Genomic DNA, 57671 nt, shown 5'->3' with positions numbered 1-57671 from the left:
AACCGGATCGGCACGGACCTGAAGAGCCCGCCGATCGCCGAGACCGGCAGCCGCGAAATCCGCGCCGCGGCCAAAGCCGTCAACGCCATGCAGGTCCGGCTGCGCGACTATGTCGAGGACCGCGAACATCTGGCCGCCGCGCTCGCCCACGATCTGCGCACGCCGCTGACCCGCATGCGGCTGCGCCTCGAACTGTTGCGCAGATCGACGGCCCGCGAGGCGCTGGCCCACGACCTCGCCGACATCGAGAGCATCGCCAGCTCCGTCATCGACTTCGCCACCTTCGAAGTCACCGAGGAGAAGAGCGAGCGGATCGATTTCTGGTCGCTGGTGGAATCGATCGCCGACAGTTTCGAGGACGTCACGTTCGACCATGACGGCGCCAGGCCGCGTGGCATGATCTGCATCGCGCGACCGGTGGCGCTGAAGCGCTGCGTCAACAATCTGGTCCAGAATGCCGTGACCTACGGCAAGAAAGCCCATGTCAGCCTGCGGCAGTCGGACGGCACGGTCACGCTGGTCATCCGCGACGAGGGGCCGGGCATACCGCAGGCGCAGCTCGACCAGGTGTTCGGTTCCTTCGTGCGGCTGGAGCAATCGCGCAACCGCCAGACCGGCGGTCTCGGCCTCGGCCTGACCATTGCCCGCAACATTGCGCGTGCCGCCGGCGGCGATGTCTACCTGTCCAACCGTCCCCGCGGCGGCCTGCTGACGGAGCTCAGCCTGCCGCTGGCGGCATGAGGCAGCAGACTAGCGTCTCGATGGGCACCGGGGGTGGATCAGCCAACCCAACCTTGCAATAGTGCAGCCGCTCGAACAGGAGGAGATCGCCGCATGTTTTACGCCATCCTGGCCTATCACGTCGAACAGACCATCCAGTCCCTGACGCCGCAGCAGGATGCGGCGCTGATGCACGACCTGCTCGAAGTCAACGCCAGGCTGACCCGCGAAGGCAAGCTCGGGCCGGCGGCAAGACTGGGCGCGACCGCCGACGCCGTGACGCTGCGCGGTCCGGGCGAAGGCATCGTCATCGACGGGCCGTTTGCCGAGACCAAGGAACAATTGCTGGGTCTTTATGTCCTCGACTGCGCCACGCAGGAGGCGGCGATTGCGGCTGCGCGCGACTTGCGCCGCGTGAATCCCTCGGCAGTCTACGAAATCCGGCCGATCACATTTTACCTTCCCGGCGTGACGTTTCCCGCTACGGAGGGCGATTTAAAGGAGGCCGCCAGCGGCTGAGAACTACCCCATGGCCGGTCAGGCAGAAGCGATCTCGTTGACCAGGCGGACCGTTTCGGCGACGAGAAGGTCGAGATCCTCGCGCCGGGTCCGGTGGTTGTTGATCGCCACCCTGAGGCAATGCCGGCCTTGCACCGTGGTATCGGAAATGGCGGCGGTTCCGTCTTCCTGCAGCCTCAGCATGATCTCGGTGTTGAGCGCTTTCGCGCGCTCGCCATCGAGACCATCCGCGCGATAGCGGAAGCAGACGATGTTGATGCTGGTCGGCGCCGTCAGTTCGAGCGCTGGTTCGGCCGCGATCAGCCCTGAGAGATACTGCCCCTGCGCAATGTTCTGGTCGATCAGGCGGCCGAATTTTTCGACGCCGTGTTCTCGCAACGCCATCCACACTTTGAGTGCCTTGAAGCCACGTGTCGTCTGCAGGCCATAGTCGTGCAGCCATTGGCCGGAGGCCAACCCGCGCGGTGTCGATTCCAGATATTCCGGCGTCACCGCGAAGGTCTTGCGATGCGCCGAGGCATCCCTGACCAACGCGCAGCCTGCCTCGAACGGCGCATGCAGCCATTTGTGCGGATCGAGCGCGATGGAATCGGCCCATTCGATGCCGGCGACGCGATGTGCATTCTCAGGCGCGATCGCGATCAGCGCGCCGATGCAGCCGTCGACATGGAACCAGAGGTCCTCCTCATGCGCCAGCTTGGCCAGCGCCTGCAGATCGTCGATGGCGCCGGTGTTGACAGTGCCGGCGTTGCCGATGATGCAGGCCGGCTTGAACCCGGCCGCGCGATCTTCCGATATCGCAGTCCTCAAACCTTCAATGTCGATGCGCAGGCCGGCGTCGCTGGCAATGCGGCGCAGCGCCTTGTTGCCGAGACCGAGCGCTTCCATCCCCTTGCGGTGACAGGAATGGACCTGGTCCGAGCCATAGAAACGCAAAGGCTTTTCGATTGCTCCAACGCCGTGCTCGCGCACGTCGATGCCGGCCTTGGTGTTGCGCGCCACGGTGAGCCCGATGATGTTGGCCATCGAGCCGCCGCTGACCAGCGTACCGCTGGCCGAAGCCGGCATGCCCATCATCTGCTTGCACCAGTCGACCACCTGGCCGTCCATCAGGGCGGCGGCATGGTTGCCGCCGCCGAGATTGGAGCCCTGGATTGCCGCCAGGAAATCGCCGATCGCGCCGGTAAAATTGCTCGACCCCATATACCAGGACCAGAAGCGCGGATGGATGTTGCCCATCGGATAGGGCATCACCTTGTCCACGACATCGCCATAGATGTCGGCAAGCGGGGTCGGCGATTGCGGCAGCGAGGCGGTGAAGAAATCCCTCACATCTCCAGGCATCTCCTGCCACACCGGCCGTTGCCTGACATCGCGCAGGTAAGCGACGGCATCGTCAACGATCCGATGCGACAGGCTTTGCACATCGGCCCAGTCCGAGGGGTCAAGCGTTTCCTCGGCACTGGTAGCCGAGTGTCCAGGCATCGCGTCCATGCAATTTGCTCCCGCGTCATCATGCCGGGAACTGGCAACCGGGCGTCGAGCGCGAGAGAGCAAGCTCTTCCGCATTCATCTCGGCCTCGATGCCGTCGAACAAAGGCGTGGTCATGTAGCGTTCACCGGTATCGGGAAGCATGCACAGGATCACCGATCCGGCCGGTGCCGTGCCGGCGATCTGGCGCGCCACGGCAAAAGCCGAACCGCCGGAAATGCCGGTGAAGATGCCTTCCTGCTGCGCCAGCGCCTTGGCCCATTTCATGCCCTCCGGCCCGGCGATCGGCATCACCTCGTCATAGAAGTTGCCATCGATGGCCTCCTGCAGGACGTGCGGGATGAAATCCGGCGTCCAGCCCTGGATCGGGTGCGGTTCGAAGGACGGATGGCTGGCGGCCGGCGCTCCGCCGGCGCCACGCATCTGCGGCTTGCCGCTGCCGACAAGCTGCGCGTTGGCCGGTTCGGTGAGCACGATCCGGGTCTCAGGCCGCTCGCGGCGCAGCACCCGCGCCACGCCGGCGACGGTGCCGCCGGTGCCGTAGCCGGTGACGAAATAGTCGAGCCGCGAGCCGGCGAAATCGTTGACGATCTCGCGTCCCGTGGTTGCTTCATGGATGTCGGCGTTGGCCTTGGTCTCGAACTGGCGGGCCAGGAACCAGCCATTGGCTTCGGCCAGTTCCACCGCCTTCTTGTACATGCCGAAGCCTTTCTCGGCGCGAGGCGTCAGCACCACCTTGGCGCCCAGCATCCGCATCAGCTTGCGGCGCTCGACCGAGAAACTGTCGGCCATCGTCACCACCAGCTTGTAGCCCTTCTGCGCACAGACCATGGCAAGACCGATGCCCGTGTTGCCGCTGGTCGCCTCGACGATGGTCTGTCCCGGCTTGAGCGCGCCGGTGCGTTCACCTTCCTCGATGATGTTGAGCGCCAGCCGGTCCTTCACCGACGCAGCCGGATTGAAGAACTCGGCCTTGACGTAGATGGTCGCATGCGCCGGGCCGAGATTGTTGACGCGGATGACCGGCGTGTCGCCGACCGTATCGAGAATGCTGTCGAAAAGGCGGCCGCGGCCTGCCGTGGTTCTGATTTTCTGCTGATGCAACATGGGTAAACTCCTGGTTCTTGCTCACGGGCCGGTTACACACCGGCGGTTTGGGCGACGAGGTTTCGACACCTTGCCGCACTACAGGTCTTTGAAGTGCCACAATGTGGAAAGCACCACATTCGGCACACAATCTGCGAGCCGGGTGTGCACTTTGTCGCGTTCGGTGATAAAACAAGGTCCGGTGGGCAAGCGTGGGAAAAGGCGTGGAAACAGGCGTGGAATCGAGCCAGGCAAGCAGCCGGAAAGGCCTGTCTCTGCGGCTTTTCGGCCCGCTGGCGATTGTGCGCGACGCCGCTCCGGTGGCCTTGCCGGCATCGCGCAAGCTGCGCGCGCTGCTGGCCTATCTGGCGCTGGCGCCCCATCCGGTCGGACGTGGCAAGCTCTGCGAGTTGCTGTGGGACGTTCCAAATGATCCCAGGGGTGAGCTTCGCTGGTGCCTGAGCAAGCTGCGGGCCGCGCTCGACGAACCGGGCCGCGGCCGGATCGTAACCGTGCATGATACGATCGTGCTTGATCTCGACGGTATCTCGGTCGACGTGCTGGATGTTGGCGCGGCAACTGCCGCAGGCATCGAAACGCTCGAGCCGACGCGACTGCAGTTGCTCTCCGACCTGTTCGTCGGCGACTTCCTCGAAGGGCTGGAGATCGACCGCAGCCCTCTCTTCAACAGCTGGCTGACAGCGCAGCGCCGCCGTTTCGGTTCCTGCCAAGCTGCTATACTGGAACATCTGGTCAAGACGCTGCCGGCCGATTCCGAAGACGTCTCCGCCCATCTCGAAAAATGGCTGGAATTGACCCCGTTCGACAGCAGCGCCCATGTCGCACTCCTGGTGAGGCTGGCGCGGCGCGGCCAGTTCGGCGCCTGCGAAGACCATCTTGCCGCTGCGGCATCGCTCTTCCAATCGGAAGAGCTGGATTTCGGCCCTGTGCGCCAGGCGTGGCTTGCCATTCGCGCGGAACGTCACTGCGCGACTTTGCCGGCACAGCCTGCGGTAGCGCCGGTGGCGGGCCACAGCCCGATCGCGCGTGCCCCCACCGAAGCCGCGGCGCCCCACAAAGCTTCGCTTGCCGTGATGCCATTTGCCGAAGATGCCGGCGGCGTTTGTGGTGGGCTGGCCGACGGCTTGACCCACGACATCATTACCCGCCTCGCCAAGCTCAGGGACTTCTTTGTAATCGCCCGGGGCTCGGTCTTTGCGCTGGCAGAAAAGAACATCGCGCCGGAAGATGCCGGCCGCAGGCTGGATGTCGACTATGTCGCCACCGGCACGGTGCGCAGCCTGACCGGCCGCCTGATCGTCACCGTCGAGCTTGTCGAGGTGCGCACGGCCAGGATCGTCTGGGCCGAGACCTTCGAGCGCAAGCCCGAGGACATCTTCATTGTCCTCGACGATATCGGCAACAGCATCGTGGCCTTCATCTCATCCGAGATAGAGATGGTCGAGCGCAACCGCGCCATGCTGAAGGCGCCCAATTCGCTCAATGCCTGGGAGGCCTACCATCGAGGACTCTGGCATATGTATCGCTTCACCCGCAGCGAAAACGAGCAGGCCAGGCATTTCTTCGGCATCGCACTGCAGCAGGATCCGACCTTTACCCGCGCCTATGCCGGCCTGTCCTTCACCCATTGGCAGAGCGCCTTCCAGCGCTGGGGCGACCGCGACCAGGACAGCGCGCTTGCCTTTGAGGCGGCCGGCCAGAGCGTTTTGGTCGACGATCATAATCCCGCCGCGCACTGGGCGATGGGCCGGGCGCTGTGGCTGCGCGGCGAGGGTGATGCGTCCGTGCTAGAACTGCAAAGAGCCGTCGACCTCAGCCCGAACTTCGCGCTTGGCCACTATGCGCTGTCCTTCGTGCATTCGCAGTCGGGCGACCCGCACGCGGCGATCGGATCGTCGGATCATTCGCGCCATCTGTCGCCGTTCGACCCGATGCTGTTCGGCATGCTGGGCGCACGCGCCATGGCGCATGTCCGCCTCGGCCAGTTCGACGAGGCGGCCGAATGGGCGCTGAAGGCGGCCGCCCGCCCCAACGCACATGTCATCATCCTGTCGATCGCCGCCCACTGCCTGGCGTTGGCTGGGCGGCTGGACGAGGCGAAAAACTTCGCCGCCGCCATCCGCAAGACGCTTCCGGATTACCGAGCCGACGACTTCATCGACACCTTCCGCTTCGACCGGGATGCCACAGCCCTGTTCAAGCTCGGCGCCACGCGCATCGGGCTGGCTTAGAGCATGATCCCAAAAAGTGGGTACCGGTTTTTGGAAAAGATCATGCTCCAACAAAGGGTTAGATCATGATGAGATTTCAACCAAATCTCATCATGATCTAGCGCCGCAACACTGCGCTCAGCACATCGCGTATGCCGATGGCGCCGACAAAGCGGGACTGGTCGTCGAACAGCGCCACCGGTGCCGTCTGCGAGCGGTGCATGGCCAGCATCACCGTCTTCAGCGACGTGCCGGGGTTGGCCCAGAACACTTGCGCCGTCTCCTCCGGCTGCGCCTCGACATCGGCGCATGAAACCCATACCGCCGGTTTGCCGTCGCGTTCCGCCGCCGCCACCAGCCCGTGCTCGTCGATCTTAAAGCGCGTCGTCTTGCGCCGGTCGAGCCACACCCAGCCATTATCGCCGTGCTCGAGGTCGCGGCTGTCGCGCATGACGTTCCAGGCGGTCAGCACCGACAACGGATTCACATTGGCGATGAAGTCGCGGACATAGTCATTGGCGGGCTTGAGCACGATGTCTTCCGGCGCCCCGGTCTGCACGATGCGACCGCCCTCCATGATGGTGATGTGGGTGCCGATCTTCAGCGCCTCTTCCAGATCATGGCTGACGAAGATGATGGTCTTCTTCAGCTCCGCCTGCAGCTGCAGCAATTCGTCCTGCAGCTTGGTGCGGATCAGCGGATCGAGCGCAGAGAACGGCTCGTCCATCAGCAGGATCGGCGCCTCGGTGGCGAAGGCACGGGCCAGGCCGACGCGCTGCTGCATGCCGCCGGACAGCTCATGCGCGTATTTCTTCGACCACTGGTCGAGATTGACCAGTTTCAGCTGGCGTTGCACGCGCTCCTTGCGCTCTTGCTCCGGCACGCCGGCGAGTTCGAGGCCGAGGCCGACATTCTCCTCCACCGTACGCCAAGGCAGCAGGCCGAACTGCTGGAACACCATCGCCACCTGCTTCTGCCGCAGCCGCCGCAGCGTCGCCTGATCGCAGGTCACGACATCGACGATATTGTCGCCGTCCTTGACCAGCACCTGGCCGCGCGACACCACGTTGAGCCGGTTGACCGCCCGCAGCAGCGTCGACTTGCCCGAGCCGGACAGGCCCATCAGCACCGAGATTTCGCCCTCATGCACGGTCAGGCTGGCGCCGGCGCAACCCAGCACATTGCCGGTCTTTTCGAGGATTTCGGCGCGCGTGGCGCCGCCGTCGATCAGCGCCAGCGAACCGGCCTGGTCGGACCCGAAGACGATATCGACATTCTTGAAGTCAACGGCGACGGTCATTTCTTGCCTCCAACGCCGATACGCGTCATCCGGTCGAGCACGATGGCGAGTACGACAATCGCCAGGCCCGCCTCGAGCCCGAGATCGATACGGCGCGAGCCGAGCGCGCGGTTGATTTCAGTGCCGAGGCCGCCGGCGCCGATGAGTGCTGCAAACACCACCATCGACAGCGACAGCATGATCGACTGCGTCAGCCCGGCCATGATGGTCGGCAGCGCCGAGGGCAATTCGACCTTCCACAGCAGCTGCTGCTTGGTGGCGCCAAACGCCTCGCCGGCCTCGATGATCGACTTCGGCACCGAGACGACGCCGAGGTGGGTGAGCCGGACCGCGGTCGGGATGACGAAGATGATGGTGACGATTAGGCCGGGCGCGTTGCCGAGACCGAACAGGGTCAGGACCGGGATCAGGTAGACGAAGGTCGGCAGCGTCTGCATCAGGTCGAGCACCGGCAGCATGATGCGGTAGACCTTCGGCTTGTGCGCGGCCCAGATGCCGAGCGGCACGCCGATGGCCATCGCCATGGCGGCGGCGGCCACGACCAGCACCAGCGTCTGCACCGTCTGCTTCCAGAGATTCTGGTTGATGATGAAGATCAGGCCGAGAAAGACGCCTATGGCCAGCGGCCGAGAGCGCTGCAGCAGCCAGGCGATGATGGCGATGATCAGCGCCAGCAGCACCGGCGGCACCATCAAAAGGATGCCAACCAGCCCGTCGAGCAGGAAATTGAGGCCATTCGAGAAGGCCCTGAACACGGTGTCGAAATTGTCGGTGAGGAAACCGAAGAACGCCTTTCCCCAGGCGCCGATCGGTATCTTGTGATCGACCATGAATTTCGAAATCGGATCCATATCGCCCCTCTCATGCGAGAGACCGCCTGCTTCCGGCCTCCGCTGTCGTTAGGTCATCTTCTCACAGGATATGAAAAAGGGCAGCCTTTTCTAGATTGGCTGCCCTTCCCGGTTCGGCTTTGCCGAATCCAGTCGGCTCAGCTTCCGAGCGCGGTCTTGACCGCCGCTGCCGCATCGCCGCCATCGAAGGTGGTGACGCCGGCAATCCACGGCGCAACCGCGTCAGGGTGCTTCTTCAGCCAGTCGGCTGCGACCGTGTTGGCGTCGCCGCCCTTCAGGATCGCGTCCATCATCTCGCCTTCCATGTCCAGGTTGAACTTCAGGTTGGCGATGAACTTGCCGGCATTCGGGCATTCGGTGGTGTAGCCCTTGCGCACATTGGTGTAGACGGTGGCGGCGCCGAAGCCGCTGTCGCCCATGCCGTCGAGATAGGTGAGCTTCATGGCGCCCATCACCGGGTGCGGCGTCCAGCCGAGAAACGCGATCCACTCATTGTTCTTGATCGACTGCTCGGCCTGCGTCAGCATGCCGGCTTCCGAGGACTCGACCAGCTCGAAGCCTTCGAGATTGTCCTTCGGATTCTTGATCATGTCGAGGATGATGCGGTTGCCGTCATTGCCCGCCTCGATGCCATAGATCTTGCCGTTGAACTTGTCCTTGAACTTGCCGATGTCGGTCAGCGACTTGACGCCGGCCTCCGCGACATAGGTCGGTACGACGATGCCGTAGCCGGCGCCGGTCAGGTTGGTGCCGATCGTCTCGACCGAACCATCGGCGGTGTAGTCCTTGATGTCGTTGGTCATCGACGGCATCCAGTTGCCGAGGAAGACGTCGAGATCCTTGTTTTTCAGCGACGCCATGGTCACCGGCACCGACAGCTGGATCGTCTGCGGCTCGTAGCCGAGCGCGGTGAGCAGCACCGAAGCGACGCCGGTGGTTGCCTGGATGTCGGTCCAGCCGACATCGGAAAGGCGCACCGCCTTGCAGCTCTCCGGATCGCCGGCAAGTGCAGCGCTCGTGGACAGAAAAGTCGCCAGGCCGAGACCGGCGACGAAGGTGTTCATACGCGACATTGGCAGTCTCCCATTGTGATTCTTTGGCGAAGCGTAATACGGTTTCTCTGCCCGCCTTGTTTCGTCAGCCAAACACCATTCTGGTGTGGTTTCAAGCGCTAAGACAATCACGATCAACGGCGCGGACTGGCCAAACAGCGACACGCCTGCTGCTTTTTCGATGGCAGACGGCTTTTCCCATGAAATGCAGCGGTGCCCTCTCCCCGCACAGCGCCAACTCGGCTTAAAAGGACGGCATGGCCAAGCTCTACTTCCACTATGCGACGATGAATGCCGGCAAAACGACAATGCTGCTGCAGGCGTCCTACAATTATCGCGAACGCGGTATGACGACGATGCTGTTCGTCGCCGGCCACTACAGAAAGGGCGATACCGGGCTGATCTCGTCGCGCATCGGCCTGGAGACGGAGGCCGAGATGTTCCGCGACGGCGACGATCTCTACGCTCGCGTCGCCGAGCATCACGAACATACGACGGTGCATTGCATCTTTGTCGACGAGGCGCAATTTCTCGAGGAAGAGCAGGTCTGGCAGCTCGCCCGTATCGCCGACCGGCTGAACATCCCGGTGATGTGCTACGGCCTGCGCACCGATTTCCAGGGCAATCTGTTTTCCGGTTCGCGAGCGCTTCTGGCCATCGCCGACGATCTGCGCGAAGTGCGCACCATCTGCCGCTGCGGCCGCAAGGCGACGATGGTCGTGCGTCTCGGCGCTGACGGCAAGGTGGCCAGACAAGGCGAACAGGTGGCGATCGGCAAGGACGTCTATGTCTCGCTCTGCCGCCGCCACTGGGAAGAGGAAATGGGCCGTGCCGCGCCTGACGATTTCATTGGCTTCACCAGAGGCTGAACGCCGGGGCAACATGAAAATTCTGCAGTTCACAGTCGATTGCCCGTTTCCGCCGATCTCCGGCGGCGAGATCCGGAACGCCGTCAATGCACGCGCTTTGGCAACGATGGGCGAAGTCCTTACGGTAAGCCTGACTGGCGCCCCGGCGGCCTCCACACCGCCGAACATCCGTCACCGGATCATCGAGGCAGCGCGCGGCAGGGCGCCCTGGGGCAGGCGCGGCCCGCACCCGACCGTGCATATGATGCCGGACGACGAGCTGGCCGAGGCCGACGCCATCTGGAGGGAATTCGCGCCCGATCTCGTGGTAATCGAGGAGATCGTGCTTTCGCAGCTGCTGACGCTGGCGCCGAAGCATCGCGCGCGCACCGTCCTTGACCAGCACAACATTGATTCCCGGACGGTGTCCGACCGGATCGCCGGCCTGACGCTCTGGCAGCAAATTCGAGACTGGCGCCAAAACAAGCGAAGGAAGGCAGAGGCGCGCGAAGCCGACAGGTGTGCGGCTGCCCTGGCCGACCAGGTCTGGGTTTGTTCGCGGGCCGACGAAGCGCTTCTGTCCGCTCTCGGCCCCGTCAACGACGTCAGGTTCGTCGCCAACCCCATTCCAGACGAGAGCGTGCTCTCCCTGCCGATTGCTGCCGAGCGCTTCAGTGAGCTCAGCCTGTGCTTCATCGGGCATCTCGGCTATTTTCCCAACATCGACGCCGTCAAGCAGATCGGCCGCGCGATGGCGCCGTGCCTCGCCGCCTCCGGCCGGCCCTGGTCGATCACCGTCGCCGGCAGAAACCCGCGCGATGTCGTGCGCGGTCTATGCACCAGGCATGGTCTGCGGTTGATCGAGAACCCGCCGCATCTGCCGGAATTGCTTGGACGCGCCGGCTATGCGCCGATCCCGCTGCGCTTCGGCGGCGGAACCCGCATCAAGGTGCTGGAGGCGATGGCGGCGGGCCTTGTCGTCGCCGCCACCGAAAAGGCCGTCGAAGGGCTTGGCCTGCAGGCGGGCAGGCATTTCCTGTCCAGCGACGATGCCGGCAAGTTGGCATCGAAAATCATCGATCTCGCGACACGCCCGCAAGCGGCCGCCGAGATGGCGGAGATCGGCCGCGCTTTCGTGCGCGATAATCATTCGTCGGCGGCGATTGAAAAGCAGGTCAAGCAGGCGGTCGCGGCGATCCCGCGCACGGATTGAGCCCGGCTGCTATCCAGCGGCATACGGCGTTTGTTAAGGCCTGCAGCCTATTTTGCCCTCAGCCAGAGCCAGCCGGGAACCGCCATGCTTCGAGCCATTTCATCAGGCCTTGTCATTTACTTGGCCGGTATCCTCGCCGCGCTGGCCGACGGCGATGCAGCACTTGGCAAGAAAGTGTTCTACCGCTGCATGGCCTGTCACGAGGCGGCAAGCGACCGCGACAAGGTCGGCCCGCATCTCCTCGGTATCGTCGGCCGCACCGCCGGCACCGCCCAGAACTTCAACTATTCGCAGGCCATGAAGGACGCCGGCGCGGCCGGCCTGGTCTGGGACGAAGCCAACCTCAAAGCCTATCTTGGCGCTCCCAAGCTGAAAGTACCCGGCAACAGGATGGGCTTCTCCGGCCTGAGCAGCGACGAGGACATCGCCAACGTCATCGCCTATCTGAAGGCGGATCCGAAGCCTTGAACGGCGCAATGCGTAGCGTGATCTCGCGCTTGCAACTCATTGGGCCCTCTATCGAATTCGGGACACCTACACTGTCCGAGATCGACTGCTTCGCAGACGCCAAAGTTCAATGACGGTTGAACGACACTTGGCCGGCTGGTTAATCACGCCATGACCCGCCTTCATTGCCTTTCAAGACGACCGCGTATTTTTTTGTTTTCGGGGCGGGTCTTGTCTTGCGTCTTTCAATCCCCTGATACCCCACATATATTCGCCGCTGTTCGCAGCCAGCGACCGGAAGCCGAAGCGGGAGGCCCCTATGGCGACATTGCAGAATTTCGATGCCGAAATTGCCAAGACCAGGCAGGTCGTGCAGGACATGCGCTCCAAGATCGAGCAGTCGGGCACGGTGCTTGATACGCTGGCCACCGCCGACAAGAAGATCGGCGACGCCAATTTCGACATCGAGAATGCCCGCATCGAGGACGTGCTGAAGCAGCAGAAGGTGATGGAAGGCAACATCGCCGACCTGATCATCGGGCTGGAAGACGCCACCAACGTCTTCGGCACTGAATTCGAGAGCATGAAGAACTACACCGGCTGGGAAAGCTTCGTCGGTGTCTTCTCGGCGCAACGCAAGCAGCGCATGCGCACCGACCGCGTCCGCAACATGTCGCTGGCCGGCAATCTGCAGGAGCTTCTGGTCAAGTCCGACACCATCGTCGGCATCCTGAAAGCGCAGAAAGAGGTCCTCGACCAGCGCTACAAGACCTCGGAAAACAGCCTGTCGCAGGTGATCGAGCGCCGCAAGGTCACCATGACCAACCTCGAGGCGGTGCAGAAGCGCATCGAGGAGGTCAATCCGCTGCTGCTCGACATCGAAAACAAGATCGCCGCTTCTACCAGTCAGAAGGAGCGCACGCAGCTTGAGGGCGAGCGCTCGAAACTGGCGACCGAATACAATGAAAAGCAGGCCAAGGAGCAGGAGCTTCTGGCCGAAAGCCAGACGCTGGAACGCTACACCTCGATGTTCCAGACCTTCGTCGATTCGCTCAACAATCAGATCGCAGCGCAGTCGACGCTGATCAACAAGCTGACCATCGATACCGAGCAGCGCATCGTGCTCTACAAGGCACTGGAAGATTCCTTGAAGACCGCCGCCCAGCAGGATGTCGCCCACAAGATCAACACGCTGGGCAGCCAGGTTGACAACACCGCCGAAGAGACCATGGCCGGCATTGGCGCCGCCTCGCAAAAGCACATCGGCGATCTCCTCGAAATGCACGAGAAGAACATGGTCGCCAGCTCCGACATCCAGCGCCGCAAGAAGCTCGCCGACGACGCCTTCGCCCGCCGTTTCGACGACGTGATGAAGAAGCACAATTCGGCCAACTACGTGCAGTCGTAAGGAGCGGCTGCACGCGGGCACACCGGCATGACTCCCGAAAACGAAGCGGCGGCGCGCTATTTTTCCGCCATCACGGCGGCACTCAGCGGCCTCGAAGTGTTCATGCGCGACGACCGCTCGCCGCTTTACCGGCACGGCATCGTCGCCAAGATTGTCGCCGAATACATTGCCCGGCTGGACAAATCGTTTTCCTGCTGGCGCAACCGGCTCGGCTTCATGGACACGTTCCGCATTTCGCGCGCCGACAGCGGCTATCCCGTCTTCCAGAACCTGCTCGAACTGGAAAACGACCGCCGCCAGGCCGAGGCGCGGCTGGCCAACATTCCGCTGGCCGGCGAATTGCGCGAGGAAATGGCCGACTTCATCCTGCGCCACAAGGAATTCCCCGAAGCGCTGCAGAAGTCGATGGCCGAGCGGCTCTATCTCGAGGACGTCAAGAGCGAACAGACTTTTGGCCCGTTCTCGCTGGCGCAGACGGCCAAGGTCTCGGTCAATCCAAAGACCGGGCGTCCCTATTACCTCGTGCACTGGGCGAGCTTCGACGGCAGCGCCAACCTGCCGCTGGTCTACATGGTGACGGTGGAGGATTCCTCCGAAAGCATGATCCGGCAGCTCGTTGACAGCAGCGGCAAGCTCAATGAACGGGTCGACATCCCGCTGCCGGTGGACGGCCTGCTCAACCCCGAACTCGCCCATCGCTTCGACGATTTCACCGAGAAGAATTCCGCCTACACGCTTTCGCCCGCAACGATTGCGGTCAATCTCGACAAGGATTTCGAGCCGCTGCACCCTAAGCAGCTGCGCCGCGTCGTGCTCGGCCCCTTTTATTCCGCAGGCATTACGGACAACAATTCGACCGTGACCGAGGTGCTGGCCAAGGTGCGCAAACCGGAAAATGCCTGGCTGCTCACCTGGACCATCCAGGAGGTCTACTCCAAGGGCGAGAAACCCGGCCGCAAGGGGCTGTTTTCGAGCGAGAAGACGACGCAGGAATTCTTTATCAACACCGACGATCTCGAAGCCGCGCGCCAGGGTGTGTCGAGCTACGAGAACCACGCCCTGATCCCGCACGAAGCCTATCAAGCACTCTACGCCGCCGGCGAAGCTCAAAAGATCTTTTCCGGCTACAAGGTCCATATTCTGTCCAACGGACAGGTGATCAGCGATGTGTGAGGTGGCATTTTTGGTGGGCCTGACAATCTCCGGGGCGCGGTCAGGGGCAGAAGGCGATTGTGATCGAAACGGATAACCTTGCTTCCCGCAGTAATGAATCGCCCTACCGGGTTCTCGCTTGGTGGGATGTCGATATGCATATCGGTGCTTACAAGAAGCACAAACTGACCGCCCGACCATTGCGTAACCTTGAGCGCATTCTCGGACACCGGGTTCACGTTGAAAGTCGGTGGCGTCATCGAGGATTACCGGATGGGGTGCGGAAGCTTGAAGCTTTCAATTATATCGATGTTGCAGACCCGGCGCTTGCCGCGTTTTTTGTTCTTCAACAAATTTCCGGCTTATCCGAATGGTTTTCCGGGTTCGGCTACAGACCGGTTACTTCGCGGTCTGAAGATGAAAATACAGACGGTGACACGATCTGTACTTTCTATTGGTACGAATTGGATCAATATGAAGCATACCGTCACATTCGATCCGGAGGCGTCATGCTCGTTCTGGTCGAAAAATTACCTGTCCGAACACGTAATTCATCCCGTCCGATCGTTGGAATAAGACAGAGTCGGCAACCAAGATATAGCTACAATGTAAAAATCGTGATTCAGTTCTTTTGCGACAATAGACAAAAGCTTGTCGAATATCACTGGCCAAGATTGATGAAAAGATATGCATTTGAGCCAGAAGACCGTGTTGAATTCGGACCGCCATCTAACAACGGAAAACCGAATCAGATTTGCGTTAGCGCGATGTTAGCGGACCTAACTGAGTACCAGGCTGTCGCTTATTGTCTTGCACGGACTGAGCGTTGCCGTTTCAAGCTTGGAGGGCCGGGAGAGGCCATCTTTCAAGCCGAACGCTTTCCCGATCACGAACCCTTTGACGGGATGTTTTCAATTTTGCTCACGCGAGGGCAGGCACAAGAGTGAGTCGCGAGGAGGATTGATACGATGGACACCGGCCTGACCACCATTCCAGAAGCGGCTATCGAAAAGCACCGCGCAACCGCGCAAAGCTTCATCACTCGCGTCGTCGTGCTGGAGGATCCTTCACGCGAATCCGGCACCGCGCTTGCCGGCACCAACCGCCGCTTCGTCTCCACCGTCTCGGTCGGCTCGGTGCGCCGCACACGCGAGGTCGAGCTTACCAAGACCGTCGCCGCGATCCATCCCGACGACCAGTTGATGAGCATCCCGCAGCACACGCTTTTGTTTCGCGCCCGCCGCGGCCTGGCGATTGCGCTCGCCATTTCCGATGTCTTCGCCGAAGGCTCCGACCTTGAAAGCCTGCAGGCCAAGAACACCCGCGCACCGCTCGAAGGCGATGAAGCCGCGACCTTCAAGAAGCTTCTGTCAGCCTCTGCTTACGTTTCGGCCTTCAGCCTTGCCTCCTATCTGTTCCAGCTGATCGACAGCGATGGCGAGGCGCCCAACGATATCCCCGAACCCGACTTCCTGTTCGACACGCCGCAGGACGCGGTGAAGTCGATCGTGGCTGGGTTGGACAAGGCGATCACCGGGTCGAAGGACGATGGCGACCTGACGACCCGGGCGCGTGCTTTCGCCCGTGTTGCCATTGACGGGCTCTTGGCCCGTAAAGGCCGCTTCGACGGCATCGGCCCGTTCGAGAACGCCCATATCCGCATCGACGCCGACGATTTCACCCTCGACGGCTTCGACGTCGCGCCCGGCAAGCGCTCCAAGCCGCTGGTGATGACCTTCAAGAAGCCGGAAGAGGTCGTCGGCAACCACATTGCCAAATACCAGTCGGTCAAGCTCGCCAAGATGCTGATGGCCTACGATTTCGAGCGCGAGTTGAACCCGTTCGTCGAACTCGGGGGCTTCCTCTTCACCTTCATCGGCGACGGCGCGCCGGGCACCGGCAAGACGACGCTGATCCAGATGATCGCCGGCCTCGTCAACAATTATTGCCAGGTTGCCGGCTATCCCTTCGCCTATGAGAATTTCGGCGTCGACCAGATCTCGTCCTACCAGGGCAAATCCGGCCAGAATTGCCGCCAGTTCATCAACAATGTCTTGAACCCACGCGTCATCGGTTTCGGCACCGTCGACGACATCGACCAGGTGGCGGCCCGCCGCTCCGACGACCGCGCCTCGGCCGGCCAACAGGAAATCACCGGCGTCTTGATGGACGCCTTTGCCGGCGCCGGCACGGTGGTGCGCGGCAATTGCTCGTTCGGCATGTTTTCCAACTATCCCGAAAATGTCGACGATGCGCTGCGCCAGCGCGCCGGGGCCCGCTGGCTGGTCGACGGCCCACAGAGCCGCGACGACTATATCGACATCTTCGTCCTGCTTGCCGGCAAGAACCACAAGATCCCACTCGGCGACCACAAGCTCTACGCCGCGCAGGAGATCCAGCGCGCGGTGACCGAAGCCTATGAGGAGCACGAGAAGCCTCAGGAAGACGGGCTGATGAAGGTCTATGAGCGCTACATGAAGGAGAATGGCGCGCCGAAATCGATGGCCGACATCGGCACTTATCTGCACCTGATCAAGGATGCCGAGCCGCGCTTCACCGGCCGAGCCATCAAGAACGTCACCGACGCCATCAAGATGCGCGCCATGGACATCGAGCTGCCCGACGACTGGTTCGAGAAGCCGGAAGTCTTCATGCACAAGGGCTACGACGAAAAGAAGGCCATGATCGAGGAACTGCGGGGGCCGTTCTCGATGGACATGGTCATGCAGGAGATCAACCGCTACGCCGACTCGGAGTTCCGCTATTCCGACAAATCCGACGACGCCGCGGTGGAGAAGCTGCTGCGCGACGCACGCCTGCGCGAACGGGCGGGGCGCGAGATGGAGGAGATGAAGAAGAAGGGGCTCTGGAATGCGTGAACTTCCTTCGCTGCCCGCGGGTGCTGAAAGGCTTGGCGCTAACGCTGACGCCCCCCTCTCCCCGTCCTTCACGCGGCGAGGGCAAGGGTGAGGGGCGGCGCATGCGTGGACCAGAGATCGCTCCGACCATACTGGCAGCTATCGAACAGCGCCTCGATCGGGACATCCGGACCAATGATCTTCGATTTATTGACGCCAAAGGCCATGGGGAGACATGTCCTTGAATGCTAGCGCTGCCCCTCACCCTTACCCTCTCCCCGTGAAGAACGGGGAGAGGGAGGCGTCAGCGTTGGCGCTTCGCCACAACAGGCAACGCCGCTCGGAACGTTCTGCATGAGCCACGCCAAAAAACCCGACCTTCTCCGCGACAATGAGCTGATCTACGGCCGCTTGCTCACCGTCGACGAGTCGCACCTCATCCAGCGCTACAACAAGGCGCTTGTTGCCTTCGGCCTCAAGCCCACCAAGCTGAAGAGCTTCCAGATCGACCGCACCGGCTTCTCGCCCGAAGTGGCCGAGGAATGCGGCGATTACGATTATCTCGACCCCAATGAGGTCAACCGCCGCTTCATCATCCTGACGCCTTCGCAGATCGATCTGCCGGTGGTGCACACCGCCTTTTCCAACACCTCGCAGCTGATGTTCGAGTTCATGTCCAAGAACCAGCGCGCCATCGATGCGCTGACCATCAAGGATGTCATCTACGGCGAGATCGAGGATTCCGTTCCCCTGGTCAACGACATCGAGGATCTGCTGTCGATCAGCCAGGTCGAGTTCCGGGTGCTTTCGGCCGAGGACGTGCTGGGCAAGGCCGCCGAACTCGGCAAGCTGGTCGACCGGCTGAAGCAGGAGCCCGATGCCTGGCGCGACAACACCATGCTGAGCCGTATGGTGGAGCTGGCGAAGGTCTGCGGCGATATCCGTGAGAATGCGCTGGTGCCCGACCAGGTGATCTTCCGCCACAACGCCTACTGGACCAGCCATTTCGGCGGCGTCTACGTCTTCGTCGATCCTGATATGACCACCGTCATCGGCGACCCGGCCGCCCCCGGCTTTCGCCGTTCGCGGCCCTGGCAGGTCAGCTATCTCTCGATCAACGATGCCGACAAGGTGTTCAAGTTCCTGGCCAGCACCGGCCGCATCGAATTGCCGCGCGCGTCATGGGTCGAAAGCTCGGGCTATCTCGAGCATCGCGCCGAGATGGTGGTGCGCTCTCTCATCCGCGACACAGAGCCGAACCGCAATTTGACCGAGGTCGACAAGGTCTGGCTGCAGACCTGGATCCATGGCCATGCCGATCTGATCACCAAGGACGGCAATTTCCCCTTTCTCAACGCCGCCAAGCGTGAGATCGCCCAGCTCGGCCATCTCAAGATCGAGGATGTGTTTCCGCAACAGCGCTTCCTGGTCGTGCGTGGCAAGCCCGACCATCCCGACGCCTGGCTGACCAACCAGCTGATCTCGGATTTCGTGCCGCAGGACTTTGTCTCGCGTTACGTCTTCAACAAGCCGGGCTTCTACAAGGACTATGACGGCTACAGCGACGCCTGGCGGTCGCATGTTGTGGACGTTCTGAAAACCACATATTTGAAAGACAAAGTGGCGTTTCGCACGCGCCTTTACGGCCTGACTGACTGAGGGGTGAACGAGAGCCATGCTTGATCCGATCGTGAATTTCTTCACCCGCATCTTCCAATGGATCGGCCGCGGCATCGGCCTCGTCATCGGCGCGATCCTGTGGCCGTTCCTCTGGGCTGGGCGCTGGTATACGCAGCGCGGCTGGATCCTGAAGGCTGTGGTCGGCCTCGCGCTTCTGGTGTTGATCGGCCTCTACGCCAATTTCTTCTACGCCACCCAGTGGTGGAACAAGTTCGATCCCAACTACGTCGACAAATACACCTTCGAGAACCGCAACATTTCCGCCGGCGAACAGGTCGCCGCCGGCGCCGGCACCGACACCGCCAAGACCTGCGGCAATTCGGGCATCGCCCAGGTGGCGGCCGACCTGACGGACTTCAACGTCAACCAGAATGCCTGGATCTCGTCGATGATCCTCTACAAACTCGGCCTGTTCGGCATCGACTGGGACAACACGCCGTTCATGGACAACAAGGCCTCGTTCCAGCGCGGCATCAACCAGGCGGTGCGGCGCACCGCCACCGAGCTTGCCGACAATCTCGGGCGTGTTCGCACCACATCGCAGATCGACGGCGACCTGCAGGATGCGCGCGGCAATCTGCAGTTCGACGAGGAGACCTGGTATTTCGGCCTCAACCCGTTCGGCCCCAAGACGCCGACGCCGAGCTATTATCGCGATGCCGTCACCAAGCTGCGCTCCTTCAACGCCCGCCTCGGCAGCTGCCAGGCGACGTTCGATGCCCGCGCCGACAATCTGAAGCAGTATATCGACCGCATCTCCTCCGACATCGGTTCCACCTCCGCGATCCTCAAGGAGCGCGCCGAAAACCATAACAATGGCTGGTTCGACTTCCGCGCCGACGACCGCTTCTGGTTCGCCTATGGCCAGCTCTATGCCTATTACGGCCTGATGAAGGGCGCCCAGGCCGACTTCGAGGACGTCATCAAGGAAAAGCATCTCGGCAATCTGTGGGACACGATGGATGCGCAATTCGTCTCGGCCCTGCGCATCCAGCCCTTCATCATCGCCAATGGCCGCGAGGATGGCTGGATCATGCCGACGCACCTGACGACGATGGGTTTCTACGTGCTTCGCGTGCGCTCCAACATGGTCGAGATCAGCAACGTCCTGACTCAGTAGCGTCCACAGCTTTCCCGGCGAGCGATGGCGAATTTGCGCCGTCGCCTCTGTCGCATTCCGTGCATTGGGCGGCTGTTTTGAGACGGCGGAACGTCGCGTCCTCTGGCTTCTATACGGCGCGGCAACGGAGCCAGGAAGAACCGGCGACAGGTCGGCCGGCCGCGGAGACACTTTCTTCATAGGAAACATAGTTGCATGCAAGTTGACGCCGCGGGAGCGACAGGGTTAGAACATGCCCGCGCCCGGGTTCAACATGCCTGCGAGTGAGATCAAACCCGTCCCCTCCACCGTCCAATCCGAAGGAAAGCCGTCATGGCCGAAGTGAAGTCCGACATCGAGATCGCGCGCGGCGCCAAGAAAAAGCAGATCCAGGAGATCGGCCAGAAGATCGGCATCCCGACCGAGCACCTTTTGCCCTACGGCCACGACAAGGCGAAGATTTCGGCCGAATTCATCAAATCGGTGAAGGGCAACAAGGACGGCAAGCTGATCCTCGTCACCGCCATCAACCCGACGCCGGCCGGCGAAGGCAAGACGACCACCACCGTCGGCCTTGGTGACGGTCTGAACCGCATCGGCAAGAAGGCGATCGTCTGCATCCGCGAGGCTTCGCTCGGCCCGAATTTCGGCGTCAAGGGCGGTGCTGCCGGCGGCGGCTACGCGCAGGTCGTGCCGATGGAGGACATGAACCTCCACTTCACCGGCGACTTCCACGCCATCACCACGGCGCACAACCTTCTGTCGGCGCTGATCGACAACCACATCTACTGGGGCAATGAGCTCGGCATCGACACCCGCCGCGTCGCCTGGCGCCGCGTCATGGACATGAACGACCGGGCGCTGCGCGAAATCATCTGCTCGCTCGGCGGCGTCGCCAACGGCTATCCGCGCGAGGCCGGCTTCGACATCACCGTCGCCTCGGAAGTCATGGCTATCCTGTGCCTTTCCACCGACCTCAAGGATCTGGAAAAGCGCCTTGGCGACATCATCGTCGCCTACCGCCGCGACAAGACGCCGGTCTATGCCCGCGACCTCAAGGCCGACGGCGCCATGGCGGTGCTGCTGAAGGACGCCATGCAGCCAAACCTGGTGCAGACGCTGGAAAACAACCCGGCCTTCGTCCATGGCGGTCCGTTCGCCAACATCGCGCATGGCTGCAACTCGGTGGTCGCCACCACCACGGCGCTGAAGCTCGCCGACTACGTCGTCACCGAAGCCGGCTTCGGCGCCGACCTCGGAGCCGAAAAATTCTTCGACATCAAGTGCCGCAAGGCGGGTTTGAAGCCGGCGGCTGCCGTCATCGTCGCCACCGTGCGCGCCATGAAGATGAATGGCGGCGTCAAGAAGGAAGACCTCGGCAAGGAAAACATCGAGGCAGTCAAGAAGGGCTGCCTCAATCTGGGCCGCCACATCGAGAATGTGAAACAGTTCGGCGTGCCTGCGATCGTGGCGATCAATCATTTCACCACCGATACCAAGGTGGAAATCCAGGCGATGAAGGATTTCGTCGCCTCGCTCGGCGCCGAGGCGATCCTGTGCAAGCATTGGGCCAATGGCTCTGCCGGCATTGAGGAGTTGGCGCGCAAGGTCGTCGAGATCGCCGAATCCGGCGCCTCGCAGTTCGCGCCGCTCTATCCCGACGCAATGCCGCTGTTCGAGAAGATCAACACCATCGTCCAGCGCATCTATCGCGGCGACGAGGCGATCGCCGACAAGTCGGTGCGCGACCAGCTGCATGCCTGGGAGCAGGCCGGCTACGGGCACCTGCCGGTCTGCATGGCCAAGACCCAATATTCCTTCTCGACCGACCCGAACCTGCGCGGCGCGCCGACCGGGCACACCGTGCCGGTGCGCGAGGTCAGGCTTTCGGCGGGCGCCGGCTTCGTCGTCGTCATCTGCGGCGAGGTCATGACCATGCCCGGCCTGCCCAAGGCGCCGTCCTCGGAAAAAATCTTCCTCAACGAGGCCGGCCAGATCGAAGGCCTGTTCTGAGATTTGTCTCGACAACCAAGGGCGCCGCAGCCATGCGGCGCCCTTTTGCTTGCCGGGCTTCTCACGCCACTGTCGAGGACCCGAACTTCTTGATCCCGGCGACCGACATGCTGACGAACTGGTCGAGAATGGTGAAGAAGATATCCAGACTGAACCCAAACAGGAAGGAGAAGGTGAAGAGGCTGAAGCCTATTCCCGAAGCCTCCTCTCCAAGCTTGGTGCCCGGTGCTACAAACCAGGCAAGCACCATGCCGGCCAGCGCCCCCAGTGCGATCCTGTGGATCAGCCGCGACAGCGGTGGATTGGGCAGCAGCGGATTGAGGATCATCCGCATGTGAAACATGATGGCTCCGAGCGCGCCGTAGAAGGCTGGGAGTATCCACAAGGCATATGGGCTGAGAACCTCGTCCAGCGTCTTTATCTGCGCGGTCAGCGTGTAGATCGAGTTCGGCGCGATCGTGATCACTCCGTCGCACTGCAGGCTGCGCGTTGCCTCGTCGAAATCGGCATTCACGTCCGTCACTTTTTCCGAAGACGTACCTTCAAGATTGTTCGGGTTTTTCTTTTCGGTGTTTATCTGCGCGCAATAGGCATCCGGCTGATTGGGGAGCTCCTTGAGCTTGTCTGGAGGCGTGGATTTACTCACCCCCAGCGGCTGGTCACAGAACTGGTCTATGGCACCTTGCTGGGAATACTGAGCCTGGCCCGCCGCTACGAATAAAATTTGCAGTACATCCATTGCATTCCCCAGATCGGGAATTGCGCGTCCTCAGTCATGAACCCTTGCGCTCTTCTCACCAGGGAGGAAAAGCGCTGGTCGAGAGCGTGAAGGCTATCTTCCGAATTGTAATAGGCGTCCTTCAGAAGCGTCAGATCCGTGGTCGAAGCCTGCTCGGACGATGCCGAGCTCAGTTGTTTCTTCGTCGCCCCAACCTGGCGTATCGCCTGTCCGAACCGTGCGCTGAAATCATTGTTGTCGATTTCTATGAGTTCGGAGTTTATCGCGACTCCCTTGTTGTAAATGTACGTCAATCTTCCGGTTACAACCATGAAAAGCACGGAAAGAGCCACGAGAAAGTACGTCGCCAGCGCGGTCTTGCGCGACATGTCACCGGGCGACCAGCCCGATCGCAGTGCCGCCAGGGTGGCAAATGGCACGGTGCCGGAACAATCGTTGAAAACCGTCTGAAGATTGACGACCTCAGGCTGGCTGGCCGTCGCATCGTCGAGCTTTTCGGCATTGCCGATGGCCGCAAACAGGGAACTGTCCTTGAACACACCGTAGCGGCCGTAGTTGGCGACCAGCTTGGCGTCCGCGATGAGTCCAGAAACGAGAGGGTCGGCCGGTGTCGTCGTCATCGTGAAATCCCCCCGCCTGACGACTACCCTAGATAGCCCGGCACATAGCCGTATTGCGACGGGCACCCGCACGGATATCCGGGCGGGCCGGGCGGCTGCGCCCAGCACCAGAAGGATTGAGTGAAGCAGATCGTCCCCGGCGCGTGCGAAGGGACCTGGGCGAAAGCGGGCCATGGCAAGAGTGCCGCGGCACCAGCCAAGGCGAGAACGACTGTAGTTCGTGCAATTCGCGCTTTCACTTGTTTCTCCCGGGGAAGTCTACCCCGTCCCACCCCTTGATCCAGATATACCGTTCCTCGGAGAGAGGCCTTCGTCTGTGAAAGACTTCACTCTGTTCTCCAGTTCCCCATCCTGAGATAGAGCCCGATCTGAGTTTCTTGCGTTTAGCCGGCTCATCATCCCGAAAGTGAATGGGCCCAGCCGAAAAGACTTCCAAACGAGGCCACGCCCCGGTGTTCGTGATCAGGAACGCCAAGGGGCGCCGCAGACTGCGGCGCCCCTGTTCCTTCTCGGCAATTTGCCTATGCAGCGTTGCGCGCCAGCGCGCGCTGGTTGGACGCATAGGGCGTGTCGCGTTCGGGCAAAGCACCGGTCTTCAGGCAATCGATCCATTCGGCGGTCTTGAGCACGGCCGCAAAGCGCGACTGCAGGATGATGGACACCACGCGGTGGATCTCCTCGGCCGAGGCGTAGCCGGCGCTGTTGGCGTAAGGCAGCGAACCGGTGGCGTCGGACAGGAACTCGACCGCAAAGCCGACATGCGCGGCGTGGATGATGCTCGACAGGTCGCAATTATGCGTCATGTAGCCGATCACCGTTATCGTATCGATGGTATTGGCGCGCAGCCACGCCTCGAGGTCGGTGCCGGCAAAGGCGCTAGGCAGTGACTTCTCGACATAGTGGTCGCGGCTTCGCCGGGCGATCTCGGGATGCAGTTCGCCGCCATGGCTGCCCTTGGCGAAGACTGGCGAGGTCTCGGGCGCCATCTGCTTGACGACCACCACCTTCACGCCGGCCGCAGCGGCGGCATCCATAGCGCGCGCGACATTGACGACGCTGTCGCGGAACGGCGGACACTGGATGGCGAGGTTGCCGCCATCATAATCGTTCTGGACATCGATAACGATGAGTGCGCGGCGTGGCGTGATATTGGCGGACATGGTGTTCTCCTTCGAGCTCGAATGGGACAGGAAATAGGCGAATCGCCCGACTGCCAAAAGTGGCCCGATTGACATCAGTCGAAAGAATTGGGACAATCCGCTTTTCGCTTGCTGGAAACACGCATGGCCGACCCGATCATTGCCGTTCTCGCCTTTGACGGCATCAGCCCGTTCCACCTCTCCGTGCCGTGCGTGGTGTTCGGCACCGACCGCACCATGCTTGGCCTGCCGCGTTTCGACTTTCGCGTCTGCGCGCTCGACGATGGAGCGATCCACACCGATGCCGGGCTGACCATCGCGGTGCCGTATGGCCTTTCCGCATTCGACGATGCCGACATCGTCATCGTTCCGAGCTGGAAGGATCTCGAGGCCCCACTTCCGCCGCCGCTCCTGGCAGCGCTCACCCACGCGCACCGGCGCGGTGCGCTGATCGTCGGCCTCTGTCTCGGCACCTTCGCCATTGCCGCCGCCGGGCTGCTTGCGGGCCGGCGTGCGACGACACATTGGGCCTCCACCGACCGGTTGCAGGCATTGTACCCGGACATCGAAGTCGACGCCGACGTGCTCTATGTCGACGACGGCGACATCGTCACCTCGGCCGGCGTCGCCGCCGGGCTCGACTGCTGCCTGCACATTGTGCGCGCGCGCTATGGCGCAGAGGTAGCGCTGCGGCTGGCAAGGCACATTGTACTGTCGCCGCACCGGCAGGGTGGGCAGGCGCAGTTCATCGAGCGCCCGCTGGCGAAAACCCCGGCCACCGACCGCTTCACCCTGGCGCTGGACACGGTGCGGGCAACGCTCGGACAAACGCACAACCTCGACCGCGTCGCGGAGGCCGCGGGCCTGACTCGGCGCACTTTCACCCGCCGTTTCCAGAAATCGATCGGCACCAGCTTTGGCGAATGGTTGGCCGGCCAACGCACCGAACTGGCGCAACGGCTGCTGGAGGCGACGGAAAAATCGATGGACATGGTGGCCTTCGAAGCCGGCTTCGGCAGCGCCACCTCGCTGCGCCAGCATTTCGCCGCACGGCTCAAGACGTCACCGGCCCAATACCGGCGTGAATTCTCGCGGCGAGCCGGTCCGGACGAGCGCATGGCACGTACGGCTTCATACTGACCGCCCACGACGAGTTCAGCCCCGCTTGACCGCCCGCGCCGGATTGCCGACCACTGTGGTGTTGTCAGGCACGTCGCGCGTCACCACCGCGCCGGCGCCGACTATGGCGCCATCGCCGATGCTAATGCCGCCGAGGATGATGGCGCTGCCGCCGATCCAGGCGTCATTGCCAATGGTGACCGGCCGGGCAATCTCCAGTCCCGCCTGACGGCCCGCGGCCTCCTTGTGGTGCTCGGCGCAGTAGATCTGCACATTGGGGCCGAGAAGCGTCCGCCTGCCGATACGCACCGGCGCGGTGTCGAGGATGGTGCAGCCGGCATTGAGGAAGGCGCCGTCGCCGAGATGGATGTTGAAACCGTAGGCGCAGTGGAACGGCGCCTCAATGCGGCCGCCCTCGCCCGTGCTGCCGAGCAGCACCGACAGCGCCGGACCGATATTGCCGCGTTGCTGGGGCGGTAGCGTATTATGCTCGAACACCGCATCGCGCGCGATCACCCGCAGCGCCTCTAGTTCGTCGTCGATGCAGGTGTACCATTCGCCTGCAATCATCCTTGTGCGTTCGCTATCGGCCATCACAGCGACTCCGTCCCTTCGTCGTGTTCGACTGTTTACCAAAGTACAATGCTCACTGATGGAAGAAGCACCAGTGCCGACTCTGGTCAAACGTTGGACCTATGCTAGCTTGCCCTCGTGGGCCAGTCCCGGGCCTGCTTTCGAGGGGATCGACATGCTCTATTTGCTTGCACTTCTGATCGGCGTCATTGCCGGTCTTCGCGCCATGACCGCGCCGGCCGCGATCGCCTGGGGCGCGTATCTCGGCTGGCTGCCGGTGGCCGGCACCTGGGCAAGTTTCATGGGCCATTGGGCCGCCGTCGGTATCTTCACCATCCTCGCCATCGTCGAACTGGTCACCGACCAGCTGCCCTCGACGCCGAGCCGCAAGGTGCCGCAGCAATTCGGCGCCCGCATCCTGCTTGGCGCCTTCAGCGGCGCGGTGATCGGCGCCACCGCCGGTTCCACCATTGGCGGCCTGATTGCCGGCGCCATCGGCGCCGTCATCGGCACCTATGGCGGCGCCGAAGCGCGCGGCCGGTTGGCCGCCGCCTTCGGCAAGGATTTGCCTGCCGCCCTCATCGAGGACGCGGTGGCGATCATCGGCGGCCTGCTGATCGTGGCGGCGGTGGTATGACTGCCCAAGCCTCAGACGCCAAGACATACGACGCCATCATCATCGGCGCCGGACAGGCCGGCCCTCCTCTCGCCGGCCGGCTGACGTCAGCCGGCATGAGCGTGGCGCTGATCGAGCGCAAGCTGGTCGGCGGCACCTGCGTCAACACCGGCTGCATGCCGACGAAGACCATGGTCGCCAGCGCCTATGCCGCGCATCTGGCGCGGCGTGCCGCGGACTATGGCGTGACGTTCTCAGGCCCTGTCGGCGTGGACTACAAGAGGATCAAGGCGCGCAAGGACAAGGTCACCAATGACTCCCGCACCAATCTGGAGACCTGGATCGCCGGCATGAAGGGCTGCACGCTCTATCGCGGCCATGCCCGCTTCGAATCCGCCAACACGGTGCGCGTCGGCGACGAGCTTCTGACTGCCGAAAAGATCTTCCTCAACACCGGCGGCCGCGCCTCGGTGCCCGACCTGCCCGGCGTCAACGACGTCGACTACCTCACCAACTCCTCAATGATGGACCTCGAAATTCTGCCGCGCCACCTCGTCATCGTCGGCGGCAGCTACATCTCTCTTGAATTCGCGCAGATGTTTCGCCGCTTCGGCTCTGAAGTCACCGTCATCGAGAAGAGTTCGCGCCTGACCGGCCGCGAGGACGAGGACGTGTCGGCGGCCATCCTATCGATCCTCGAAAACGAAGCCATAGAAGTCCATGTCGGCGCCGACGACATCCGCTTTGCCAGACAGGGCAAGGACATCGCCGTGACCTTCTCATCCGGCAAGCCGCCGGCGGTCGGCTCGCATGTGCTTCTGGCACTCGGCCGCACCCCCAACACCGACGACCTCGGCCTCGACAAGGCCGGCATCACGGTCGATCTGCGCGGCTTCGTCACCGTCGACGACCAGTTGCGCACCAGCGTGCCCGGCATCTGGGCGATGGGCGACTGCAACGGCAAGGGCGCCTTCACCCACACCTCCTACAACGACTATGAGATCGTCGCCGCCAATCTGCTCGACGACGATCCGCGCAAGGTCAGCGACCGCATCGAGGCCTATGCGCTCTACATCGATCCGCCGCTCGGCCGCTGCGGCATGACCGAGGCGGCGGTGAAGAAATCCGGGCGCAAGGCGCTGGTCGGCCAGCGACCAATGACCCGCGTCGGCCGCGCCATCGAAAAGGGCGAGACGCAAGGTTTCATGAAGATCCTGGTCGATGCCGACACCAGGGAAATCCTCGGCTGCTCCGTGCTCGGCCCCGGCGGCGACGAGGCAGTGCACTGCGTGCTCGACCTGATGTACGCCAAGGCGTCGGTCGATACGCTGGCGCGCGCCGTGCATATCCACCCCAACGTCTCGGAGCTGTTGCCAACCATCGCCCAGGAGCTGAAGCCGCTCGCCTGACATAGCCCCGCGTCAAGCTCAGCGCTTTCTGCATTGGTGCGTTGCAGCAATGTGCATTGCGCGCGGCAAGGCTTCTCGTTCAGTCTGAATTGAACCGATTCAGTCTGGATTTTCCATGCCTTTGCCGATCCTTGCGCTTGCCATTGCGTCCTTCTGCATTGGCACCACCGAATTCGTCATCATGGGCCTGTTGCCGGAGGTTGCGGCCGATCTCGGCGTGTCGATCCCCTCGGCCGGCCTGCTGGTCACCGGCTATGCGCTGGGCGTCGTCTTCGGCGCACCCATCGTCGCCATGGCCACCGCGCATCTGCCGCGCAAGCCAGTGTTGGTCGCGCTGACGGCGATGTTCGTCGTCGGCAATCTGCTCTGCGCCATTGCGCCCAATTACTGGCTCCTGATGGCCGCGCGCGTCTTCACCGCGTTCGGTCATGGCGCCTTTTTCGGCATCGGTTCCGTCGTTGCCGCCAGCCTGGTGCCGCGCAACAAGCGCGCCAGCGCCATGGCGATGATGTTCGCGGGATTGACGCTCTCCAACATTCTCGGCGTTCCTGCCGGCACCGCGCTTGGCGAAGCCTTCGGCTGGCGCTCCACCTTCTTTGCCGTCGTCGGCATCGGCCTGATCTCTGTTGCCGCCATCGCCTGGCTGGTGCCATCCAATGTCGTCGAACCGAGCGGCGGCGGCCTGCGCAGCGAACTGCGCGTGCTGGGCAAGCTGCAGGTCTGGCTCGCCATGCTGATCGCCTCGCTGGCCTCGGCCAGCCTGTTTGCCGTCTTCACCTACATCAAGCCCTACCTTACCGATGTCTCCGGCCTGTCGACCTCCGCGGTCACCTGGGTCCTGCTGCTGTTCGGCGCCGGCATGACCATAGGCAACATCATCGGCGGCCGGCTGGCCGACTGGAAATTGATGCCGACGGTCATCGGCACGCTGCTTTTGATGGCAGTTCTGTTTGTCGGCTTCATGCAGTACGGCGCGATCGCCAGCGTCGCCATCGGCATCGTCTTCTTGTGGGGACTGCTGATCTTCGTCGTCGTGCCGCCGCTGCAGATCCGCGTCGTCGAAGCGGCTTCGGAAGGGCCGAACCTCGCCGCCACGCTCAACCAGGGCGCATTCAATGTCGGCAATGCCAGCGGCGCCTGGATCGGCGGCGTGGCTCTGTCGGCCGGCGTTTCCTATGCTCATTTGCCGCTGGTCGGCGCGGTGCTGGCCCTGCTGGCGGTCAGCGTAGCCGTTGTCTCGCAGGCGCTCGAAGGATCGGCGCCGATAACGCCGGTTCCGGCCGCCGCCGAATAATTCCATTGCGCCCATGGCGGCGCGAACTGGACCAATCGACAGCCCTTCGGCAAAAGTGCATGTGTTCTGCCTCTTATCCTGGAGGCATCCCATGCAGAAATCGATCGAACGCATCGCCGGCGATACCGAAGGCGTTTCCTACGAATTCCCGGTGTTCCGCTTCGCCGGCGCCGACAAGGCAGCACCTTCGGCCTATCTGCAGGCAGCACTCCACGCCGGTGAATTGCCTGGTGTCGTCGCCATCGACGCGCTGATGCCGGCGCTGAACAAGGCCGAAGCGGAAGGCCGCATCAAGGGCAGCATCACGGTCGTGCCCTGGGCCAATCCGATCGGCCGCGCGCAATATCATTTCGGCGAGCACCAGGGCCGCTTTCATCTCGGCACCCGCAACAATTTCAACCGCGGCTTTCCGTTGCTCGCAGCACCGGACGCCAAGCTTTTGCCCGACACCACGCTTGGCACCCCCGACCAGCGATTGAAGACCCGTCTGGTGCAGCTGTCGCTCGGCCACGACATCGTGCTCGACCTGCATTGCGACGACGAGGGCCTTGCCTATCTCTACGTCCACGCCAGCCTGTGGCCGGCGATGGCCGATTGCGCCGCCGCCATGGGTATCGACGCCGTGGTGTTGTGGAGCGAGGACACCGACGGCACCTTCGAGGGCGCCACGATCATGCCCTACCAGAACGTCCCCGCCAACGTGGCGAAGCTCGACCGCCGCGTTGCCACCACGGTAGAATACCGTGGCATGCTGGATGTCGACGGCGCGCTGGCAAGTTCCGATGCCGAAGGCCTTTACCGGCTGCTGGCGGCGCGCGGCGTCATCGCCGATACGGCCCTTCCCGCACCCGGCGCGTTCAAGGGCCTCGTCGCGCCGCTGGAGAACATCGACATGATGCCGGCGCCCCGGGCCGGCGCCATCCTCTACGACGTCAAGCCCGGCGACCGCGTCGCCAAGGGCGCGCGCCTCGCCACCATCGTCCACACACCGGGCGAGGCCGGCGGCCGCACCGAAGTGCTGGCGCCGCAGGACGGCGTCATCCTGACCCGCCGCTCGCGCCGCATCATCCGCGCCGGCGAGGATCTCTTGAAGCTGGTCGGCGACAAGAAGAGCGCCGACGCGAGGTCAGGCACGCTGGAGGACTGAGCTAACCCGAAATCGCCAGCCGCGCCTTGGCCTCCAGCCATTCGGCCATCTGCCGGTACGGCACCGGGCCGTGGCTCACACGGGCGACACCAAGCTCGGCCAGGCGCTGGCGCGGCGGCACATGCGCCAGCGCGATGATGTTGACCGGCAGCACGGTGGCCTTGCACAGCGCCTCGATCAGACCCTCGTCGCCGAGCCCCGGCGCAAAGAAGCCGCTCGCTCCTGCCTTTTCATAAGCGTGCGCCCGCTCGATGGCCTGGTCGAGCAGCACGCTGTCATGCACATCCGGCTTGGCCTTGAGGAAAATGTCGGTACGGGCGTTGATAAAGGCGGGAATGCCGGAAGCCTTCACCGCCGCCGCTGCCGCCTCGATGCGCTTCACCTGTATGGCGATGTCGTGCAGACCGGCGCCGCCGACGATCTGGTCCTCGAAATTGAAACCGATGGCGCCGGCCTGCAGGGCACGTGTCACCGTCTGGGCGACAGTCACCGGCTCGACGCCGTGGCCGCCTTCGAGGTCCATGGTCACCGGCAGGTCGACTGCCGCCACGATGCGCTTGATGTTGTCCAGCGCCAGCTCCAGCGGGATTTTCTCGCCATCGGCATAGCCGAAGGCGGCTGCCACCGGCCAGCTTCCGGTGGCGATCGCCTTGGCGCCCGCCCTCTCGACGATCTTGGCCGAGCCCGGATCCCAGGCATTGTAGAGAACGATCGGGTTGCCCTTGACATGAAGGGCATGGAACGTGCGTGCGCGCTCGATCTGCTCGGTCATTGCTGTCTTCCCGTCTTTCCGATGTTGGACGAACAGTCTAGGCAGGACCCCAAGCCTTGGCGATGTGCCATGGGCTGCAGAAGCGGCGGCCACAAACAGGCCTTTCAAACCTGTTGCGCATCCGGCTTTTCGCCGCTATGGATTTCGCCCATGAACATGCGCTCGATCAAGACCATTTGGTGGTGGGCTCGCTGACAGCGGCCTGTTCGAACGCGTGCGCGTGAAAATAGAGGGTGGCCGCAACGGAATGTCCGGGCGGCCATTTGTTTTTTCAAAGCCATTCCCGGGTCCGTTGCCCCAACAAGCCATATGGAGACGGCAATGACGATGAAGGCTCTGGAAAACGGCGCGGAAAGCTTCGTGACCGCAGGTGGTGTCACCATCACCCGCGAACGCCACGACAAGCCTTACGCCGGTGCGATCGATGCTTATGTCGACGGCTTGAACTCGCGCCGTGGTGCGGTGTTTTCCTCGAATTACGAATATCCGGGCCGCTACACACGCTGGGATACGGCCATCATCGATCCGCCGCTGGTGATTTCCGCGCGTGGCCGCGCCATGCGCATCGAGGCGCTGAACGGCCGTGGCGAAGTGCTGCTGCCGGTGATCGGCAAGACGCTGGCCGGCATTGCCGAGGTGACGATTGCTGAAACCTCGAAAAAGCTGATCCGCCTCGATGTCGCCAAGCCCGGCCGCGTCTTCACCGAGGAAGAGCGCAGCCGCGTCCCCTCTGTGTTTACTGTGCTGCGCGCCATCACCGCTTTGTTCAAGACCGATGAAGACGCCAATCTCGGCCTTTACGGCGCCTTCGGTTACGACCTCGCCTTCCAGTTCGATCCAGTCGACTACAAGCTCGAGCGCAAACAGAGCCAGCGCGATCTCGTGCTGTTCATGCCTGACGAGATCCTGGTCGTCGACCATTATTCGACCAAGGCCTGGACCGACCGCTACGACTATTCCGGCGACGGTTTTTCAACCGAGGGGCTGCCGCGGGACGAAATCGCCGAACCGTTCAAGACCGCCGACCGCATCCCGCCGCGCGGCGACCATGAGCCGGGCGAATACGCCAATCTGGTGCGCAAGGCGATGGACAGTTTCAAGCGCGGCGACCTGTTCGAGGTCGTGCCCGGGCAGATGTTCTACGAACGCTGCGAGACGCAGCCTTCCGAAATCTCGCGCAAGCTGAAGTCGATCAACCCGTCGCCCTATTCCTTCTTCATCAATCTCGGCGAAAACGAGTATCTGATCGGCGCCTCGCCCGAAATGTTCGTGCGCGTCAATGGCCGCCGCGTCGAGACCTGCCCGATATCCGGCACCATCAAGCGCGGCGACGACGCCATTTCCGATAGCGAGCAGATCCTGAAGCTGCTCAACTCCAAGAAGGATGAATCCGAGCTGACAATGTGCTCGGACGTCGACCGCAACGACAAGTCCAGGGTCTGCGATCCGGGCTCGGTGCGCGTCATCGGCCGCCGCCAGATCGAAATGTATTCACGCCTGATCCACACCGTCGATCACATCGAAGGGCGCCTGCGCGAAGGCATGGATGCCTTCGACGCCTTCCTGTCGCATGCCTGGGCGGTCACCGTCACCGGTGCGCCGAAACTGTGGGCGATGCGCTTCATCGAGCAGAACGAAAAGAGCCCGCGTGCCTGGTATGGCGGCGCCATCGGCATGGTCAATTTCAACGGCGACATGAACACCGGCCTGACGCTCCGCACCATCCGCATCAAGGACGGCATTGCCGAGGTGCGAGCCGGCGCCACATTGCTCTTCGACAGCATCCCCGAGGAAGAAGAAGCCGAAACCGAACTGAAGGCATCCGCCATGCTCTCCGCCATTCGCGACGCCAAATTGGGCAATGCCGCAGGCGCCGAACGCACCACCGCGCGCGTCGGCGACGGCGTCAACATCCTGCTCGTCGACCACGAAGACTCCTTTGTCCACACACTGGCCAACTATTTCCGCCAGACCGGTGCCAATGTCTCGACCGTGCGTTCGCCGGTGCCGGAAGAAGTCTTCGAACGGCTGAAGCCCGATCTCGTCGTGCTGTCGCCCGGACCGGGCACGCCGAAGGATTTCGACTGCGCCGCGACCATCAAGAACGCCCGCGCCCGCGACCTGCCGATCTTCGGCGTCTGCCTTGGCCTGCAGGCGCTGGCCGAGGCCTATGGCGGCGAACTCAGGCAGTTGCACGTGCCGATGCACGGCAAGCCGTCGCGGATCCGCGTCTCCAAACCCGGAATCATCTTCTCCGGCCTTCCCAAGGAAGTGACCGTCGGCCGCTACCACTCGATCTTTGCCGATCCGGTGCGGCTGCCCGACGATTTCATCGTCACCGCCGAGACCGAGGACGGCGTCATCATGGCCTTCGAGCACCGCAAGGAGCCCATCGCCGCGGTGCAGTTTCATCCGGAATCGATCATGACGCTCGGCCACAATGCCGGCATGCGCATCATCGAGAACATCGTTGCGCATTTGCCGCGCAAGGCCAAGGAAAAGGCCGCTTAGAAAACGATGGCGGCAACCGACAACATGGCGGCGATAGCAGCGAAGGCAGCGGCCAGGCAGAGGGTCGCCAGCCTTGCCTTCTGGTCGATTGTCATCGCCTGCGTGGTGCTCGCGCTCAAGCTTGCCGCATGGTACGTCACCGGCTCCGTTGCGCTCTATTCGGATGCGCTGGAGTCGATCGTCAACGTCATAGCCTCGGCCGCCGCCTATTGGGCGGTCCTGGTCAGCTACAAGCCGGCCGACCAGGACCATCCGTTCGGCCACCACAAGGCCGAGTATTTTTCGGCGGTGCTGGAAGGCGTGCTGATCGTGCTCGCCGCGCTTTTGATCCTCAACGAGGTCTGGCGCTCCTGGCAGACGCCGACCCCGCTCGAACAACCTTGGGAGGGCCTGGCGATCAACGGTGTCGCCACCGTCATCAACGCCTTCTGGGCCTGGACGCTGATCCGCGCCGGGCGCAGCGCAAAATCACCGGCGCTGGTCGCCGACGGCCGGCACATCATGACCGACGTCGTGACCTCGGTCGGCGTCTTCGGCGGCCTCGTCGGCGCTATCCTGACCGGTTGGCAGATCCTTGATCCGGCGCTTGCCGTCATCGTCGCGCTCAACATCCTGTGGCAGGGCTGGCACGTCATCGGCTCGTCGATGAACGGGCTGATGGACCGCGCAGTGGACACGACCGAACACATGCACATTCGCGACATCATCTCGGCCAATTGCAAGGGCGCGCTGGAGGTTCATGACCTCAAGACCCGCATCGCCGGCCGCGCCACCTTCATCGAGTTCCACCTGGTCGTCGACGCCGACATGACGGTCGGCGCCAGCCACGTCATTTGCGACCGCATCGAGGACGCGCTGAAGGCCGAAATCCCTCGGTGCGCGTCACCATCCATGTCGAGCCCGACGACGAGGCGAAGCTGCCGAAAGGCACCACTGCTGTGCCGTTTGCTTGAGGAAAAACTCAGGGCATCATCCTCGGGCGAGGATCTGCCGACCTCGCCGGATCGATTGCGCCATTACCGCCATGTGGGTAGCTCGCCAATGGCTACATCCAGGCGTTGATTGCATCCAAATCGGGCAGCGCCTGCTGCTCAAGCGCGCGCCAGCTCGGCCTCGGCAAAAGCGTAGTCAGGCGAACCGTCTAAGTTCGTCAAATCCAAACTCGGCAAGCGAAGTCCGATCCAAGGTAGCACCCGCTTGCGATCGGCTCATCATGTGTCGGTCGAGATGTCATCCCATTCCTGCCCCATATACCCAATCAGCCAATTGAGCGCGTAATGACGTTCGACAACCACGTCTCGTTCCAATCCTGCCGGCGCGGCTTTCCCATTCACTCGCGCATCCATCACAGCCCAATTGTACCGATAGATCAGATCGGCAGCATCGAGAAGCTCGCTTTGCGGGCGCAAATTGGCCCGCTTGAGCAGCCCTTCCGTGTCGAGGTCACGCAACACCGAAACCATACGCGACGCATCGCAAGGCTTGTCTGGACGCTCAAGGTTTTTGAAGACTTGCAACGCCCACAACATTACGAAAGCCCCTTCATAGCGCCAGCTAAAATTTGCGCGATCTTGCTCGGTTGCAACGGGGTTACCGACAAACGCTTGCTCTTTGGGCGTAAAAAACCCTTCGGCTCCAAACTGGCTTATCAAGTTGCTTAAAAGATTTCGATCATTGGTCTCCGCTGTGACGGCCACGATCACCAGTGCGATGGCGCGTTTAACCACCTCGTCCTTCGTTCGTCGCCGACTTTCGGCTTCGGTTTCGATCGTCGGCAAATGGTCGATGAACGGCACGCCCTCCTTCTTCAACTGTGCTGTTGAGGCCGCCTTGCGAGCCTCAGCCTCGCCTTCAGCGTTGGCGGAACCGATGAAGGCCAAGGAAGTCAGAAAACCAAGAAAGCTGCGACGCATCATATTCATTGTCAAATGGCTGCTAAGAGTGACTAAGGCGCACAAGCCGATTGCGGCATTGGCTCCAGCCTGTAGATCTTATCATCCGACTCCGTCTTGCCGCCAGCTTCCTTCGAGCACAGATCAACGATGGCCAGGCTGCTGTTGGGGTTGGCGAGCATCATGGTGCCATTGGCGCCGCGCTTGAGGTAGATTTCCTTCTGGCTGATGTCGCAGGCAAAGTTGCTAATCTTGGAACTCGCCGCACAACGCCACTGGTCCGCCTCGCCCTGGCAGGAATAGGTCTGCGTGACCTTGGCCCCGTTCTCCCTGGTTGTCACGGAAACGCCGATGTCGGCGCCGTCGGGCCAGTTGGCGACATCGCCGCCTGAGGCAAAGGAGGCCAGTTCCACCGGCCCGCGAAAGACACGGATCGACTGAGTCACCTGGTCGGGATGCGAGGAGAGATGCGCAGCATCGTAGTCGCGCCCATAGCAGAATGGCTGGTCCGACTTCAGCTGCTCGCGCAGTGGCGCGCCGAGAGCCGGATCGATCGGGTCGATCTTGGCGAACTCAGCCTGGCAGGTTGCGGCCGGCATCGGGTCGAGGCGGAAATTATCGTCCTCCGAGCCCAGCGCCTGCCGGTCATATTCGGCTTCGCCCAGTTCGTCTTCCGATCCGGCGTCGAGATAGAGATCGGACGAGACGTCGGTGAGGATCAGGCGGCCTTTGTCGTCGAGCTTCAGCGACGCCATGGTGCGGTCGCAGTCCATGCCGCAGCGGACCGGACCTGACTTGCCGTCCTCGGACTCGTGATTGCACCAGCCGCCGGCCCATTGCGGCGCCTTGGCGCCGCGCACCGTGGTGGTGAGAAAACCGTTGTAGGAGGTGTCGGCGTTTGCCGTCGGCTCCTCGTTCGGATGGCTCACCGGATCATGGCCAAAGAGGAAGAAAATCCGCGCCACCTTCTGCTTTGGATGCGCCTTGAGGTGCGCCGCATCATAGACGCGGCCGAAACACGCATCGACGCCATTCGGGCTGAGTTCGGGTAATTTAAGCGCATCGCCGGCAAAACCCGCAAACGCGCCGAGCAGCACGGCGCCAAATCCAGCGCTGGCAACAACCTTCCACTTCCTGAACGCCATGTGACCCCTCCTCGCATCGACAGGACGTAACGTGAATTTATGCTAGTATCATGGCCGCAGCCACGCAATTTGCGGGGAGCGCCAAGCCGAGAGGATGCCATGCGTCGACGCGACATGTTCCGGGCCAGCCTTGCCGGTGCCGCCGGCCTGTTCGGGCTGAGCCGGGCCGCCGCCGCTGAAGACAGACCGAAGGTCGCCTATCACCTCAGCGACCTCGATAAGGTCAACTTCGTGCTCGGTAACATCAAGAACCACTATGAAGGCACCGGCGGCAATGTCGACATCGTGTCGGTCGTGCATGGTCCGGCCCTCGCCGGCTTCAAGTCGAAAGGCATATCGGCGGCGATCTCGGGACGCTTTGCCGGCCTTGTCCAGCAGGGCCTTGAGCCGCATGCCTGCGGCAACACCATGCAAGGCATGGAGATCACGCTTGCCGACCTGCTCGAGGGCTTCCACGCCGCCGACAAGGGCGGCGTCGTCAAGCTCGCCGAACTGCAGCGCCAGGGCTACGCCTATCTCCGGCCCTGAGCCGCCACGGGCTTGAACGTGAAGGCCATGAGAGCCTACGAAGGGTGGCCAAACAGCCCGAAGGAAAGTGCTCATGACCGCGACCACCCTCGTCATCCCCGATCTTGCCGGCAAGGTGGTGCTGGTCACCGGCGCTTCGACCGGCATCGGTGCCGCCCTTGCACTGGCCTACGCCGCCCAGAAATGCCGGGTCGCCCTGCACTACAATTCGAGCCGGGAGGCCGCAGAAACGCTGGCCAAAAACATCCGCGACAGCGGCGGTGAGGTGTTCCTGACACAGGGCGACTTCTCACAGGCAGCCGATGTCGAGCGGGTAGTCGAGGAGAGCGCCGAAACATTCGGGCGGCTCGACGGGCTGATCAACAATGCCGGCGGCATGCTCGGCCGCGTGCCCTATGCGGAGCAGACCGAGGCGCACTACGACGCGGTGATGGACCTCAATGCCCGCTCGGTGCTGACGGCCTCGCGCAAGGCGATGCCATGGCTGAAGAAGCAGGGCGGCTTCATCGTCAACACCTCGTCGATCGCGGCGCGCAATGGCGCTGGCGGCGGCGCCGGGCTGTACGGTTCGGCCAAGGCCTTTGTCTCCAATGTGACGCGCGGCATGGCCAAGGAACTGATCGGCTTCGGCATCCGCGTCAACGCGGTGGCGCCGGGCACCATCGCGACACCCTTCCATGAGCGCTATTCCACCGACGAGCAGATGAAGGGCATGGTCGCCACCATTCCTCAAGGGCGTGCCGGCACGGCCGAAGACTGCGTCGGCGCCTATCTCTTCCTGTCCTCCGATCTCCTGAGTGGTTACATCACCGGCCAGGTGATCGAGGTGAACGGTGGCCAGTTGATGCCGTGAGCCGGCAATTGCATACTGCGTCTCGCAACCATGCATGTCGTGCGCACGTTTGCTGAGGTTGGAAGAAAGGGGAGAGGCAATGTACGGATTGATCGGAAAGATGCGGGCGGCGCGCGGCCAGCGCGACGCGATCATGGATGTGCTGCTCGCCTCGACCGGCGCCATGCCGGGTTGCCTGAGTTATGTCATCGCCCGCGACCCGGCCGATGCCGACGCGATCTGGGTGACCGAAGTGTGGACCGACGCCGCAAGCCACAAGGCTTCGCTGCAGCTGCCGGAAGTCCAGGCAGCGATCGCCAAGGCCCGGCCGATCATCGCCGGCTTCGAATTCCAGGTCGAGACCCATCCGGCCGGCGGTTTCGGCCTGCCCGCCATCAAAAACGAGTGACATCCCAACGGGGGGTCGGGGTCCTGAATTTCTTCCGAGACAGCGTTCGCATTTTTCTCTTCCAGGTCTAAGACCCAAACATGGACTCTTCGCCAGACCGACCGGCCGTCGAACGCATGGCGGGCATGCGTCCGGTCCGACAATGGCTGGTGCTGCTGATCGTCTCGCTGCTGTTCGCCGGCGCGCTGGAATACGCCGCACTGCCGGCGGCCCTGCTGATCGGCCCGATGCTGGCGGCGATCCTTGCCGGCACCAATGGCGCCACGGTGCGCGTGCCGCGGCCGCTGTTCGCCGCCGCCCAGGCCTTGGTCGGCTGTCTGGTCGCGGCGTCGATCTCCACCGACATTTTTTCGGTGTTCTACAAGGAATGGCCGCTGGTCCTTGTCGTGGTGCTGGCGACCCTTGCGGCGTCCAGCCTGCTTGGCTGGTTGATCAGCCGCTGGCGCATCCTGCCCGGCACCACCGCGGTCTGGGGCTCGTCGCCGGGTGCTGCCACTGCCATGGTGCTGATGGCCGGTGCCTTCGGCGCCGATCAGCGCCTCGTCGCCTTCATGCAGTATCTGCGCGTCATCTTCGTCTCGATGACGGCGGCGCTCGTCGCCAAGATGTGGGTCGACACGTCGGGCATCGAGGTACCAGCCATCGTCTGGTTCCCGCTGATCGAACCGGCAGCCTTTGCCGCCACGCTCGGCGTGGCGCTGGTCGGCGGCCTGCTCGGCCGGTTGTGCCGGCTGCCGTCACCCTTCTTCCTCGGCACCTTCATCATCGGCACCATCGTCCATCTCGGCTTCGGCGTGGCGATGCAATTGCCGCCATGGCTGCTGGCGCTCTCCTATGCGATGGTCGGCTGGTCGATAGGGCTGAATTTTACCCGGGCGATCCTGCGTCATGCGACACGGGCGCTGCCGCAGATCGTCGGCTCTATCGTCGTGCTGATCGCCTTTTGCGGCGGGCTAGCCTGGCTGATCAGCCACGTCCTTGGTATCGATCCGCTGACCGCCTATCTCGCGACCAGCCCCGGCGGCATGGACAGCGTCGCCATCATTGCCGCCGCCGCGCAGAACGTCGACATATCCTTCGTCATGGCCTTGCAGTCGACCCGCTTCCTGGTCGTGCTCATCGCCGGGCCGAGCATAGCGCGGCTGGTGGCGAGAGCCGTCAGGGACTGAGATTCAAATATCCAGGGAAGAGGAAAAGTGCCCATGAAACGTCGTGTGAATGCCGTCGATCTCTCAGGCCGGGTCGCCGTGGTGACCGGCGGCGCGCAAGGCATCGGCCTTGCTGTCGCCCGGCGACTGCTGTCATCGGGCGCCAGCGTCGCCATCTGGGATGTGGACGAGACCGCCATGGCGAAGGCCGTTTCCGAACTCGCCCCGCTCGGCCGGGTCGAGGGTTTGCTGTGCGATCAATCGCTGATGGAGGCCGTCGACAGCGCCGCGACCGAAACCGAGCGCTCGCTTGGTCCGGTCGATCTGCTGGTAAACAATGCCGGCATCGCCGGACCGGCAGCGACGGTGGCGGATTATGATCCTGCCGCCTGGCGCCAGATAATCGACATCGACCTCAACGGCGTCTTCTACTGCTGCAAGCGCCTGGTGCCCGGCATGATCGCGCGCAGCTACGGCCGCATCGTCAACATCGCCTCGGTCGCAGGCAAGGAAGGCAATCCGAATGCCGCCGCCTATTCCGCCGCCAAGGCCGGCGTGCTCGCGCTGACAAAATCGCTCGGTAAGGAACTGGCCGGCCACGACATCGCCGTCAACGCGCTGACCCCATCGCCCGCCCGCACCCGCATCCTCGAACAGCTCACTGAGGCCCAGGTCGCCTACATGCTGGGCAAGGTGCCGCGAGGCCGGTTCGTCGAAGTCGAAGAGGCGGCTGCGATGATCGCCTTCATGCTATCGGACGAAAATTCCTTCACCACCGGCGCGACCTTCGACCTGTCCGGCGGCCGCGCCACCTACTGAGAAGCAGAGCTATTCCTCGCTGTCTTCGTTATCGCCGTCGGCCGCGAAGGACTAATTCAAGAGCCGCTCAGCGTCGCGGCAAGCCGGTCGGGAAGGAAATCGACGAAGGCGCGAACCTTCGGCGACAAATGACGATTGGACGGCCACAACAACCGGAACTGGCCGCGGCCGTCGACATGGTCGTCCAGCACCGTGCGCAGCAGGCCGTCACGCAGCGCCTCGCGGACCAGGAAATCGGGCATCGAGCTGATGCCGAGCCCGGCCATCGTGGCGCCCTTCAGCGCCTCCGTGTTGTTGCAGGTCAGCATCGAGCGGACCTGCGGCTCGGCGCTGCCGCCGATGAACGGCCAGCCTTGCAGCTTGCCGCTGTTGGGAAAGCGGAAGCGGATGCCGTAATGGTTCACGAGATCGTCCGGGCGGCTCGGGTTGCCGTGCTGCTCGATATAGGAGGGTGCCGCACACAACAGCAGCCGGAAGGGTGCAAGCGGCCGCGCCACCAGGCGCGAATCCGGCAGGTCGCCGCTGCGGATCGCGATGTCGACGCCTTCGTCGATGAGGTCGACGATGCAGTCGTTGAAGTCGATGTCGAGTTCGATTTCGGGATAGCGCGCCATGAACTCGGACAGCACCGGGAACAGCAAATGATAGGTCACGATCGGTGTCGAAACGCGCAGCCGCCCATGCGGTGTTTCGCGGCTCCGCGACAGCATCGCCTCGGCATCGTCGATGTCGTCGAGGATGCGCCGCACCCGCTCGTTGAACAGCTTGCCCTCTTCGGTCAGGCCGATGCGGCGCGTGCTGCGCTGAAGCAACCTTACGCCGAGATCCTGCTCGAGCCTGGCGACGCTCTTGCCGACGGCCGATGCCGAGATGCCGAGCGTGCGGCCCGCAGCGATGAAGCTGCCGAACTCAGCCGTGCGGGCAAAGGCCAGGAGCCCATTGAGGCGTTCCGTCGCATCTCTCCATTCGAGCGTTTCAGTCCGGTATATCTGGAGATTTAACACTATTTTTCTCGAGGTGTCGCGAGCCTATCTTCCCGTTACGACCGGCGCAGCAAGCTTGCGGCAGGCCGGCGGATCCTGGTTCAGATAGGAAATCCATGACCTCGAAGACCACAAACGGCGCGGTCGCGCCATGGCTTGTCCTGTTGTCGGTATGCCTTGCCGCCATGACAATGCCCTTGACCTTCACCGGCCCGGCCGTCGCGCTTTCCCGCATTGCGGCCGACCTCGGCGGCAGCCCGATCGCGCTCAACTGGGTGACCAACGCCTTCATGCTGACCTTCGCCGCCACCTTGATGGCATCAGGCGCGCTGGCCGACAATCATGGCCGCAAGCGGCTCTTCCTTGTTGGCCTCGCCACCTATGTGCTGGCATCGCTGGGATCGATGTTCGCCCCTGATATCGTCTGGTTCGATGTGCTCAGGGCTGCGCAAGGGCTCGGCAGTGCCGCCGCCTTTGCCGGCGGCGCCTCCGCTCTTGCCCAGGAATTCGATGGGCCATTGCGGCTGCGCGCCTTCTCCTTCCTCGGCACCAGTTTCGGCATCGGCCTCGCTTTTGGGCCGATCGCGTCGGGCCTGCTCATAGATGCTTTCGGCTGGCGATCGATCTTCGTCTTGGTGGCAGTGCTCGCGATTGCAGCCGCTTTGCTCGGCCTGCGCACCATCAGGGAATCGCGCGATCCGGATGCGACCGGCCTCGACTGGGCGGGAGCCGGCACCTTTACGATCGCGCTGGCATCGCTGACCTACGGCGTGCTGCAAGCGCCGCAGAGTGGCTGGACCGATCCCCTGGTGATCGCGCTTCTCGTGGCGGCCGCCCTTTGCTTTGCCGCTTTCGTGGTCGTCGAGCGGCGCGTGCGCCGGCCGATGCTCGATCTCTCGCTGTTCCGCTTTCCCCGCTTCGTCGGCGTCCAGTTCCTGGCGGCCGCTCCCGCCTATGGCTTCGTCGTCCTGCTGGTGCTGTTGCCGATCCGCTTCATCGGCATCGAGGGGATGAGCGAGATCAAGGCGGGGCAGTTGATGATCTGCCTGTCGGGACCGCTGTTGATCCTGCCACTGCTCGCCGGCCAGGTAGCGCGCTGGATCGCTCCGGCAACGATCTGCGGTGTCGGCCTGCTTGTGGCCGCCGGCGGCCTTGTCTGGCTGAGCCTGACACCGCCTGTCGTCGCAGCGCTGGTGGCGCCGCTGATCCTCATAGGCGTCGGCATCGCCCTGCCCTGGGGGCTGATGGACGGACTTGCCGTCGGCGTCGTGCCGAAAGAGCGTGCCGGCATGGCGGTCGGCATCTTCAACACCACCCGCGTCGCTTGCGAAGGCGTGGCGCTGGCGATCGTCATGGCAGTCCTGTCGGGTTTCACGGCAGCCCAACTGGCGGCTCAGGGAACGGCGACTTCCCTGGATGCAACCGCCGCCGCGCAGCTGCTGGTGACCGGCAACATCGGCGAAGCGGCAGCCCGCTTGCCGGGTGCCGGAGCCACGGTCCTGGTCCAGGCCTATGAGATCGCGTTCGACAGGCTGCTGATCGTGCTGGCGGCAATCACCATCGTCACCGCCCTTCTCGTCTTTCTCGGCTTGCGCCGTGGATCGGCGGTGGAACACGAGACCATTGCTCTGCCGGTTTGCCAAGAAGGGTAGCTGAGCCGCGTCAGGAGATGACGAGGCTCGCTATGCGGTGGCCGTCCAGCACGAAGGTCATGTCACCCTCGCCGTTGAAGCCATTGCCTTTCACGGCAATGCGGACGCGGTAGCTGCCCTCGACCTCGGCGATGCGGACAATGCGAAGATTGGACTTCACGCCGATATTGTCCGACTGGTTCCAGCGCGCGATCTGCTGGCGGCCCTGGAAGGACCGCCCCCAGTCGGTCAGGGACGCGTCGGCTGTGAACGTGTCGAGAACGGCTTCGCTATCACCCGCATTGGTGGCCTCGATAAAGCGGCGGATAGGTTCGGGTGTGGCCATCAATCGAGCCGGTGCATCAGATCGTCATCCAGCCAGCGGCCGAAGAAATAGACCAGCTGCTTGTGCCACCATGGCCAGTCATGACTGACATCGCCGCCCCAATAGTCGACCCAGGCGGGAATGGATTTGTCGCGCAGGATCTGTTCCAGCCTGCGCGTCTCGACCAGCATCCGCTCTTCCCAGGCGCCCTGCCCGCAGCAGAAGATCATCCTCAGCGCCTTCAGCCGGGCAAGCAGTTTTGGGTCTACGATGCCGGGCAGATAGTCGAGCGGCGAATTGTAGAAAATGTCGCCTTCCAGCACCTTGCCGAAGAAGTCGCCCGCCGAATAGACGCCCGACAGCGCGATGACGCCGCTGGCGAGTTCGGGAAAGCGAAAGACGAAGTTCGAGGAATGATAACCGCCCATCGAACAGCCGGTGAACAGCGGCTTTAATTTGCGCCCGCCATTGGCTTGCTCGGCGGTCGCCAGAAACTCCGGCAGCGCCTCCTCGCGCACATATCGGAAATAAGCCTCGTGGCGACCGATACGGTGGGCGGCGCCGGCATGCTTGTTGAAGAACGATTCCGAATCGACGCCGTCGACCGCAAACAGCTGGATGCGGCCGGTATCGATGAATTCGGCCAGCGCTCCAACCCCGCCGGAATCCTCGAACTGGTAGAACCGCCCCTGCGACGTCGGGAACACCACCACCGGCCGGCCGGCATGGCCGTAGCGCTTGTATTCCATGTCGCGGCCGAGATTGCCGGAGAAACCCTTGTGATAGGAGATGTCCATCGCGTCTAAGCCTTTTCCGCGTGGATGTAGGCGACGGCCGCGCGCAGCTCTCTCTCGTCCTTCGAGCGCATCTGGTAGGCGTAATTTCCCATAGCGCGGCTGAAAACCTTTTCTATCGGCTGATGATGGACGATCTTGTCGCGATGCGCGGCTAGCACGTCCTCATGGCTGTGCAAATAGTGGAGGTGCTGCTTGCGGCTGGCATAAGCGGTGAAATACTTGCCCTCATAAGGACCACCGGCGGCATCCTTCACCACCATGTCGGCCCAGGCCGCGTAGACGTCGATGTCGAACGTGTAGTTGATCGCATCGGTCATCCAGGCGCCGGGCGGCCGCATGTTGACCTCAAGCGCGATGACGCGGTCGTCCTTGGTTTCGAACAGCTCGATGTGGAAGAAGCGTTCGCGCACGTCGAACGCCTTGAGGATCTTGCGGCCGGCCTCTTCGATCGCCGGTCGGACCTTGGGAAAGCAGGTGTAGCTCATGTGGCGGTCCTTGTTGACCACTTCCATGATGCTCTGGTCGTACCGGTGGCTGGCCGCCAGCACCACCTCGCCGTCACGGTTGACCAGCCCATCGAACGTCACCACCAGCCCCTCGATGAACTGCTCCATGACGAAGGTCACATCCTCGGGCTTGTCGTTGAAGAACTTGTCAAGTTCCTTGGCGTTGGAAATCTTGAAGGTGTTCGAGGCGCCGGACCCGGAATCGGGCTTCACCACCACGGGATAGCCGACGCGGCGGATGAAGGTCATGGCACCGGCCCGGTCGGAGCATTTGCGCTGGGCGATGGTGTCGACGCCGCTCTTGCGAAAGAATGCACGCATGCGGCTCTTGCGCTTCAAATTCTTCACGAAATCGAGCTTGGTTCCGTAGATGTTGAAGTCGGTGCGGATGTTGGCTTCCAGCTCCAGCCAATGCTCGTTGAGGGACTCGAAGCGCTCGATGCGGCCCCATTTGTGGATGAAATGACCCATCGCCCGGAACACCGGATCGTAGTCCTCCATGTCGGCGATGCGGTAATATTCCGACAGGGCCGCCTTCAGCTTGCCGTCCAGCGCCTCATAAGGCGCATCGCCAATGCCCAGCACCGTGGCGCCGGCCTTCTTCAGCCGGTCGCAGAAATCGGCGCCGTTGGCGGGAAAATGCGGCGAGAAGAAAACGAAATTCACGGATGACCCCTCAGACGGCGAAGCATTGCGGCCCCGGCTACACGCAAGTCTGGCGCATTTGCCGCGCATGGGGAAGAGTGCTCGCGAGTGGTGGAATGGCAGCCCACTTGCCTGTACATGGCGGCTCCTGTATGAAACCCGCCATGAACACGCGCGTCTCCTCCGTCGCTTCCCGTCCGACCGGCTTTGCCGGCGAGACCGTGCGCGCGCTGGCATCGACCCTGCTTCTTCTCGGCCTTATCGGCGATCGCCGGGTTCGCTGAAGGAGCGCCCGGCGGTCGAACCGCCGCTTACGCGCACGCTCCTTGGCCAGTTCAGAAATTGGCAATTCACATCAAGCGAACGAAAATCTGATAAGGCGCTGCTCGCCCTGGAATCCGTCCGAAGACCGATCCGCGAGCCGCCGGGAGAACAAGACGATGAACGCACGAGAAGACATCCGCGCCGGCGAAGCCGAAAGCGTAAAACGCGCGGCCGGCCACATGCCGGGCGCGGCCCGAAAATACCAGCCCTACCCGACGGTCGGTCTCACCGACCGCACCTGGCCCAACAAGGTCATCGACAAGGCACCGGTCTGGTGCTCGGTCGATTTGCGCGACGGCAACCAGGCGCTGATCGATCCGATGGGTCATGAGCGCAAGGCGCGCATGCTCGCCCTGCTGCTCGACATGGGTTTCAAGGAGATCGAGATCGGTTTCCCCTCGGCCTCGCAGACCGATTTCGATTTCGCCCGCTGGTGCATCGAGGAAGGCAATGTGCCGGCTGATGTTTCGCTACAGGTGCTGGTGCAGTGCCGTCCCGAACTCATCACCCGCACCTTCGAATCTCTGAAGGGCGCCACCAACCCGATCGTGCATTTCTACAATTCGACCAGCGAGTTGCAGCGTCGCGTCGTCTTCGAGAAGGATGTCGGCGGTATCAAGCGCATCGCCACCGACGCGGCCAAGATGATCACCGACATGGCGGCCAAGGCCGGCGGCGGTTATCGCTTCGAATATTCGCCCGAAAGCTTTACCGGCACCGAGCTCGAAGTCGCGCTGGAGATATGCAACGCCGTCACCGAGATCGTGAAGCCGACAGCCGACAACAGACTGATCATCAACCTGCCGTCGACGGTCGAGATGTCGACGCCCAACATCTATGCCGACCGGATCGAATGGATGTGCCGCAACCTGGACGACCGCGAGAACCTGCTGATCTCGCTGCACCCCCACAACGATCGCGGCACCGGCATCGCCACCACCGAGCTCGGCCTGATGGCGGGTGCGGACCGCGTCGAAGGCACGCTGTTCGGCAATGGCGAGCGCACCGGAAATGTCGACATCGTGACGCTGGCGCTCAACATGTACACGCAAGGCGTCGATCCCCATCTGGATTGCTCCGACATCAACCGGATGAAGGACGTCTACGAATATTCCAACCAGCTGAAGATCTCCGAGCGCCATCCCTATGTCGGCGAACTCGTCTACACCGCCTTTTCCGGCTCGCACCAGGACGCCATCAACAAGGGCATGAAGGCCTTGAAGAAGGCCAACACGCCGGTCTGGGAAGTGCCCTATCTGCCGATCGATCCGGCCGATGTCGGACGCAGCTACGAGGCGATCATCCGCATCAACTCGCAGTCGGGCAAAGGCGGCATCGCCTATGTACTGCAGGCCGATTACGGCCTCAATCTGCCGCGCAACCTGCAGATCGAGTTCAGCCAGGAGATCCAGGCGATCACCGACGCCGAAGGCAAGGAAGTGCCGGCAAAACGCATCCATGACCGCTTTATCGAAACCTATGTCGACCAGCCCGGCGCACGACTGAAGTTCCTCGACCATCACACCTATCCCGATACCGAGAAAAAGGGCCGGCGCGTGGTCGAGGCGGTGATCCTCGACAACGGCAAGGAGACGACCATCGCCGGCTCCGGCACCGGCCCGATCGACGGCTTCGTCGATGCGCTGTCGCGTCATGTTGGCGTCGACATGTCGGTCCTGGATTATTCCGAACATTCGCTCCAGCGCGGCTCGAACGCCTCGGCGATTTCCTATGTCGAGATGGAATATCCCGGCGGCAAGCTGTTCGGCGCCGGCATCAACACCAACATCGTCGGCGCCTCGCTGGAAGCCGTTGTTTCGGCCGCTAACCGAATAATTAGCCGCAAGGCCGGCTGATATTTTCCTGGGCGCCGAATGTCCGCGGCGCCCGGAAATCCCTCATTTGCCGGGAGAAATTCCGGTTTTTCGTGTCTCCACCAGTAACTATCCGGTGTGTTACGCGATCGCATAACATAAGCATGCTTGTATGGAAGTGCAGGCTCTATATGATTGCGCCTCAACCTGTGCCGAGTTCGAGAGGATCGACACTTGCAGCATGCCACGCCTGCCGCCCCCGCAGTGCGCGAGACACTGGAGCGACTGCTCGCCAGCGAAACGTTCGGCCGTTCCGAGCGCGCGCGCAAGTTGCTGCGCTATCTTGTTGAGCGCGAGCAGGCCGGCGAAGCCGACAGGCTCAAGGGTTTCTCCATCGCCATGGACGTCTTCGGCAAGGACGGCGATTTCGATTCGTCGACCGACGCCGTTGTCCGGGTGCAGGCAGGCCGGCTGCGCGAACTTCTCCAGCATTATTTCGCCAATGAAGGCATAGCCGAACCGGTTCGCATTGCCATTCCGCGCGGCGGCTACGTGCCGTCCTATGAGCTCAACGCCATACGCCTGCCGGTTGGGCAGGAGCCGCTTGCGGCGGCGGTAGCCGCCTTGCCCGGATCGCCCGACCAGACGGCTCTTGACGCCGTTCCCGCTGGCGCGACGGCCGCGGGGGTTACAGAACCTGGGCCTTCGCTGGCGCGCCATCTCCAGTTCTTCTGGGTCGCCATGACGCTGGTCATCCTCATGCTGGGCGTGCTCATCCTGCGCCAGGGCAGCGGCGCATTGCTTGCCAGCAGCGATCCGACCGCGGCGGTCGAGACCGCGGGCGTAACGAGCAGCATCGCAACGCCGTCGATGGAGGCCCTGCCCCTCGTCTACATCGCCGTGAAGGCCACCGGCCCCGAGGCCGGCCGCGTCGCCGCTTCGCTGCGCGCCGGCCTTGCCGGTTTCGACACCATCGACTTCATCGGCCGCGACGCCGACAGCAAGCGCGATCCGAGCACCGACCCGACCAGCTTCGTTTTCGATGTCCTGCCGGGACCGATGGCAGGTGACGTGACGCTCGAACTGCAGAGCGTGGCGACGGGCCGCGTGCTTTTGTCCCGCAGTCTGACGGTCGCCGACAGCGCACCTGGCACCGTCGAGGATCGTATCGCCGCCATCCTCAGCTCGACCATTCCCGCCTCCGGCCCGCTCTACAGCTACATCGAACAGAACGGCATCCAGACCGGGCTGACGAGCTGCCTGATCCTCAACGACAGATACTATCTCGACCAGAGCACCAGGACGCACGAGGCCGCCTATCGCTGCCTGGACAACCTCGCCGGCCAGGGTGCGAAATCGTCGTTGGTCTATTCGGAACTGGCCTCCCTGACCCTTGAGGCCGCCACCGATCATTACGCCTATCCGCCTGGCGCGACGGTCGAACAGGCAATGTCTTTCGCCCATCGCGCCATCCAGATGGGACCGACCAGCCCTTATGCGCACCGCGCCTATGGCTACCTCAACTCGCGCCTCGGCAACACCGAGGAATCGATCCGCTGGATGCGCAAGGCCTATGAGCTCAACCCCTACGACCTCGGCATGGCTGCCGCTTACGGCTATGGCCTGATCTTTGCCGGCAAATATGCCGAGGGAACACCGATCCTGACCCATGCCGTCGAGACGTTCAGCGGCCATCCGACATGGTGGGATTTTGGGCTTTTCGCCGGACAGTTCATGCTGGGCGACATGAACAAGGCCGCGATAGCCAGCGAGTCGCTGCGCACGACGGCGATGAAATCGCATTATCTGGCGGCGCGGCTGATCGGCGCCAAGGCTGCCGGCCGCGAACAGCTGGCAGCCAAGCTTCTGGATGAGCTGACCACCAAATTCCCGAAATTCGCCGCCGATCCGCGCGCGGCCTTCGCCGAGCGCAAATATCCCGCCGATCTGACCGACCGGCTGGTTGAGGCGCTGCGCGCCGCGGGCCTCGGCAACGCCAGCTAGTCTTTCCGGATCGCGAAAACTTTACTGGCCATCGGTCTGGACTGGGAGCAATCCAGCCTCGATTCGAATTTCCTCTCCAGTCTTGCAATAATCGCACATTTTCATGGTCTCATCCCTCTATGTTGCCGAGCGGGGCGCCGGGCCGAAGACGGTCGTCCTGCTGCATGGCTTCGGTGGTTGCCATGATATCTGGCGCGAGGTGACCGCGTCGCTAGGGCCCGATGTCAGGACCTTGGCCTACGATCTTCCGGGACACGGACTGTCTCTCGAATTTCCTGGCAGCGGCCCGGCCAAAACAGCGGCGCGAGCGGTTCTCGCCGATATCGCCGCACGCGGGATAGCAAGGGTGCATGTCGCCGGTCATTCGATGGGCGGCGCGGTCGCCTCCCTGATGGCGCTTGCCGAGCCTGAAAGGATAGGCTCGCTGACGCTTCTGGCGCCGGGCGGTGTTGGCCCCGAGATCAACGGACCGCTGTTGCGCCGCTACGCCGCGGCCGCCGACAGACGGGAAATCCGCGCCTGCCTTGCCGCCATGTCGGGACCGCGAAGCCCGCCGCCCGAACGCATCGTTGGCGTCCTGGCGGACGTACGCCGTCGCCCCGGCCAGTTGCGCAAGCTGATTGAGATATCGGCCGTCATGACCAGGAACGAGCGGCAGGGGGTCATACCCCGCGAACAGCTGGACACGCTCGACATGCCGGTGATGGTGGTTTGGGGAACGGACGATCCGGTGCTGCCCTTTACCCAGGCTGATTGTCTGCCGGCGCATTTTCATATTCATCACGTGCTCGATGCCGGCCATATGCTGGTCGAGGAAGTGCCTGATGTGGTCGCCCAGGCCGTGCGCCGAAACATGGCACGCCGCGGCAGGCGCCTGCGTCCGACATTCGAGGCCGCGGCGAGCTAACTTACTTGCGCCCCGCATCTCGCCAGTGCATTTTGCCGCCGCCTGTGTTAACTCGCAATTAACCATATCAGCGAGGCGACGCCGATGAAGGACACTGGCGAAAACATCACCCCCATCGACACCTCCCGCAAACTGTCCGACGCCGTTCGCGATGTGAAAAATGCCTTCGCCGATCGCGACGATGTCGTGGTCGACATGCGCGAGGCGCACCGGATGCGGCTTGATCTGCTCGCCGCCGAGCTCGCCCCGGTCTTTGCCGACGTGCCCGCCGACATGGACAATTTCGACTTCGTCGTCTCCTCCGGCCTGCAGCCCCGCCTGTGGATCGACGCCGTCAGCCATGTCGCCATGGGGCGCGACCGCCGCACCTACCGCTTTCTCAGGGATACCCGCATCGGCCGCGTCGTGCTCGCCGAATCGACCGATATGAAACCGGTCGCCGATCAGGTCACGCGCTATGTGGCGGAGCGCATCGTCGAGCGCCAGCGCATGATGGAGGGCGGTGTCGAGCCGGCCGTCGCCGACCTGAAACGCGCCGCCGTGCCGGAAGCTGAGCCGCCCTTGCAGGCAGCCGTGCCCCGCAAGGGCTGGTCGACGTTCCTTTCCGGTCTCGGCTTGGTCGCCGCCGGCGCGCTTGTTGGCCTGGCGGTGGCGGCCGCGCTGTTTTGGGATCGCCTGATGGCGATGAAGATCAGCTTCTGATCAACGATCTGAAGGCCTCGGTGTCTGCGCGCCGAGTTCAATGACCTGCAGGTCCGATGGCGGCAAGGCCGGCCCGGTCAGGCCGCGCCGCGTCAGGCGAATCAGCCAATTGCCCTTCTCCCCGTCAATATCGAGCAGATTGTACTGTGCCGCCGGGTTCTTGCTGCCTGGCGACTGCCCGGCGGCGGCGACGCCGACGACCGGAATCCTGGCGCCGCGCCCGCCGATGAAGAACAGCGACGGCAGATGCGAATGGCCGTGCAGCACGAGTTCGGCGCCATGCCTATGAACGGTCTTGTGGAAGCGGGAGATGCCGAACAGGCGCTTTTGCTGGGCGACGGCGCCGCGCACCGGCGGATGATGGATCATGATCACCCGCAACAGGCCGCGTTTGTTCGTTGCGTCGAGCACTGTCGCCAGCCTTTGCGCCTGACCTTCGAGGAAGAAGCCGTTGGCCATGAACGGCGCCGTGGCGCGCGCCGTCGAAACGCCGATCAGCGCGACATTGCCGCGTACGCGCAGATAGGGAAAAGCGTTGCGGTCGATCGGCGCAGTCACGCCGTCGCCGCTCATCCACGCCGCCCAGGAGCGGCAGACCTTGTCGAAGGCGCCCGGCACATAGGCGTCGTGGTTGCCCGGCACCACCGAGACATCCTCGGGCGAACCCAGCGTCTCAAGCCAGTGCTTGGCCATCTCGATCTCGCCGTCGAGCGCCAGATTGACCAGATCGCCGGTAACGGTGAGGTGGTCGGGTGTGCTCGCCTTCATGTCGGCGACGATGGTGTCGATGACGGCATCGTGCATATGGCGGCGGCGGTTGCGCTGCCAGTTGACGTAGCCGACGACGCGCTTGGACGCGAGTTCGCGATAGGTTACACCGGGAAGCGGCCCCAGATGGACATCGGAAATATGCGCGAGCCTGAACATCCTTCCTTCATAGGCGACGCGCTCCCCGCTTTCCACTCACTGTTTCCTGCCCATCCACGGTTTCGCTAGTCATGGCTATATCGGACCCGGAGCAGGCGTTTCGCCAGACCGGCTGGGCAGGCCTCAGGGCAAGGCTGTTCCATCTCTATTTCCTTCTGCGGCGGCCGATGACGCTGGGCGTGCGCGGCCTGATCCACGATCGCGCCTCGAACACTGTCTTCCTCATCCGCCACACCTACGTTCCCGGCTGGCAATTGCCGGGCGGGGGCGTCGAAGTCGGCGAGACGCTCGGTGAGGCGCTGGTGCGCGAACTGGCCGAGGAAGGCAACATCGCGCTGACAGCCCAGCCGGTGCTGAAATCGATGCATTTCAACCGCCGCTCCAGCCGCCGCGACCATGTCGGCCTCTATCTCATCGAAACCTTCAACCAGACCGCGCCGAAACTGCCGGACCACGAGATCGCCGAAGCAGGCTTCTTTCCGCTCGACCGCTTGCCGCATGGCACGACGCCGGCGACGCTGCGGCGGCTTGCCGAGGTTTTTGAAGGCGAGCCGGTATCGCCGTACTGGTAGGCTGTCAATCCGATGCTCACGCCGCCTGCCTGAACCGCGCCCGGTCGTGCGGCGCGCCATAGTCGAGCCCAGGCCCGACCGGCACGATGCGCGTCGGGTTGATGCTCTCGTGGCTGCCGTAATAGTGCATTTTGATGTGGTGCAGGTTCACCGTGCCGGCGATACCGGGCACCTGGTAGAGGTCGCGCAGATAGTTCGAAAGGTTCGGATAGTCGGCGATGCGGCGCAGATTGCATTTGAAATGGCCGACATAGACCGGGTCGAAACGCACCAGCGTGGTGAACAGCCGCCAATCGGCCTCGGTGACACGCTCGCCAGTGAGATAGCGCTGTTTTGACAGTCGGCCCTCCAGCGTGTCGAGCGCCGCGAACAGCTCGCCGAACGCCTCTTCATAGGCCGCTTGCGTGGTGGCAAAGCCGGCGCGGTAGACGCCGTTGTTTACGGCGGGAAAGACCAGCGCATTGACCTTGTCGATCTCGCCGCGCAGGCCTGGCGGATAGGAATCGAGAGCGGCATCGCCCCACTCGTCGAAGGCCGAATTGAGCATGCGGATGATTTCGGCGGATTCGTTGGAGACGATGGTCTCTTCCTTCTTGTCCCACAGCACCGGCACCGAAACCCGGCCCGAATAGGCTGGATCGGCCTTGGTGTAGATTTGGTGCAGGAAGTCGAGGCCGTAGAGCGTGTCGCCGGTGGCGCCATCCTCGGCCAAAAACGTCCAGCCCTCAGCACCGAGGAAATGATGCACGACTGAAACCGGGATGATGTCTTCTAGCTTCTTCAGCGCGCGAAAGATCAGCGTGCGGTGCGCCCACGGACAGGCGAGCGAGACATAAAGATGGTAGCGTCCGGGCTCGGCCTTGAAGCCGCGCGTACGACCTTGCGCCGGCGCGCCGTCGCGCGTGATCCAGTCACGCCACTGCGTCTCGGCGCGGATGAACCTGCCGCTGCTATCGACATTGGCCGGACGGTCCTGCCATTTGCCTTCGACCAGCAATCCCATACGAAATCTCCTTGCGTGCCTTGGCCAATGTAGTCGCAAGGCGGCAATGCCGAAGCCGTCATCTGCTGAACAGAGCGTCACTCGTATGAAACGCCGGATGAAAACAGCCGATTGCAGCCGCCGGAAATTGATGCTAGCGGACACTCCGCATGTTCGATCTTGGCTTGATCCGGTTTGACCGACGACGAAAGGGCGCCCGCGCTTAGAAAGCGCTGACTGGCGAACGCTGCCGCTTGCAGCAACCTTTCCTCTTTATCGGACCGCGAAGACCATGAGCCTTGCCGACGTGAAATACCTGCCGGAAACTCCGGCGCATGATCCCGAAATCGAAGCCATCAACGACGAAGCCTTTGGCCCCGGCCGTTTCGTGCTGGCCGCCTACAAGATTCGCGAGACCGGCGGCCACGAGCGCTCGCTATCCTTTGTCGCCATGGATGGCGACATCGTCGTTGCTTCGGTGCGCATGACCCGCATCGCCGCCGGCGCCGGACGCGCGCTGATGCTCGGGCCGCTCGCCGTGCGGCCCGCCTTCAAGAATCTCGGTATCGGCCGCCGGCTCGTGGCGATCGCGCTGGAGGCGGCCGCCAAGGCCGGCGCGCCGGCGGTGATCCTTGTCGGCGACGAGCCTTATTACGGCCCGCTCGGCTTCAGAAAGATCCCCCGCGGCCAGATCTCCATGCCGCGCCCGGTCGACCTCGACCGGCTGCTGTCGCACGAGATCGTGCCCGGTGCCGTGGCGCGGCTCTCCGGCGAGGTCGGCCATGCCAGCCTTGCCAGGATCGCGGAGCAGGCACCAGTGATGGCCTGAGCTCCAGGATCGGTCGCGGCACCGGTCGCGATGGATCCCCATTGGTCAGGTTGCACCATGGCGGCGACCTCCGTAGCATGACCTGGAACAGCACGGAGCATGCAGCATGAACCCGAACGGCCAGATTGCGATCGTAACCGGCGGCGGCTCCGGCCTCGGCGAGGCAACCGCCCGCGCGCTGGCCGACAAGGGCGCGCGCGTCGCCATTTTCGATATCGGCATCGACCGGGCATCGAAGGTGGCGGGCGACATTGGCGGCGCCGCCATCCAGTGCGATGTGAGCAGCGCCGACAGCGGTGCGGCCGCGGTCGCCGAGGTGGAAAAGAGACTTGGGCCAGCGCGCATCCTGGTCAATTGCGCGGGCATTGCCATCGGCGTGAAGACGATCGGCAAGGATGGTCCACATCCGCTCGACCAGTACCGCAAGGTGATCGAGATCAATTTGATCGGCACCTTCAACATGATCCGCCTCGTCGCCGACCGTGCCGCCAAACTCGAACCGCTGCAGGGCGGCGAGCGCGGCGTCATCGTCAACACCGCGTCGGTGGCCGCCTTTGATGGCCAGATCGGCCAGGCCGCCTATGCCGCATCCAAGGGCGGCGTCGTCGGCATGACGCTGCCGGTTGCCCGCGACCTGGCGCGCTCCGGCATTCGCGTCTGCACCATCGCGCCCGGCATCTTCAAGACGCCAATGATGGCCGGCATGCCGCAGGAGGTGCAGGATTCGCTCGGCGCGGCCGTGCCCTTCCCGTCCCGCCTCGGCGAGCCGTCCGAATATGCCGCGCTCGCCCTGCATATCGTCGAAAACCAGATGCTGAACGGCGAAACCATCCGCCTCGATGGGGCAATCCGCATGGCGCCGAAATAGACGGCCATGGCGGCCGGCGCAGTGAAGACCGGTCCGCTGGCCGGCCTGAAAGTCATCGAGATGGCTGGGCTCGGCCCGGTGCCTCTGGCCGGGCTGATGCTGTCGGAGATGGGGCGCCGAGGTGCTGCGCATCGAGCGCACCGGTTCGGACCAACCCCTGCTGCCGCTCTCCGATGCGTACAATCTCGACCGTCACGGCCGCTCCATCCTGCGCGTCGACCTCAAGCAGGCCAAAGGAACGGAACTGCTGCTGCGCCTTGCCGAAAAGGCCGATCTGTTTGTCGAAGGCTTTCGCCCCGGTGTGATGGAGCGGCTTGGTCTCGGCCCGGATGCTGCATTGGCGCGCAATCCGGCGCTGATTTACGGCCGCATGACCGGCTTCGGCCAGGACGGGCCGCTCGCAGGTCGTGCCGGCCACGACATCACCTACCTCGCCTATTCGGGTGTGTTGCATGCCATCGGCCGGGAGGAAGGTCGGCCGGTGCCGCCGCTGAATCTGATCGCCGACAATGGCGGCGGCGCCATGATGCTGATCGCCGGGGTGCTTGCAGCGCTGTTCGAGCGCTCGCGCTCCGGCAAAGGCCAGGTGATCGACGCGGCGATGGTCGAGGGCGCTTCGATGCTGGCGGCCCCCATACACGCCTTCATGTCGGCAGGTCTGTGGAGCGACCGGCGCGGCGCCAACCTGCTCGATTCCGGTGCGCCCTTCTACGACACCTATGAGACGGCGGACGCACGCCACGTTGCGGTCGGCTGCCTTGAGCCGTGCTTCTTCGCCGCATTCGCAAAGCTGCTGCCGCTCGGCGAGGATTTTGTCCGCGGCCAATACGACAAGGCGTTGTGGCCGGACATGCGCGCGGCCATTGCCGACCGGTTCCGGCAGAAGACACGCGACGACTGGGACGCGCTGTTTGCCGCAAGCGATGCCTGCGTGGCGCCGGTTCTGTCGCTGGCCGAAGCCAGGGATCATCCGCACAACCGGGCGCGTCACGCATTTGTGAAGGCCGGTGCGCTCGAGCGCCCCGCGCCCGCGCCACGCTTCTCGGCCTCGCAGCCGGCGCTTGCCGGCATGTCTGAAGATGACGATCAGCTGCCCCAGACTGTGCTGGCGCGCTTCGGCTTTTCGACAGCCGAGATCAAAGCGCTTGTCAAAGCCGGCATGATTGGCCAATAACTGGATTTAGAAAATCAACTTACCTGGTGGGCATTTTGGACCAGCCGAAGAAGGACGTCATTCGCGCGACGGACGCCGAGGCGATCAGGCTGGCCGCAACGCTGATCCGCAGCGCCCGTTTCGGCGCCCTCGCGGTGATCGAGCCGTCGACCGGCGCACCGCTGGCCTCCAGGGTCGGAGTCGCCACCGACATCGATGGCACGCCTCTGATCCTTGTCTCGGCGCTGTCAGCCCATACCGGCGCCATCCTTGCCGAGCCGCGCTGCTCGCTGCTTGCCGGCGAACCCGGCAAGGGCGATCCGCTGGCGCATCCCAGGATAACGCTGGTCTGCCGGGCGCAGCCGCTGGAACGCGGGTCGAGCGCGCATACCCGCGCCGAGCGGCGCTATCTCAACCGCAATCCCAAGGCAAAGCTCTATGCCGGGCTCGGCGATTTCTCGATCTTTCGCCTCGAGCCGGAGCGCGCCAGCCTGAATGGCGGCTTCGGCAAGGCCTACCTGCTCGACCGTGCCGATCTCATCACCGAGGGGTTGATCGTCGACGAGCTGGCCGCCAGCGAACAATCCGCTCTCGACCACATGAATGCCGACCATCTCGACGCCATCGCCGTCTATGCCCATCATTTCGCCAGGGTTGAAGGTGATGGTTGGACCATGACCGGCTTCGATGCCGATGGCATGGACCTGGCATCGGGCGACACCGTTTGCAGGGTCTATTTTCCGCAGCCATTGAAGACCGCGCGCGACCTGCGGCCGGTTCTGGTCGACATGGCCAAAGCCGGTCGTGCGCCAGCTACGCAAGGATAATCGTCATGAATCAAAAGCACGTCTTGAGATTTGGGCGAAATGATCTACGATTCAGACGACGCTGAATCAGCAGCGTGATCCATAGCTGAATTATAGCAGCCAACGCTATTTGCCCCCATAGCGTTTGGATGAGCAGGAAAACATGGGGCATCGATGGTCTCGACCAAACTAATCGCCAATGCCGAATCGGCGGC

54 protein-coding genes and 1 pseudogene (2 of these 55 only partly in view) are annotated in these 57671 nt (G+C 63.1%); 36 read left to right on the top strand and 19 right to left on the bottom strand.

The genetic code is table 11. The features are described from left to right. Positions 1-741 carry the 3' portion of an ATP-binding protein gene (locus tag NKL04_RS00855; protein WP_023701550.1) on the top strand. The gene continues 669 nt to the left of window position 1, outside the view, so the window shows 741 of its 1410 coding nt (coding positions 670-1410); its start codon lies off the left edge, out of view; the stop codon is at positions 739-741. A 93-nt stretch (positions 742-834) separates the two neighbouring features. After that, on the top strand, positions 835-1239 hold the full coding sequence (locus NKL04_RS00850; protein ID WP_023691602.1) for a YciI family protein: 405 nt from the start codon (positions 835-837) through the stop codon (positions 1237-1239). 18 nt (positions 1240-1257) lie between these two features. On the opposite strand, the gene NKL04_RS00845 is transcribed toward NKL04_RS00850, so the two are convergent. Both NKL04_RS00845 and NKL04_RS00840 read right to left on the bottom strand, forming a co-directional pair. Beyond that, positions 1258-2733 (bottom strand): pyridoxal phosphate-dependent decarboxylase family protein, encoded by a 1476-nt coding sequence (locus tag NKL04_RS00845; protein ID WP_023701549.1) that lies wholly within the window; start codon positions 2731-2733, stop codon positions 1258-1260. Between the two features lie 19 nt (positions 2734-2752). Further along, positions 2753-3838: a PLP-dependent cysteine synthase family protein gene (locus NKL04_RS00840; protein ID WP_023691604.1), complete on the bottom strand. Its 1086-nt coding sequence runs from the start codon at positions 3836-3838 to the stop codon at positions 2753-2755. Between the two features lie 215 nt (positions 3839-4053). On the opposite strand from NKL04_RS00840, the gene NKL04_RS00835 reads away from it, so the two are divergent. Continuing rightward, entirely contained in the window at positions 4054-6069 is a 2016-nt protein-coding gene (locus NKL04_RS00835) for a transcriptional regulator (RefSeq protein WP_031203841.1), read from the top strand. Positions 6070-6166: 97 nt separating this feature from the next. On the opposite strand, the gene choV is transcribed toward NKL04_RS00835, so the two are convergent. The 3 genes from choV to NKL04_RS00820 all read right to left on the bottom strand — a co-directional run bounded on the left by choV (position 6167) and on the right by NKL04_RS00820 (position 9272). Then, positions 6167-7348, bottom strand: a complete 1182-nt coding sequence (choV, locus tag NKL04_RS00830; protein WP_023669996.1) for a choline ABC transporter ATP-binding protein — start codon at positions 7346-7348, stop codon at positions 6167-6169. Continuing rightward, positions 7345-8199, bottom strand: a complete 855-nt coding sequence (gene choW / locus NKL04_RS00825; RefSeq protein ID WP_023669995.1) for a choline ABC transporter permease subunit — start codon at positions 8197-8199, stop codon at positions 7345-7347. The genes choV and choW overlap by 4 nt, the downstream gene beginning before the upstream one ends. 137 nt (positions 8200-8336) lie before the next feature. Beyond that, complete coding sequence (locus tag NKL04_RS00820; RefSeq protein WP_023686157.1) at positions 8337-9272, bottom strand: choline ABC transporter substrate-binding protein; 936 nt, start codon at positions 9270-9272, stop codon at positions 8337-8339. Between the two features lie 236 nt (positions 9273-9508). Here NKL04_RS00820 and NKL04_RS00815 point away from each other — a divergent pair, with 236 nt between their 5' ends. From NKL04_RS00815 to NKL04_RS00785, 7 genes are all read left to right on the top strand, one after another. Then, positions 9509-10120 carry a thymidine kinase gene (locus tag NKL04_RS00815; protein ID WP_023669993.1) on the top strand — a complete coding sequence of 204 codons (612 nt, stop codon included), beginning with the start codon at positions 9509-9511 and terminating at the stop codon, positions 10118-10120. Between the two features lie 13 nt (positions 10121-10133). Beyond that, positions 10134-11312, top strand: a complete 1179-nt coding sequence (locus tag NKL04_RS00810; RefSeq protein WP_023701546.1) for a glycosyltransferase — start codon at positions 10134-10136, stop codon at positions 11310-11312. 84 nt (positions 11313-11396) lie between these two features. Beyond that, a complete protein-coding gene (locus NKL04_RS00805; RefSeq protein WP_023669991.1) occupies positions 11397-11780 on the top strand; it encodes a c-type cytochrome in 384 nt (127 codons plus the stop codon). A gap of 298 nt (positions 11781-12078) precedes the next feature. Beyond that, positions 12079-13167, top strand: a complete 1089-nt coding sequence (locus NKL04_RS00800; RefSeq protein ID WP_023669990.1) for a hypothetical protein — start codon at positions 12079-12081, stop codon at positions 13165-13167. Positions 13168-13194: 27 nt separating this feature from the next. Continuing rightward, entirely contained in the window at positions 13195-14340 is a 1146-nt protein-coding gene (locus tag NKL04_RS00795; protein ID WP_023669989.1) for a hypothetical protein, read from the top strand. Positions 14341-14399: 59 nt separating this feature from the next. Next, positions 14400-15266, top strand: coding sequence for a hypothetical protein (locus tag NKL04_RS00790; RefSeq protein ID WP_156933372.1), 867 nt, complete (start codon positions 14400-14402; stop codon positions 15264-15266). Positions 15267-15287: 21 nt separating this feature from the next. After that, positions 15288-17198, top strand: a complete 1911-nt coding sequence (locus NKL04_RS00785; RefSeq protein ID WP_023695821.1) for an ATP-binding protein — start codon at positions 15288-15290, stop codon at positions 17196-17198. Between the two features lie 68 nt (positions 17199-17266). Here the strand turns inward: NKL04_RS00785 and NKL04_RS00780 are convergent, their stop codons facing one another. Beyond that, complete coding sequence (locus NKL04_RS00780; protein WP_023701543.1) at positions 17267-17404, bottom strand: hypothetical protein; 138 nt, start codon at positions 17402-17404, stop codon at positions 17267-17269. Positions 17405-17531: 127 nt separating this feature from the next. On the opposite strand from NKL04_RS00780, the gene NKL04_RS00775 reads away from it, so the two are divergent. The 3 genes from NKL04_RS00775 (at position 17532) to NKL04_RS00765 (ending at position 21969) form a co-directional block, all read left to right on the top strand. Beyond that, positions 17532-18836, top strand: coding sequence for a DUF6638 family protein (locus NKL04_RS00775; protein WP_023683664.1), 1305 nt, complete (start codon positions 17532-17534; stop codon positions 18834-18836). A 16-nt stretch (positions 18837-18852) separates the two neighbouring features. Continuing rightward, entirely contained in the window at positions 18853-19977 is a 1125-nt protein-coding gene (locus tag NKL04_RS00770) for a DUF2333 family protein (protein WP_023686165.1), read from the top strand. Between the two features lie 312 nt (positions 19978-20289). Then, complete coding sequence (locus tag NKL04_RS00765) at positions 20290-21969, top strand: formate--tetrahydrofolate ligase (protein ID WP_023699688.1); 1680 nt, start codon at positions 20290-20292, stop codon at positions 21967-21969. A 61-nt stretch (positions 21970-22030) separates the two neighbouring features. On the opposite strand, the gene NKL04_RS00760 is transcribed toward NKL04_RS00765, so the two are convergent. From NKL04_RS00760 to NKL04_RS00750, 3 genes are all read right to left on the bottom strand, one after another. Next, a complete protein-coding gene (locus NKL04_RS00760; RefSeq protein ID WP_156951418.1) occupies positions 22031-22708 on the bottom strand; it encodes a hypothetical protein in 678 nt (225 codons plus the stop codon). Continuing rightward, a complete protein-coding gene (locus NKL04_RS00755; protein WP_023699690.1) occupies positions 22681-23328 on the bottom strand; it encodes a hypothetical protein in 648 nt (215 codons plus the stop codon). Before NKL04_RS00755 ends, NKL04_RS00760 begins: the two co-directional genes overlap by 28 nt. 521 nt (positions 23329-23849) lie before the next feature. Continuing rightward, complete coding sequence (locus NKL04_RS00750; RefSeq protein ID WP_023686167.1) at positions 23850-24488, bottom strand: isochorismatase family protein; 639 nt, start codon at positions 24486-24488, stop codon at positions 23850-23852. 123 nt (positions 24489-24611) lie between these two features. On the opposite strand from NKL04_RS00750, the gene NKL04_RS00745 reads away from it, so the two are divergent. Then, on the top strand, positions 24612-25607 hold the full coding sequence (locus NKL04_RS00745; protein WP_023699691.1) for a GlxA family transcriptional regulator: 996 nt from the start codon (positions 24612-24614) through the stop codon (positions 25605-25607). A 15-nt stretch (positions 25608-25622) separates the two neighbouring features. On the opposite strand, the gene NKL04_RS00740 is transcribed toward NKL04_RS00745, so the two are convergent. Next, positions 25623-26180 (bottom strand): sugar O-acetyltransferase, encoded by a 558-nt coding sequence (locus tag NKL04_RS00740; protein WP_023695826.1) that lies wholly within the window; start codon positions 26178-26180, stop codon positions 25623-25625. 154 nt (positions 26181-26334) lie between these two features. Between NKL04_RS00740 and NKL04_RS00735 the strand changes: the two genes are divergently transcribed. From NKL04_RS00735 to NKL04_RS00720, 4 genes are all read left to right on the top strand, one after another. Beyond that, positions 26335-26796, top strand: a complete 462-nt coding sequence (locus tag NKL04_RS00735; protein ID WP_023695827.1) for a membrane protein — start codon at positions 26335-26337, stop codon at positions 26794-26796. After that, positions 26793-28184, top strand: a complete 1392-nt coding sequence (locus NKL04_RS00730; RefSeq protein ID WP_023699692.1) for an FAD-containing oxidoreductase — start codon at positions 26793-26795, stop codon at positions 28182-28184. Before NKL04_RS00735 ends, NKL04_RS00730 begins: the two co-directional genes overlap by 4 nt. 115 nt (positions 28185-28299) lie before the next feature. Then, on the top strand, positions 28300-29478 hold the full coding sequence (locus NKL04_RS00725; protein ID WP_023695829.1) for an MFS transporter: 1179 nt from the start codon (positions 28300-28302) through the stop codon (positions 29476-29478). Between the two features lie 91 nt (positions 29479-29569). Beyond that, positions 29570-30625, top strand: a complete 1056-nt coding sequence (locus NKL04_RS00720; RefSeq protein WP_023695830.1) for a succinylglutamate desuccinylase/aspartoacylase family protein — start codon at positions 29570-29572, stop codon at positions 30623-30625. A gap of 1 nt (position 30626) precedes the next feature. Here NKL04_RS00720 and NKL04_RS00715 read toward each other — a convergent pair whose 3' ends face one another. Continuing rightward, positions 30627-31397 carry an isocitrate lyase/PEP mutase family protein gene (locus tag NKL04_RS00715; protein ID WP_023699693.1) on the bottom strand — a complete coding sequence of 257 codons (771 nt, stop codon included), beginning with the start codon at positions 31395-31397 and terminating at the stop codon, positions 30627-30629. Between the two features lie 321 nt (positions 31398-31718). Here NKL04_RS00715 and NKL04_RS00710 point away from each other — a divergent pair, with 321 nt between their 5' ends. Together NKL04_RS00710 and NKL04_RS00705 are read left to right on the top strand one after the other, a co-directional pair. Then, complete coding sequence (locus tag NKL04_RS00710; RefSeq protein WP_023699694.1) at positions 31719-33908, top strand: anthranilate synthase; 2190 nt, start codon at positions 31719-31721, stop codon at positions 33906-33908. 24 nt (positions 33909-33932) lie between these two features. Further along, a pseudogene (locus NKL04_RS00705) lies at positions 33933-34861 on the top strand (cation diffusion facilitator family transporter). Between the two features lie 258 nt (positions 34862-35119). Here the strand turns inward: NKL04_RS00705 and NKL04_RS00700 are convergent. Together NKL04_RS00700 and NKL04_RS00695 are read right to left on the bottom strand one after the other, a co-directional pair. Next, the gene (locus NKL04_RS00700) at positions 35120-35830 is read right to left on the bottom strand and encodes a DUF4272 domain-containing protein (protein ID WP_245271334.1); all 711 of its coding nucleotides are present in this window, start codon (positions 35828-35830) and stop codon (positions 35120-35122) included. 23 nt (positions 35831-35853) lie between these two features. Next, positions 35854-36945, bottom strand: coding sequence for a hypothetical protein (locus tag NKL04_RS00695; RefSeq protein ID WP_023699697.1), 1092 nt, complete (start codon positions 36943-36945; stop codon positions 35854-35856). A gap of 99 nt (positions 36946-37044) precedes the next feature. Between NKL04_RS00695 and NKL04_RS00690 the strand changes: the two genes are divergently transcribed. The 5 genes from NKL04_RS00690 (at position 37045) to NKL04_RS00670 (ending at position 40681) form a co-directional block, all read left to right on the top strand. Beyond that, entirely contained in the window at positions 37045-37473 is a 429-nt protein-coding gene (locus NKL04_RS00690; RefSeq protein WP_023699698.1) for a DsrE family protein, read from the top strand. A 73-nt stretch (positions 37474-37546) separates the two neighbouring features. Next, positions 37547-38326 (top strand): SDR family NAD(P)-dependent oxidoreductase, encoded by a 780-nt coding sequence (locus NKL04_RS00685; RefSeq protein ID WP_023699699.1) that lies wholly within the window; start codon positions 37547-37549, stop codon positions 38324-38326. Between the two features lie 79 nt (positions 38327-38405). Next, positions 38406-38714, top strand: coding sequence for a putative quinol monooxygenase (locus NKL04_RS00680; protein WP_023691624.1), 309 nt, complete (start codon positions 38406-38408; stop codon positions 38712-38714). 80 nt (positions 38715-38794) lie between these two features. Continuing rightward, positions 38795-39883: an AbrB family transcriptional regulator gene (locus tag NKL04_RS00675; RefSeq protein ID WP_023699700.1), complete on the top strand. Its 1089-nt coding sequence runs from the start codon at positions 38795-38797 to the stop codon at positions 39881-39883. Positions 39884-39928: 45 nt separating this feature from the next. Then, entirely contained in the window at positions 39929-40681 is a 753-nt protein-coding gene (locus NKL04_RS00670; protein ID WP_023669968.1) for an SDR family NAD(P)-dependent oxidoreductase, read from the top strand. Positions 40682-40737: 56 nt separating this feature from the next. On the opposite strand, the gene NKL04_RS00665 is transcribed toward NKL04_RS00670, so the two are convergent. Beyond that, entirely contained in the window at positions 40738-41685 is a 948-nt protein-coding gene (locus NKL04_RS00665) for a LysR family transcriptional regulator (protein WP_023699701.1), read from the bottom strand. Between the two features lie 95 nt (positions 41686-41780). Here NKL04_RS00665 and NKL04_RS00660 point away from each other — a divergent pair, with 95 nt between their 5' ends. Next, positions 41781-43316 carry an MFS transporter gene (locus NKL04_RS00660; RefSeq protein WP_352723123.1) on the top strand — a complete coding sequence of 512 codons (1536 nt, stop codon included), beginning with the start codon at positions 41781-41783 and terminating at the stop codon, positions 43314-43316. A gap of 10 nt (positions 43317-43326) precedes the next feature. Here NKL04_RS00660 and NKL04_RS00655 read toward each other — a convergent pair whose 3' ends face one another. From NKL04_RS00655 to NKL04_RS00645, 3 genes are read right to left on the bottom strand one after another with little or no spacing between them, the layout of a single operon-like run. Next, on the bottom strand, positions 43327-43641 hold the full coding sequence (locus NKL04_RS00655; RefSeq protein ID WP_031208974.1) for a nuclear transport factor 2 family protein: 315 nt from the start codon (positions 43639-43641) through the stop codon (positions 43327-43329). Next, the gene (locus tag NKL04_RS00650) at positions 43641-44417 is read right to left on the bottom strand and encodes an esterase family protein (protein WP_352723119.1); all 777 of its coding nucleotides are present in this window, start codon (positions 44415-44417) and stop codon (positions 43641-43643) included. Before NKL04_RS00650 ends, NKL04_RS00655 begins: the two co-directional genes overlap by 1 nt. A gap of 5 nt (positions 44418-44422) precedes the next feature. Then, positions 44423-45589, bottom strand: coding sequence for an ATP-grasp domain-containing protein (locus NKL04_RS00645; protein WP_023699703.1), 1167 nt, complete (start codon positions 45587-45589; stop codon positions 44423-44425). A gap of 482 nt (positions 45590-46071) precedes the next feature. Here NKL04_RS00645 and leuA point away from each other — a divergent pair, with 482 nt between their 5' ends. The 4 genes from leuA to NKL04_RS00625 all read left to right on the top strand — a co-directional run bounded on the left by leuA (position 46072) and on the right by NKL04_RS00625 (position 51319). Next, positions 46072-47748, top strand: a complete 1677-nt coding sequence (gene leuA, locus NKL04_RS00640) for a 2-isopropylmalate synthase (protein ID WP_023699704.1) — start codon at positions 46072-46074, stop codon at positions 47746-47748. A 192-nt stretch (positions 47749-47940) separates the two neighbouring features. Next, positions 47941-49710, top strand: a complete 1770-nt coding sequence (locus NKL04_RS00635; protein ID WP_023699705.1) for a tetratricopeptide repeat protein — start codon at positions 47941-47943, stop codon at positions 49708-49710. A gap of 103 nt (positions 49711-49813) precedes the next feature. After that, the gene (locus NKL04_RS00630; RefSeq protein WP_023699706.1) at positions 49814-50617 is read left to right on the top strand and encodes an alpha/beta fold hydrolase; all 804 of its coding nucleotides are present in this window, start codon (positions 49814-49816) and stop codon (positions 50615-50617) included. A gap of 84 nt (positions 50618-50701) precedes the next feature. Continuing rightward, positions 50702-51319, top strand: coding sequence for a hypothetical protein (locus NKL04_RS00625; protein WP_023683637.1), 618 nt, complete (start codon positions 50702-50704; stop codon positions 51317-51319). Here the strand turns inward: NKL04_RS00625 and NKL04_RS00620 are convergent, their stop codons facing one another. Next, positions 51320-52246: a metallophosphoesterase family protein gene (locus tag NKL04_RS00620; RefSeq protein WP_023695843.1), complete on the bottom strand. Its 927-nt coding sequence runs from the start codon at positions 52244-52246 to the stop codon at positions 51320-51322. Positions 52247-52317: 71 nt separating this feature from the next. Here NKL04_RS00620 and NKL04_RS00615 point away from each other — a divergent pair, with 71 nt between their 5' ends. Further along, positions 52318-52818, top strand: a complete 501-nt coding sequence (locus NKL04_RS00615; protein WP_031195394.1) for an NUDIX domain-containing protein — start codon at positions 52318-52320, stop codon at positions 52816-52818. Positions 52819-52834: 16 nt separating this feature from the next. Here the strand turns inward: NKL04_RS00615 and NKL04_RS00610 are convergent, their stop codons facing one another. After that, positions 52835-53821 (bottom strand): glutathione S-transferase family protein, encoded by a 987-nt coding sequence (locus NKL04_RS00610; protein ID WP_023699707.1) that lies wholly within the window; start codon positions 53819-53821, stop codon positions 52835-52837. A 271-nt stretch (positions 53822-54092) separates the two neighbouring features. Between NKL04_RS00610 and NKL04_RS00605 the strand changes: the two genes are divergently transcribed. From NKL04_RS00605 to NKL04_RS00585, 5 genes are all read left to right on the top strand, one after another. Then, positions 54093-54629: a GNAT family N-acetyltransferase gene (locus NKL04_RS00605; protein WP_023686191.1), complete on the top strand. Its 537-nt coding sequence runs from the start codon at positions 54093-54095 to the stop codon at positions 54627-54629. A 106-nt stretch (positions 54630-54735) separates the two neighbouring features. Continuing rightward, positions 54736-55497, top strand: a complete 762-nt coding sequence (locus NKL04_RS00600) for a 3-hydroxyacyl-CoA dehydrogenase (protein WP_023699708.1) — start codon at positions 54736-54738, stop codon at positions 55495-55497. A gap of 121 nt (positions 55498-55618) precedes the next feature. Further along, complete coding sequence (locus tag NKL04_RS00595; protein WP_245271336.1) at positions 55619-56671, top strand: CaiB/BaiF CoA transferase family protein; 1053 nt, start codon at positions 55619-55621, stop codon at positions 56669-56671. Between the two features lie 35 nt (positions 56672-56706). Then, entirely contained in the window at positions 56707-57477 is a 771-nt protein-coding gene (locus tag NKL04_RS00590) for a HugZ family pyridoxamine 5'-phosphate oxidase (protein WP_023699709.1), read from the top strand. Positions 57478-57630: 153 nt separating this feature from the next. Beyond that, positions 57631-57671, top strand: partial view of an ArsR/SmtB family transcription factor gene (locus tag NKL04_RS00585; protein ID WP_023669951.1) — the beginning only. 298 nt of this gene lie beyond the right edge of the window; only the first 41 of its 339 coding nucleotides appear in the window; it begins with the start codon at positions 57631-57633; its stop codon lies off the right edge, out of view.

The organism is Mesorhizobium sp. C264A (genome assembly GCF_040324515.1).
Taxonomy (GTDB): Bacteria; Pseudomonadota; Alphaproteobacteria; order Rhizobiales; family Rhizobiaceae; genus Mesorhizobium.
Note: the sequence above shows the minus strand (reverse complement) of the source record. Positions and strands in the feature narration are given on the sequence as shown.

Coding starts and splice junctions, on each gene's coding strand:
- NKL04_RS00850 (WP_023691602.1), top strand. CDS start 835: ATGTTTTACGCCATCCTGGCCTATCACGTCGAACAGACCATCCAGTCC.
- NKL04_RS00845 (WP_023701549.1), bottom strand. CDS start 2,733: ATGGACGCGATGCCTGGACACTCGGCTACCAGTGCCGAGGAAACGCTT.
- NKL04_RS00840 (WP_023691604.1), bottom strand. CDS start 3,838: ATGTTGCATCAGCAGAAAATCAGAACCACGGCAGGCCGCGGCCGCCTT.
- choV (WP_023669996.1), bottom strand. CDS start 7,348: ATGACCGTCGCCGTTGACTTCAAGAATGTCGATATCGTCTTCGGGTCC.
- choW (WP_023669995.1), bottom strand. CDS start 8,199: ATGGATCCGATTTCGAAATTCATGGTCGATCACAAGATACCGATCGGC.
- NKL04_RS00820 (WP_023686157.1), bottom strand. CDS start 9,272: ATGTCGCGTATGAACACCTTCGTCGCCGGTCTCGGCCTGGCGACTTTT.
- NKL04_RS00815 (WP_023669993.1), top strand. CDS start 9,509: ATGGCCAAGCTCTACTTCCACTATGCGACGATGAATGCCGGCAAAACG.
- NKL04_RS00810 (WP_023701546.1), top strand. CDS start 10,134: ATGAAAATTCTGCAGTTCACAGTCGATTGCCCGTTTCCGCCGATCTCC.
- NKL04_RS00805 (WP_023669991.1), top strand. CDS start 11,397: ATGCTTCGAGCCATTTCATCAGGCCTTGTCATTTACTTGGCCGGTATC.
- NKL04_RS00800 (WP_023669990.1), top strand. CDS start 12,079: ATGGCGACATTGCAGAATTTCGATGCCGAAATTGCCAAGACCAGGCAG.
- NKL04_RS00795 (WP_023669989.1), top strand. CDS start 13,195: ATGACTCCCGAAAACGAAGCGGCGGCGCGCTATTTTTCCGCCATCACG.
- NKL04_RS00785 (WP_023695821.1), top strand. CDS start 15,288: ATGGACACCGGCCTGACCACCATTCCAGAAGCGGCTATCGAAAAGCAC.
- NKL04_RS00780 (WP_023701543.1), bottom strand. CDS start 17,404: ATGGCCTTTGGCGTCAATAAATCGAAGATCATTGGTCCGGATGTCCCG.
- NKL04_RS00775 (WP_023683664.1), top strand. CDS start 17,532: ATGAGCCACGCCAAAAAACCCGACCTTCTCCGCGACAATGAGCTGATC.
- NKL04_RS00770 (WP_023686165.1), top strand. CDS start 18,853: ATGCTTGATCCGATCGTGAATTTCTTCACCCGCATCTTCCAATGGATC.
- NKL04_RS00765 (WP_023699688.1), top strand. CDS start 20,290: ATGGCCGAAGTGAAGTCCGACATCGAGATCGCGCGCGGCGCCAAGAAA.
- NKL04_RS00760 (WP_156951418.1), bottom strand. CDS start 22,708: ATGGATGTACTGCAAATTTTATTCGTAGCGGCGGGCCAGGCTCAGTAT.
- NKL04_RS00755 (WP_023699690.1), bottom strand. CDS start 23,328: ATGACGACGACACCGGCCGACCCTCTCGTTTCTGGACTCATCGCGGAC.
- NKL04_RS00750 (WP_023686167.1), bottom strand. CDS start 24,488: ATGTCCGCCAATATCACGCCACGCCGCGCACTCATCGTTATCGATGTC.
- NKL04_RS00745 (WP_023699691.1), top strand. CDS start 24,612: ATGGCCGACCCGATCATTGCCGTTCTCGCCTTTGACGGCATCAGCCCG.
- NKL04_RS00740 (WP_023695826.1), bottom strand. CDS start 26,180: ATGGCCGATAGCGAACGCACAAGGATGATTGCAGGCGAATGGTACACC.
- NKL04_RS00735 (WP_023695827.1), top strand. CDS start 26,335: ATGCTCTATTTGCTTGCACTTCTGATCGGCGTCATTGCCGGTCTTCGC.
- NKL04_RS00730 (WP_023699692.1), top strand. CDS start 26,793: ATGACTGCCCAAGCCTCAGACGCCAAGACATACGACGCCATCATCATC.
- NKL04_RS00725 (WP_023695829.1), top strand. CDS start 28,300: ATGCCTTTGCCGATCCTTGCGCTTGCCATTGCGTCCTTCTGCATTGGC.
- NKL04_RS00720 (WP_023695830.1), top strand. CDS start 29,570: ATGCAGAAATCGATCGAACGCATCGCCGGCGATACCGAAGGCGTTTCC.
- NKL04_RS00715 (WP_023699693.1), bottom strand. CDS start 31,397: ATGACCGAGCAGATCGAGCGCGCACGCACGTTCCATGCCCTTCATGTC.
- NKL04_RS00710 (WP_023699694.1), top strand. CDS start 31,719: ATGACGATGAAGGCTCTGGAAAACGGCGCGGAAAGCTTCGTGACCGCA.
- NKL04_RS00700 (WP_245271334.1), bottom strand. CDS start 35,830: ATGAATATGATGCGTCGCAGCTTTCTTGGTTTTCTGACTTCCTTGGCC.
- NKL04_RS00695 (WP_023699697.1), bottom strand. CDS start 36,945: ATGGCGTTCAGGAAGTGGAAGGTTGTTGCCAGCGCTGGATTTGGCGCC.
- NKL04_RS00690 (WP_023699698.1), top strand. CDS start 37,045: ATGCGTCGACGCGACATGTTCCGGGCCAGCCTTGCCGGTGCCGCCGGC.
- NKL04_RS00685 (WP_023699699.1), top strand. CDS start 37,547: ATGACCGCGACCACCCTCGTCATCCCCGATCTTGCCGGCAAGGTGGTG.
- NKL04_RS00680 (WP_023691624.1), top strand. CDS start 38,406: ATGTACGGATTGATCGGAAAGATGCGGGCGGCGCGCGGCCAGCGCGAC.
- NKL04_RS00675 (WP_023699700.1), top strand. CDS start 38,795: ATGGACTCTTCGCCAGACCGACCGGCCGTCGAACGCATGGCGGGCATG.
- NKL04_RS00660 (WP_352723123.1), top strand. CDS start 41,781: ATGACCTCGAAGACCACAAACGGCGCGGTCGCGCCATGGCTTGTCCTG.
- NKL04_RS00655 (WP_031208974.1), bottom strand. CDS start 43,641: ATGGCCACACCCGAACCTATCCGCCGCTTTATCGAGGCCACCAATGCG.
- NKL04_RS00650 (WP_352723119.1), bottom strand. CDS start 44,417: ATGGACATCTCCTATCACAAGGGTTTCTCCGGCAATCTCGGCCGCGAC.
- leuA (WP_023699704.1), top strand. CDS start 46,072: ATGCCGGGCGCGGCCCGAAAATACCAGCCCTACCCGACGGTCGGTCTC.
- NKL04_RS00630 (WP_023699706.1), top strand. CDS start 49,814: ATGGTCTCATCCCTCTATGTTGCCGAGCGGGGCGCCGGGCCGAAGACG.
- NKL04_RS00625 (WP_023683637.1), top strand. CDS start 50,702: ATGAAGGACACTGGCGAAAACATCACCCCCATCGACACCTCCCGCAAA.
- NKL04_RS00620 (WP_023695843.1), bottom strand. CDS start 52,246: ATGTTCAGGCTCGCGCATATTTCCGATGTCCATCTGGGGCCGCTTCCC.
- NKL04_RS00615 (WP_031195394.1), top strand. CDS start 52,318: ATGGCTATATCGGACCCGGAGCAGGCGTTTCGCCAGACCGGCTGGGCA.
- NKL04_RS00610 (WP_023699707.1), bottom strand. CDS start 53,821: ATGGGATTGCTGGTCGAAGGCAAATGGCAGGACCGTCCGGCCAATGTC.
- NKL04_RS00605 (WP_023686191.1), top strand. CDS start 54,093: ATGAGCCTTGCCGACGTGAAATACCTGCCGGAAACTCCGGCGCATGAT.
- NKL04_RS00600 (WP_023699708.1), top strand. CDS start 54,736: ATGAACCCGAACGGCCAGATTGCGATCGTAACCGGCGGCGGCTCCGGC.